The organism is Nonomuraea sp. NPDC050556 (genome assembly GCF_044457355.1).
Lineage (GTDB): Bacteria > Actinomycetota > Actinomycetes > Streptosporangiales > Streptosporangiaceae > Nonomuraea.
Genome location: NZ_JBITGU010000005.1, coordinates 619719 through 677389 on the forward strand (window position 1 = coordinate 619719; position 57671 = coordinate 677389).

The window sequence follows — 57671 nt, forward strand, 5'->3', positions numbered from 1 at the left end:
CTCGTCCCTGCGGGTGCCCACGGCAGGATTGACCCTCCCGCGCAAGATCGCCCCCATCGAAGCGCTAACCACAGACGCGTCAACGCCGCAGAGAATCAAACAACGGCGTTGGCCACTTGCGGCCAGATTCGTGGGTCATGGCCTTATTGCCACTGGTTGGCGAACGACCGGCGTCCATGGGCAAGGTCCTGTCGACCGCTGGAGAGAGAGGGACGGCTTCCGTTCGTATGCGCACACGCCCCGGGCTGGGCCCCGCGACGCGGTCTGAGTGATCTCACGGCTATAGATAGGCGGATTCGTCTCCATAGACAGTGCATGTCGGGCCGGGGAGAACTCCGGTGAGCTACTGACAGAACCGGCCCAGAGTCTGTCGACCTTTGACGCCCAACGCCACAAGCGCCTCAGACGAAGATCCAACGGTTCGCAGGGTGTCGATGTGGATCGACCTATATCGCCCGGTGACGAGCGATCTTGATGGCAGACGATCAAAAAGCCGCCTCCGATTTTCGGAGACGGCCTCTGAGCTGGGAAAACTCTGTGGGGCTACCAGGACTTGAACCTGGGACCTCTTCCTTATCAGCGGCGATTTCACGTTCAGGCCGCCTCCTCACGGCTCCTCCCAGATCGGCTCTTCAAGGGTAAAATCGCAGGTAGAGCACGGTATTGCGATGTCATTCAGTTCCGTCGGATGTCGCCTCGTGATACCGGGTCTGCCCACAAATTGCCCACAGAAGATCGCCAGGTGATCGCATGGGGTGGCTGTACGAACGGCCCCGGGTCGACGGCACGATCCGCTACGTCGCCATGTACCGCGACCTCCGGGGCCGCAAGCGCTCCGCCGGCACCTACGCCTCGGAGAAGCTGGCCAACCAGGCGTGGCAGGACGCCGAGTCCAACCTGCGCTCCGGCCGGCGGGTCGGCGACCCGAGGCGCGGGCGGATGAAGTTCAAGGACTACGTCCAGAGCGTGTGGCTCCCCCACCACGAGATGGAGGCCACCACCCGGCAGAAGTACACCTACGCCCTGAACAAGCACATCATCAAAGAGTTCGGCTCCATGCGGATGGTCGACGTCATGCCAGAAGACGTCCGCGCCTGGGTGACCCGGATGAAGGGCGAGGGCGTCAGCGCGGTCACCATCAAGAGCAACATGGTGATCCTAAGCGCGATCTTTACTACCGCGCTGAACGACCAAGTGACCTTCCTCCACCCGTGCAAGGGCGTGAAGACTCCACCGGCACCGTCCAAGCCGCTCACCATCATCTCGCCCGAGCAGTTCAGCACCCTGTACGACGAACTGCCGGACGCCGACACCCAGCTCCTGGTCGAGACGGCAATCGAGACCGGTGCCCGCTGGGGCGAACTGACCGAACTCCGGGTCAAGGACCTCGACACCCGATCCAGGATCCTCACCATCAGCCGCGCCGTAGTCGAGGTCAACCCGAAGTTTCACCCTGAGGGCGAGCGGTTCCTGGTCAAGCCCTACCCCAAGGACAAGGAGTGGCGACGGTTCAAGCTGACCGCGCAGATCGTCGACAAGCTCAGCGCCCATGCCGAAAGCGAATCGCTGGGACGCGATGACCTGTTCTTCACCTGGCGGCAAGACCCTTCGCCCAAGAGGAAGCTCCGCGTGGTGCCCGACCCCGAAGCGCTCGGATTCACCGAGCCGAACGAGGCCGGGCGCCGGTACAAACACGGCACACTGACCGCCTACACCACCGGAAAGTGCCGGTGCGACCACTGCCGCGCCGCCTTCGCCAACTACCGGAGCACCCGCCGAAAGGGCGGCAAGGACCAGCCCCGCCGCCAACCGCGTCTGCGCGACACCGATGGGCACATCCCCGCCGATTGGTTCCGCAACAAGGTCTGGAAGCCCGCCATCAAGGCCGCTTCCCTGGACATCGCCGTCCGCATTCACGATCTTCGCCATGCGCACGCCTCGTGGCTGCTGTCTGGCGGCGCTGACCTGCAGGTCGTCAAGGAGCGGCTCGGCCATGGCTCCATCAAGACCACCGAGCGGTACCTGCACACGCTCGACGACGCCGATGAGACGGCGCTCGACGCCTTCACAAAGATCCGCAACAGGAAGAAGACGTCCTGACCTCGCCGCCGGGCTTGTCCACGTGCTGGAACACGCGGACAAGCCCTTGAACCGAGTCCCTGACAAGGAGGGCCAAGGCTCCATGACGAACCCTACGCCGTGCCTCTGCCGCACCGATCGCCAGCGATCAGAACGCCGCGTCCGCCGGATCACCACGGTCACGGTGATCGTGCTCGCCGCCATCGCCGCCGCGGTCAGCTACCGCCACCTCCACATGCTCGCCGTACGGCACGGCGAATCGACCTGGTCCGCAGCACTTCTCCCTCTATCCGTGGATGGGATGATCCTTGCCGCGTCCCTATCACTGCTCTCCGACTCCCGGCGTGGTGAGCGTGGCGGTCTGTTCCCCTGGTTCCTCCTCATCCTGGGCAGCGTTGCCAGCGTCGCGGCCAACATCGCCGTCGCTCACCCCACCGCAGTCGGCCGTATCGTGGCTGCCTGGCCTGCCATCGCGCTGATAGGAGGGCTCGAAATGACCTTCAGGCAGATACGCCAATCGGTGTCCGCCAGAGATGGCGCGCCCCCTCCGACTACCAGCGAAAGTCGGCCACAGCCCGCAGCAGATGGACCGACTCGCCCTGTGCCACCAGATCAGCGTCGAGGGCGGGCTCTACAGCGAGAGGCATGGGAATGGGCACTGAAGCACTCTCGGCCTGATGGATCTCTCCCTCGTTCAGACGAACTCGCTCAGCAGTTCCAGCGAAGCGCGCGTTGGGCACGAATGGTTAAGGCGTGCGGAGCGAGCGGCGCCCTGCTCTAACTCGTAATGCCATGTCAGGATGTGGAGGAGTTCGGCCACAATTCCCAGCGGTTCGCTCGCCCTCGCCGAACCTCGGCGTCAGGGTACTGAGTCTGAAGCGCCGTCAAACGCTCAAGGACCTCCGTGATCGGAAGACCCGACGGAATCACGGCAAGCGGTTCAGGCTTCGCCCTGCGCGGCTGCACCACTTCCTCCGTTCGGTGGGCGCTTAGGAGGATCTTCCGAGCTTCCTTGACTCGGGTCGCCCAGCCAGGCCATGCCGGGCACGGACCATCCCATGGCGGCATGGACCAGCCGTGACGTGCGAAGGGACTCTGGCATTCCGAGCACATGTCCTCGGCTGTAAGATTCGGCACGGCGAGGAGCTTCTCCAGCCTTCGGCTCGCCTGATCCAGCTCCGTCCGCAGCTTTGCTCGCGCATCACGGCCTTTGGTCGCCTTCAGGGCGGCGTCCAGATCCGGGACCCTGGTGCGCAGATCCTCAACCTCGAATTGACGATCTAACCTGTAGTGGAACAGCAGCGCCTCCCGCCGGTCCCTGGGTAGCCAGCCGCGCTCATCAACCACGTCCTCAGGGTCGCCGGTAGTATCGGCAAGCCGCTCAATCTGTGCCCTGATTCGTGCGATCGAGTCGTCAAGCTTGGCCACCTGCTCAGTCCGCCGACGGGGATCCATCGCGGGAAATCTTGAGCCGTCGCGTAGTCCAGCAACCTCGTACAGTTCGAACTCCAGCCGGGACTGATGTTCTATCAGGGATAGCCGAGCATGCTCACGCGCCGGGTCATAGCGAGAGCGATCGCGCTCGTGGCGTTCCTCGTCTGCCGCCAGCCGCTCTTTGAACTCGCGTTCCCAGCGTGCCATCCTCGCATCGATCTGCTTCTTGGTCATGACGCGGTGACCAGGCTCTGCCCGCTTCCACTGCCCCATGATCTGCTCGGCCTGCTCGAGCTCCGCCGCCCTCTCGTTCAGGACCCATGGATTCCAGGTCGCGTCGTCGTGAAGATCCTTGAATAGTGCGCGGGCGGCGAGGAACTCTTCCGCAGACGACGTGGCACCTTGTCTGGGCTTCCAGAGCAGACCCTCGTGCTCAAGTACGGAATCCAGGCAATCGGGCTTCTTCGCGGCAGCCACGAACTCGCTCTCCTTTCCTGCCAGGCGCACGTACGGGGCTCAGGAAAATCGATGACGGCGCATCAAATTCGGCGCTTCGACGGTGCAGCGGCCTACTCACTGTCCCGCCCAGACCACCATGTGTAAATACAGCCGAGAATTCTGTCGGTCCGCCGGGCTACTCTCCCGAACGTGAGTAACGCCTCCTCAGACGGAGACCAAGCGAAACGGGCTCGTCCATGGCCTGGTGACTGGGACGAGATCACGTTGAGGATGCTCGCTGCAGGTCTGGTGGCGCTGGACAAGGCGACCGAGCCGGGCCGTACGTTGCGGGTTCCCTACCCGGCGCAGTTGCAGCGGGCATTCGACCGGCTCTCCTTGATGTGTCTCACCGCGGGCACGGCGCCACCGGAAAGCGTCGTGGAGTTGTTCGACTGGTGTGCCCGCCCCTTCCAGGAGTGGCCACATCGACTCCGCGCTGATGGCGCTGAGGACTGGATCCGACTGCTCTACGACGGTCGACCAACCCCTGAATGTGTCGAGTGGTACGTCGCCGGCGATGTCGAGGCCGAGTTCCGGGAGCAGAGCCTGATCTTCGAAGCAATGGACATATGTCGTGAGCATGATCGGGCTGACGTCTACACCGCGTTCCGGGAACTGCTTGTCACCAAGCCTGTGCTCACCGATCTTGAGCTGGCCATGGAGCAGAGCCGGCCGGACTTGACGCTGGTAGCGCACCTGTTGCAGCGGGCCTACCGAGACCCTCAACCCGAGGCCGTACGGCAGGGAGAAGTGCTGGTCTGCGCGTCCTGCGGTTGCCTCCTGCTGCCCGAGGGCAAGGGCAACCTGCGATGCACGCAGACCGACTGCACCAAGAGAACCACCGTCGGTCGGCGCCTTGCCGTTGACGACGGAGTTCGCGCCCTAGGCAGGGACATGCTGATCTGGGTATGTGCCCCGGGCCGTGCCGAGATCAGGATCCGTGACCGGATTGCCAGCAAGGGACAGGGATTGTCCGTAGAAATGTGGCCAGACTTCGACGCATCCGATCTTGAAATCACATTCGAGGACCAGAGCGTGTGGGCGGCCGATGTGAAGACCTGGGCCAACCCTGCAGAACTCGCGAAACGGCTGCACCGCCGACCGTTCCGCGCACCGGATCATGCGGCACAGGCCTTCGTGGTCGTAGGCAAGCACCAACTCGCGGCGCGCCCCAACTACATGGATAGCTTGGTCAACCACAATCCAGCCCTCGGACGAGGACCCGTCCGCGCCATTACTGAGCGCATGTTCATCGAGAAGGTCATCAGGCGGGCAGGAGGTCACTAGATGCGTGACAGTTCGAATTGGCGGAACCGCCAGAGCCTGGCCAAGGCCATCCGCGACGTATGGAACCCCGAGGAACCCGGCTTCGACATCGCAGATCTTCTGGATGTGGAGTTGGGCCTGTCCTTGCTGGAGACCGTCGCACCAACCTGCGGCGGGCCCGAAGGAGTTTGGACTCTCCTGGGCGGCTACCCCATCGCCGACGCCGTGGCCGGACCGCTGACGCCTTCTGCTCGTCAGGCGATCAGAGTGGCGCGAGAGCTGCTTCCGTCGCGGCGGGCTCCACAAGACTGGACCCGATTGATTCGCCACTATCGTGACACGCCGGAGTGGGTGCGCGGCTATCTCATCGAGGGGGGCGGAAGCGAATTCTGGCGGCGGAGTCCTCGAGTCGCTCCCTTCCGCTTCGACGTCTACGCCGAGGCGCTCGCCTCGCTGCCCCGATACCGAACCAAGCGCATCACGAGGGCGGAGCCGGGCATCTACTCCGTCGCAGGAGGCCGCACTCCTAGCAGCGTCCGGATCCCCGACTGGCTTCCGGAGCCTCTACCGATCGACGCGCACGATCTAGCCGCAGTGCCTAAGAGGCCCCCGTTCCGCGTCACGTTTGAGGACCTGCGGGAGACAGCAGTCTGGACCGAACGCCGGGAAGCGGAGGTCGGCCTGAAATCGGGTGGATGGGGGAAGCGAATCCACGACGTGACACTCGCCGTTCGCGCCGGCAACGGCCAGCTCGCCCCAGGCGTGGCCCTTGAGGTCGAGGGGATGTACCACCTGCTGGGCATGGTCGGAGCGGGAAAGTCCACTCTGATGGACCTGCTGTGCATCCATGCCGCGAAAAGCGAGCCCGCACAGCGGATCACGATGGTGGTGGGCGATGTTACCTCGCTGATCCGCAAGGTGGTCTACTTCAACGCGCTGGGGTTGAACGCGGCCCCGATCATCGGTCAGTCCAACCGGTCACGGCATGTGGAACGTCTGCACCGTCTGACCACTGTGGCGGACGACACCCGGCTGAGCACGCTGGGCGACCGGAACATCCGCGCCATGTTCAACATGGTCAGCACGGCGTGCGCGCTGGACGGCCTGCGAGATCACAGCCCCAGCCCGTGGGATCTCAAACGGGCTCCGTGCACCGATCTTCGCGACCCCGATAATCCTGACCGGAGACGTACATGTCCGTTGTGGAGCCGCTGTGCGCGGCATCAGCCAGCGCGCGATCTCGTCGCTGCGGACATCTGGGTGGCGACCATGCCCGGCCTCGTTTACAGCCAGATCCCAGGCCATATCAACAAGGAACGACTGCGGTACCTCGAAGCGGCCTGGCGGCGGAGCGACCTGATCATCGTCGATGAGGCCGATCAAGCCCAAGCGCAGGTGGACACGATCTTCAGCCCCAGCCAGACACTGCGTAGCAGGAATTCCGAGGCCTGGCTGGATGAGATCATCGCAGTCACTCAGGAGAATCTGCGACGTACTGGCTGGGTCGCCATGAACGAACCGCAGGTGCGCGTCTGGACCAGTGCGGCCAACACCGCCAAGACCGCCGTCGATCTGATGTACATGCTGTTGCGGATCGACACCTCGCGAAAGCCCCAGCACCTCGCCCGCTGGATCGACGAGGACTACTTCACCGACTGGACCCTTGCCCAGCAGCTGGCCCAGTCCTGGTGCGGTTATCCACCGATCGGCGGCAAACCAAAGCCCGGCTGGGAGGCCGATTCCTTTTACCAGCAGATTCACGCCTCCTTCAACGAGTTCATCGATGCTCCTCTTGGTGACCATCCGGACGATCATCTTGCTGCGGCCCTTACCGCTCTCGCCAAGGACATGTTGTCCGATAACGATGAGGAGCGCCGGCTGGGCAGGATCAAAGACTGGCTCGACAGACAAGCGCAGATGACGCATGCCGAAGATCGCCAGCTAGCGATCGACGACCTTGACAGACAGGCGGTCCGGCTTGAATTCACCATCGCCGTCGCAGTCCTGGGTGATCAACTCCAGGTGCTGCTCAGCACCTGGAAGTCGGTAGAAGACAAGATCGGACTTGAGGCATCGAATCCCCTGGTGTTCCACCGCCCACCCCGTGACCTGCTCAACGTGGCCCCCGACAGTCCGATGGGACGTGTTCTCGGATTTCAGTACCGGCCCGATGACACGCAGGACAGTGACCAGACACGGATGGGCGAACTGCGGTTCTTCCGCAGCGAAGGCGTAGGGCGATGGGTCCTGACCCACATGTCGTCCCTGTTCGCGGACCGGACCGACAACCCGGCCAACGTGCTCCTGATGTCCGGAACAAGCTGGGCGGGCACCTCGCCGCGCTACAACATCGACGTCCCAGTCCAGGGAATCCTGCAGCCCAACCCCAACGACATCAAAGCAATCGCCCGCAGCAAGTTCGAGTTCCTACCGATCTTTCCCGAAGGGAAGACCAACAATCCCATCAGGGTGTCCGGCACCCACGGAGAGCGGCGTACACAAGCACTGGAGGGCATCGTCCGCGGACTCGCCAGGCGGAGACCAGACGGTAAGAGCATCTTGGAGCGGCACCGAGAGCGCCTCCCCCCAGGGCGCCAACGCGCTCTGTTGCTGACTGGAAGCTATGAAGAGGCCAAAGCCGCTGCGCGTACTCTGGCCCGCGCACGTCCCGGGTGGGATGAACAGGTCTGCTTCCTGGTCCCCGACGATGACGAATTTGCCGATCGTTGGGACGGACCGACTCCGCTGCGCCGTGGAGATGTCGCCGACTTCGCCGACACCGGGGCATGGATCCTTATTGCCCCATTGCTGGCAATCGAGCGGGGACACAACATCCTCAACGAGGAAGAGGTCGCGGCGCTGGGTGCGGCCTATTTCCTCGTCCGGCCTCATCCGCGCCCGGACGACCTCACCTACGTGACCCAGCGGCTGAACCAGTGGGCTACCCGAGAGATCGATAACCTGTTGCCCTCGGTGCCCGATATAAGCCGGAGTGACCTAAATGAATGCGGTCGGGCGTTGCGCGCTAGTGGGCACCGTAGGTGGCGAAAACTCCTACATCAACGGCTTGCTTACAGTAGCCTCAAGGAAGCGGAGAGAGACGCTCTGATCTGGACCCAGCTGGTCACCATCTGGCAGGTCATCGGGCGACTCGTTCGCGGGGGGCAGGACGCGCAGGTCTTCTTCTGCGACGCCGCCTTCGCCCCGAACACAGCAGGACCGGATGACCTGACGGACACTGCCGCGACCAGCCTCGTCATTGGACTGCGATCCGTGCTCGACCCGTACTTCGATCTCAGCTCGACCGACCCCGAGCGGTTCCTGGTCGAAGCCCTGTACGGGCCCCTCCATCAAGCGCTTCGGAACGTCAAGGGGATGTGAATGGCAGTCGTCTACTCCGAGCTGCAAACCACCGCATTCACGCTCGTGGATCCTACGGAACTGAATCGCTCCTACTTCATTCTGAGGTTCCCAGCCATCTGGAAGAAGCATTTGGAGGCCCTGATAGGCCGGTCGGCTGGAGATCAGCCGTCCTACATCCCCATCAGATCCTTGAACCGCACGCTGATCGCTCTCATCCCCGACATCGTCGCGATGGCCTCCTATGCGACACGAGGCGAGAACCCGATCTGGATCGTCAGCGATCGTCCCGTCCCGGCGCAAGCCCTGTTTCCCGTCGTAGCGGCCTGGCTCAGGGTAACGGGGAGGAGGAATCCAGCCGTCCTGGAACGAGTGCTCGGTGCGATCGGCCCCGATGATCTACGGTGGGAATCTCTCGACGTCGACTTCGCGCGTCAGGTGGAGCTGCTCGCATCACGTGACCCTGAGGTGCGCGCCAACGCGGAGCAGGCCGTGTTCAAGCTTCTTCCTCACCAGCTTGCTGCGCGACTGTCCGAGCCCGGCCGGTTCTGTGATCACAACGGTGCCACGACTTCGGCCTTCCGCCGCTGCCCCACCGGACATGGCGCGCAGATCATGTCATGGCCACCGCACTTGCCAGACAACAAGCCGTTCTCGTTCACCATCGGCCTGACCGCTCAATCGCTCCCGCTAGACAGAGAGGTCGTGGTGCACGCCAGCTTCGGCGTCCGCCGCTGGGTTCACCGCACGCCTGTGCTCGACACCAAGAACTTCCATTCCGTCTATATCAATCCATCCGTTCCATGGATCAAGGGCCAAGCCTATTCGCCAAGCTTCCAGCGGGCCGGCATCAGGCTGCGCATCGAAGGCAGCGGCGAGATGACCCAGAGGACCGCTCACTGGTCCGACATGCTGACCGCGGTCTTGACTGAAATCGGCGCCCAGGGGCATAGCGCCAACGTGCCGGACGCCGTCCGTACCAAGCCGCGTGAGCTCCTGGACCTGGAGCAGGGCGGGGTCGCCCTGGTCTACAGAGAGGGCATGTACACCTTTCCCGGCAAGCAATCCCGCGGTCACCCGGTCAAGCCAGGCCTTGCCCTCACCGACCGACCACGGCTGCTGGATTGGCTCGCCGCGGAGACGACCGGCATGATGCAACTCGGCGAGCGCCTCACCCGCAGCGAAACAACCGCTCTCCCGGGGCTCAGGAAACGGCCGGAACACACTGACGAACAGGCCCAAAAGAGTCTCCGCACCTCCGTCGCCAAAGCGATCGACGCACCACGCCTGCGGGTTGAGATCTACTATGACACTCGGGCTACTCTCGACCAGGCCGTCTCCGCTCTGCAGGACCAGCTCGGTATCAAGTTCTCGCTCCCGGACACCCGTGCCGAGATTCGGGCGACGATCTCCGTGGAGACTCCGGAGTTGGGGATCGCCCTTACCATCCGTCCCGTCGGGCAGCTGGCCGCGGATCTAGACCCCAAACCCGCCTACAAGAACATCGTTGAGCGGATGAACGAGGCCGTACGCCGCCGCGCCAACGAGATCCAGACAGTGCTGGAGCCTCTCGACGCTGGCGAAATAGCCGTCGCACTCGTCGAGATCGGGGGCCTCGGCCAATACAAAGGCGCAAGGCGCAAACTTGATCCCAAGTTCGCGATCCGACACGGGTTCAACCTCGCTGGACGGCTGACGCAGTTCCTCGAACCGGTCGATGACCAACCGGACCAATCCGAACCGGAAGAAACAACGTCGTCCGAGAGCGGAGACGCAGCCCGCCTCCGCAAGTGCGCGGAAGAACTTTGGCGTCAGTTGGGAGCACGCAGGAGCCCGATCCCGCAGCCCAACACCTCACAGATCCAGCAGTACCTCGCGTTCTACATCATCCGTCAGAACCGACGCAAGGTCTGGGGAACCACTCGCCAGGTCCCCGTCGCAGTCCGGATGGCAGCCGACGGCTCGCGGATAGAGATCAAAGCGCCCGAGGTGGAATGGATGCCCCTGGCACGAGGACTTCTGGAGGTCGGCCGACGACATGTCATGGCTGGCCAGACCAGGAAGCCGGAAGCGATCACGAACTTCTTCCGGGAGATCCTCACCAACGATCTGGACCTGTCGGTTCCAACGCTCCTGTTGACTGCAGCTCAGAACACCCGGTACGGCTGGTCATTCCTCAACAACCGCGATCTCGTGGCGGATCACGTCAGATTCAGCGACAAGGAAGCGCCTTGGCCCGTCGTGGACACCCCCGGGCTCCGCCACGTGCGGATTCGTACCAACATGTACGACGAAACCCCCGAAGGCTACGCGGTCAACGAGAAGAAGAGGGGACACACCGGAGCACCGTGGCGGCGCGGAGACCGCCTCTGGTACAGCACGGCCGACAAGCCGAATACGGCCAGCAACGCCCTCAACCTTGTCTCCATGGTCGAGTCAGTGCCCTATCTCACCAAAAACGGCGAAGAAGCCACCCGGCCCGCTACACCGGGATCACGCGTCTGGAACGGGCAACTCGTTGAAATCGCCTTGGCCGCCCTGCAGCCCGACGACATCGGCCACGAGGAGTGGTGGGCGACGCTGGTGCATGAACTCCGACTGGCCTCACCTTTCCACCACGAGGCCACAGTCCTGCCGTGGCCGCTGCACCTGGCCGAGAAGATCGGAGAATACATCGTCCCGGTGCGTTTCCTAGAGGAGGTGCAAGAGGAAGAGGAGCCGGCAGAGCGGGAAGAACGGCCTGACACAGATTAGGTTTCGTCGGATGAGGCAGGGCCTCCTGACCTCGTTACACCTTGCGTATCACCCACGATGATCTGAGACGAGGTCACGATTCAAGGGTGTTTCCTTCCGATGGGCGCGGCCTAGGACCACGCCCGGTTCCTCCGTGTGCCGCCTTGGGGCCGATCTTGTGACGGTATTCCTTTGGTACCGGCGTGGGCTCAGCCGGGGGCGGAGGCGGGGTTTGGCTCCTACGGTGCAACATGCGCGGCGGCGCGTTCCATTCGTGCCTGGGCACGAGTAACTGCGAGACGATTGCGCGCCCCATGACCTCGGCAAGCAGCGGAGGTGTGGCGTTGCCAGCCTGCCGGACCTGACTGTTGCGGGTACCCTCAAGCTTCCAGTGATCCGGGAAGCCCTGTAGACGCATCCGCTCCCTGACCGTCAGGGGACGGTTGTCCCAGTGGAACGGACCGGTGGCCGGCCCAGGACTCGCCGACAGGGTCCACGACGGGCGATCCTTGGCCAGCTTTAGTAGAAAGAACCAGTAGCGAGTCCGGTAGCCGAAGATCTCTTCGCCTCCACCCCGGGACGTCAGATACTGGTAATTCTCCCCCTCTGGGATGCTCGGGAGCAGGGGCGTCCACGTCCCCATCCCCCCAGGCGCTACCGTCTCCTTCAGATCGCCGATTGCATCCCACGTACGCATCGGCTGATCGGTGTGCGTTGCCTTGGGCCACTCAAAAGTCTGGCCATTGCGGAAGGCTACCGCGATGATGCGGCGCCGGTGCTGTGGCAGCCCATAGTCAGCCGCGTCGACGACCATGGCGGTAAGGCGATAATGGGTCCTGTTAGCCAAGTTGATCTTGGTTAGACGCTCTTCGATGAAAGGGCGCGCCGACACCTCGCCACGAAGGAAACCCGCGACGTTCTCGATGAGTAGGACCCGGGGAAGAAAGCGCTCCAGCAGGTCAAGCATCCCCACGATGGTTTCTGCCCGTTTGTCGCTCATGCCGAGCCGTCCCGTGTGCGTCCACTGCCCGGCAGTCGAGAACGGCTGGCAGGGGGGTCCGGCAGCTAGGACGTCCAACTCTCTTCGGCGAAGGCCGAGATCGCGGGGTTGAAGGTCGGTTGCAGCCTTCGTGACATCCGCGGTTTCCAGTAGCTTCCAGCCCGGCCGGTTGTTTTCCAGGGTGCGACGACAATCCTCGTTCTTCTCTACGCATCCGATCGTCTGCAGGCCCGCAGCCTCCAAGCCGATGTCGAGCCCACCAGCGCCGGTGAAAAGCGAAAGGACCTTCCCCACAGGCGAGATCATCTGACCGTCCATCACGCCCCGCATCCTCTCGCACGCATTGATGGCGCGGAGTGCGCTTGACAATCCCCGCCACCTATCAGCCATCACGCTGTACACGAGCTCAGCGTGATGGCGCGAGTATGTCAAGGCCACGACCGGTCTCGATCGAGGAAATCATCGGGCAGATCGTCTGCGGACGCAACTCCCCTGTGCTGCCTACTGCTCGCTCGTAACAAGACGAGCCGAGACGCCGACAAGACAAGCGACGCGGGTTTGGCATGTGGCCTACATCCAGGAAGCGCGAAGCGGGTGCTGGCGACCGCCTCATCCGGACCAGGGAGCGGGATCACCACGAGAGAAATACCGACATAAGTGTCAATTAGCCACAAATCGATAGTAGACCTCGATTGGTTTCATTATCGAAAATCAGTTCCATTTCGGAAAATGTCGCACGCCGCCTCTATGGTGTTTCATACGCAAGGGAGTGGTTACGTGGACTACGCCGGATGGAATCGAGCCATCGCGCAGCGCTTCTTCAACGAGGGTGCTTCATGCGTCCCTGTCTACTTGGCCGTGAACGACGCTCTGCTTGAGGAACTGGGCGGGGCCGACGACGCCGTACAGAGGGAGCCCGCGACAGACTTCGAGGCAGCGGTCCAGACCAGGGTTCACGGTCGCGACCCCTTCAAAGAGGTAGTGCTCGCCGCACATCGGTGGCGCAAAGACGGCGCGCACGGCGATCCGCCTTTCATCGCCGTGCTCGCCGCAACCGTGCTGGCGGCCGCGCGCATGGATCGACGTCCGGACTCAGACAGGGGACGTTTCTCCTACTACCGACCGCTCCGGCAGTTGCTCGGCATTCCTGGCGATGGAATGCCGGAAAATTACGACACTCATGTTCCCCAGCTTTGGGACCTGCTCAAGTGGTGGCTAGATGATTTCCTCAAGGCCAGAAGAGGACTCGCTACCGCCGCGACGCATCCGGCTACCAGACACATCGGGTGGTCGATCTCGCAGGCGGTGCTGACTGGTGCCGACCGCACTCACGTTGGCCTGTTCCTCGCGTCCTTAGGCGCATCGCGTGACGACAACGTGCACGAAGCGGACCTCCTCGCACGGTTCGAGGAATGGCTGCGCTTGCGTGGAAACTGCGGCAAGTTGGAGCAGGTCCTGGCAAATGCGCAAATGCGATCGATCTTGGGCCGTGTGCTAGCACAGGAACTGAAACGGTTTGATGGACTTGTCCGGGACCCTTCTGGGCGGGCCTGTTTGTCGCTCCTGCTCACGTCCACTGATGCCGGGGAACCGTACGGCCTGGCCGTGCGCGTTCCAACCCAGCTGCGTGGGGTTGTATTGGAGATCGACGGCAAGGAGCTGCCGATTCCCGAATATGTGGAACGCATGCTCTTGCCGGCGCACTTGGGTAACCCTGTGCCTGGCGCCGTCCTTGAACTGGACGGGTCGGTTGCCAAGCTGCTCCTGCCCCGCACAGACTGCTACGTCTTCCAGATCGATGATGTCCTCGGCATGTGGGTCACCGTCGATGGAGCAGAAGCTGGTCTCAGCCACAGAGTTCTCGTCCGGGAGACGTTTGCCGCAGAGGCGGAAATCGTGATGCGACATGCGGGTGGTGACGCTATCCGCAAGATCCGCAGGGCACGTATCCCTAGTGGCTGGGTCGCCTATTCGGGCTATGTTCCCACCCGCACCGTCCCCGCTCCCGTACGCCTGGGACCCCTCGTGCCGCATCATCGGCAGCTCGCTCGCTTGGTAGGCGGGCTGCGACTTTCCCCCGACAGGAACATCTATCTAGCGGGCTACGCTCCCGACCTGCTTATCCCCCAGGGGCCCGAAGATGGCGCCATCCCCGCCATCGCACTCAACGGCTCGCAGGCCCTCAGCTTGCCTGAATCCACTGAATCCACAATCCGGCTTGCCGACTTCGCAAGAGAACCCGGTGCGCATGAGGTGGCCGTTGACGGGTGCAGGCTCACCTTCCAACTTGTAGATCGGCTACGGGAGATAACCGTCGCACCCACGGTACGTCTGGCTGTTCGCGCCAACGGCCGACTGTGCCCTCGCCCGGAACTCGTCCTGCCATCGACCTCCCAGTCGACCACGAGCCGTTCCAGTGGCGAGAGAGCGAGTGAGGCTGGGCCTAATCTGAACCGATGGGCATGCGGTGCCGCCGTTTGCGCATCGCCGTCCTACCTAGGCACGCAGTTGAGTGCGTCCGTTACCGACCGCGCGTTCGCGCTCGGGGAGCGCGGAGTGGGTGCCGAGCTGCGGCCATCTACGACACCGCCGGGCTGGCTATCCGATCTTGGACTACCTGTTCTCCGCATGAATATTGAGGAACTGCTCGCGGCTATGCCGTTCCGGCCACGGTGGCTGTTGCTCATCGACCAAGCGGGTAGGTCCACTGCCCAAACGATCAATGTGGCCAGCAACCGAAGCGATGGAACGCTCCCTAGCAGCTGGCGCATGCTCAGCACTGCCGAGTGGTGGCAACTCGCGGACGGAGACGTGACCATCCTGGACGGGGCCACCGCCACCTGGGACCGCTATCTGAGGGGCAGTGATCCCCATGCTTGACGACCTGCTCACCTGGTGCTCCGAACGCGTATCGGGAACCTACGGGTCCTTCCAGGACACCTACGAGTGGCTCGCCGCAGGCCAAAAAGGAATGCGGCCCCTTCACTGGAAGATCATTCTCCGCAATATGCAGACCCTCGGTCACATCGAAGCCGATGACGACCGTCAGCAGTGGAGCGTTACGCCGGCTGTCATGTCCGTACTAGCTGACGGAGCGGGTTATGCCCTACTCATCGGCCAGCGACCGATATTCATGCTACAGCGGCTGTTTGGGCTAGCAGATGAAAAGAACCTGTGCATGCGGCGGCTGGCCTCGTCGCTTGTCGCTCTACCACCGATTCTGCAACGCGGCGGCCCTTCGGTTCAGTTGTTGGCCATGCACAGCGAAGAGTCGGCCAGGGAGGTCTGCAGCACACTCGGCATCCGTTTCGAGCATCACGCTGCCGAGCAGCTCGCTCAGATCCTCCCGAATCTTCCTGACCTGCTGCGAGGACGAGCTGTCCTTCGGGGCCCGGCAGGCGTAGAGCCCCACAAACTCTCGCTCTCAGAAATACCTGAGTGGATTCCCGCCAATGGCGCAGAACCCCGCGGCGGGTATCAGTATCAACGCTACCGTGGCCACCAATACGTGTACTGGATCCAAGGGCAGGGCTTCGTATCCGACAAGCGATCCGTCATGTACGCAGAGATCGCCCGCCGCAGGCAGCAGATACTTCACTATCATCATGAGCGCCGCGAGCTGTATGTGCCGAGCCGAGTGCAGCTGCCGTGGCTGCATGCCCGAGCAGCAGTACTCCGCAGTGGCTTTCTGCCCCAATTGGCTTGGCTGCCTGATGGCCTACCTGGGGGCTCAGGGAACGGATCCCACCGGGACTACGTGAAGTACATAAACATCAACTACGATTTCGCCGAGACGATCGCCAGATCACTCAAACAGGAACTCGACGTGCGGGTCTAATGGGCAACCTACATTTGAAGGAGCGACATGGTCGGCCTCTCTCCACTGCTTGCCCACCGCCAGCTTGCCGGATACTTCAATCGGTATTACGCGACCGCGTACGCCTTGCGAGACCTCCAGGTCGCTGATGAGGTGCTGGAACTGCTCAACACGCCAGGGGTGTTGTTCCAGGAGCCCTATTTGGAGCTTCTCCCTCAATACAAGCTCTCGTCCGAGACTGTTGAGCAGCTGTGCGAACGAATCCGACTCGTTGAGCTGCCCAGTTTGCTGCGCGCAGGCCTTCTGACCGGCATCAACCAGCTATACACCCATCAAGCGCAGGCCCTGGAGCACCACCTCGGCGGACGCGATGTGATCATCACCTCGGGCACTGGCTCGGGCAAAACAGAGGCGTTCCTCGCGCCAGTGCTTGCCCGACTCGCAGGCGAATCACGACAGTGGGCACCGGCATCCAGCAACCCCGACGGCAGAGCGTGGTGGAGGGAAGGCCATCGCTGGGAACCTCAGCGGCGCCCAGGAGGACGCACAGCCGCAGTGCGTGCGATATTCCTCTATCCGATGAACGCTTTGGTCGAAGATCAGATGATCCGGTTGAGACGTAGCCTAGATTCTCCGCTTGTCCGGGCATGGCTCAATGGACACCGCGGGGGAAACAGGTTCTACTTCGGCCGCTACACGGGCAGGACCCCGGTTCCCGGCCCTTCGTCTAACCTTCAGAAGAATCAGGAGTTGCGTAGCTCCCTGGCCATGCTCGACCGCCGTTATGCGTCCCTCGAGCAGCGCGTCCGCGACGGCTTAATCGCCGATGAGGAGGCCCGGTATTTCCTCCAGCGTCCGTTCGGCGCCGAAATGCGCTCGCGATGGGATATGCACAGCGCTCCACCGGACATTCTCGTCACCAACTACAGCATGCTCAATGTCATGCTTATGCGGTCCGACGAGGATCAGATCTTCGACCGAACCCGGCGCTGGCTCGCTGAATCTCATGGAAACGTCCTCACCCTCGTTGTCGATGAGCTGCATATGTACCGAGGCACCCAGGGAACCGAGGTCGCATACCTGCTGCGCAGACTGGTTGACCGCCTCGGCCTTACTATGGAATCGCCTCAGTTGGCCGTAATCGCAACATCGGCCTCTATGGATTCAGAGAAGCGGGAGGATCGGCGATTTCTTGCCGATTTTTTCGGTCGACCACCCGAGGGATTCGAGGTGCTCAGCGGGGAACGTGTCCATGTCAGTGGCCCCGCCGACCTCTTGCCATGGTCTGCACAGGTCGACGCACAAGCACCAGAGCTTCCGCCTCAAACTACACTTCACGCAGCACTCCAGCATGCCTTCTCCGATGGCGGCGGAGGACTCCGTGCCAGGCCGATTGAAAGGGTCGCAACATCCCTGTTCCCAGGCCATCCGATCCCGGAGGCCACCAACCGTACCGACATCCTCATCGGACTACTGGACGGCGTCCAAGATGCTGGTTCGCGTTTGCGCCTGCATCTGTTCTTCCGCAACGTAACGGGCATGTGGGCATGCAGCGACCGCGAGTGCAGCGAGGTATCGCCGGAGCGTGGTGATGACACCACACCTCGCCTCGTCGGGAAGGTCTATAGCACCCCACGCTACACATGCGGGTGCGGTTCCCGTGTGCTGGAACTTCTCTATTGCGAGACGTGTGGAGAGGCATACCTGGGTGGATTCAACTCACCACTCGCCGACGCCGTACCTGGTGTTCGCTATCTGGTGTCCACGGCCACAAATCTGGAATCATTACCAGATAAAGCACGATTTGACCGGAATGCAGATATCTATAGCATATATATTCCCACGGACGGCCCCAGGGCAGACCTTGACCTCAGGCCACTCCGCAAACAGGGGGGACGCGTCGGAGATAGCGTCCGCGCTCAGTACACCTTTACCTGGACGGGGGCCCGACTCGACCCTGCCAGCGGACGTGTAGCAGTCACTCAAGATCCAGGCCAGATCACAGGGTACGTGCTCGTCGCTGACGCGACTCCACCTGATGCGAGAAGAAGGATCCGCTCATTTCCCACCGTCTGCCCGGCATGCCACGACGACCGAGAGATGTTCATCGGAGTCAGACCCTTCGAGGACCCGTCCCGATCCCGATCCCCAATCAGGACGATGGGTACCGGTTTCGAGAAGGCCAACCAGGTGCTTTCCGATGCGTTGCACCGCCTGCTATCTACCAACCTGGTGGTCTTCTCTGATAGCCGTCAAGACGCCGCACGTATCTCGGCCGGCCTTGAGCGCTCTCACTATCAGGATCTCGTCCGACAGCTTGTTATTGCGGTAATAGACAACCCTCGCGACACCGTCACCCTCGCCGAGGGCTATCTGAACCGAACCGACGAGAGTATCGAGGCCCAGCAGGCGCTGACTGCCCTTACTGCTGCAGCGCCTGACGTATTCCGAGCTCTGATAGGCGTAATCAGCGGCTTGGGCAGTGTCGACGACGAACAGCTCGTCCGTGAATATCGCACGTCAGTTCCGGCCCCCACTCTCGTTGAACTTGCCAATGCAGTCTCACGCGGAGCGGTCGCACTCGGTGTTCATCCGGGAGGCCCGGTGCAATCGCTCGCGAAATCTGCCGACGACCGTTCCTGGACAACCTTGTACGACTGGTCCAACGGATCACCCGTTGCCTGCGAGGGTGACCAGCTAACGCAAGAGCAAGCAGATCTCCGCGCTGAAATTGCCCAGACTGTCCGGGCACACGTGCAGCAGGCAGTTTTCGCTGGCGGCGGCCGCGACCTGGAATCTCTGGGCGTTGCCTACGGCGATGTACAACTTGCTGCAGGAACCGGCCTAATCGACCGGGAGTCCTTCCGCCAGGTGTGCCTGTCAACCGTGCGGTTGCTTGGCCTGCGCAAGCAGTTCGCCGATCAAAGACCACAGGCGCCAGCCAGGCTCCACCGCTCAGCCCGGCGATATATCAAACAAGTAGCTGACCGGATGAGCGTCAATCGCGATAGCCTCATCGATGACGTGGAGCGTGCCCTCCAGTTAGGTAATGGGGAGTTCCGGCTCGACCCGGCGAGTATCCGCCTGCGCCTTGCTGCCGGTCAGCAGTGGAAATGTCCTCGCTGCACTCGTCGGCACTTGCACCCTTCAGCCGGAGTCTGCAGTTTTTGCCTGGGACCACTTCCCGCCCCGGAGCCCCTGGAAGCTGGCCTTGCCATCGAACTCGACTACTACACGTACCTCGCCCGCCAAGCGGGTCAACCTTTTCGCCTGCATTGTGAAGAACTCACAGGACAAACCGACACAGTCGACTCGCAGGCGCGCCAAGCCCTCTTCCAAGGCGTGTTCCTGAGTGATGACGAGATCCCGGCCGTGGACGGTATCGACCTGCTCAGCGTCACGACCACCATGGAGGCTGGTGTTGACGTCGGCGCGCTGCGTGCCGTTGTCATGGCCAACATGCCGCCTCAACGTTTCAACTACCAGCAGCGCGTAGGTCGCGCAGGACGCCGTCGAGATCACCTCTGTCTCGCGCTCACCCTCTGTCGCGGGACGCGCACCCACGACGATCACTACTTCCAACATCCTCATCGGATCACCGGCGACCCGCCACCAAGCCCATATATCGATCTCAGCCGAGACGAGATCGTCCGGCGCTGCCTCGCGGCGGAACTGCTTAGGCTGGCCTTCCGGTCCGTGGCCGATACACCCGGCTGGGATCCAGGACGCGACGTGCATGGGCCCCTCGGCCTGGTCGTGGGATGGGCCGTAGTCCGCGACAACGTGCGGGCGTGGCTGTCCGGAAACCGAATGGAAAGCACCCGGATTGCCGAGATGCTTCTGCAAGGGCGACAGGACCGTGCCAGGGCGCAACTCCTAGCCGCCGAGGTCACCCAGGACCTGGCCACGCGGATCGACACAGTCGTGGATGGAGCACCCGGCAGCGCCCCCCTTGCGCAGACCCTTGCAGAACAAGGTGTACTGCCGATGTTCGGATTCCCGACCCGGGTTCGCAACCTGCACCAAGGCCCCCCTTCACAGCGGGGGGCTGAAGTCGACAACGCGATCGATCGGGACATCGAAATCGCGATCTCGGAGTGGGCGCCCGGCGGGGAAGTGGTGAAGGACAAAGCACTGCACACCGCAGTTGGCCTGGTCTCTTACGTACGCCAGCGTGGGCGGTGGGTTCCCGAGCAAGATCCCGATCGCGAGAGAATCACCGTCGGGATGTGCTCCGAATGCCTATCCGTCAGCCTCGAACCTGATGCCGAAGCCTGCCAAGTATGCGAGACGCAAGCCGATGAGGGCTACCGCGTACTGCCGGCATGCCAACCACTCGGCTTCCGGACCAGCTTCACTCCCCAAGACTACGACGGGACGTACGAGTTCACGCCACGCGGAGGGACCGCCCGGCTCACCCTTGACAGCGCTCTACCTCTCGTCGAAAGCGATACCACAGCAGCCACTTTCCGTAGTGGGTCCGGCCGCGTGGTCGTTGTGAACGCTGGCAAGGGCGACGGATTCCGCCTCGCCCGCGTTCCCGGGCATGACGGCCTTATCGACATCGATCTCCTGGCTGATCGTGACCGGGCAAACGATCTGGGCCTTCCTTGGCAGCCAAGAGCAACTGACGAGAGAACGCTCGCTCTAGCATCTGCGAAACTTACTGATGTCCTCCTGATCGGAATGCCTCGGTCGTTGGCGGGGTTGTCGGTCGATCCACGGAGGATCGCCGCCCGGGCAGCCTGGCTGTCGATGGCTACCCTGCTGAGGCTGGCAGCCGTCCGCCTCCTCGATGTGGATGCACGGGAACTTTCGGCTGGCCTGTACCCCATCCGGGCACCAAGCACCGGGGATGTCCAGGCGGAAGTCTTTCTCGCCGACGTCCTGGAGAACGGCGCAGGCTACGCGACATGGCTTGGCGCTCACACAGCCGAGCTTCTGACCGCCGCAGGGGAGACCGCAACCGACATCCGGGAACATCACATGGGAGGTAGGACCACACGGGTGTGCGACTCCTCCTGCTACGACTGCCTGCGGGATTTCGCCAACACCGCCTACCATCCCCTTTTGGACTGGCGACTAGCCGTCAAGATGACCGACGTGCTCGTGGGCGCGCAACCGGACTTTGCCGATCTTGACGGATACGCATTCGACCGGGCGCAGCAATTCGCCACTAGTTTCCCGCACTGGGAGGCTTCCGTAGTGGAGGGTATGCCAGTCCTGCGAGAGACCGAGTACGGCGAGCAGGTAGTCGTCGTTACACACCCGCTAGAACTCTGGACAGGCCGAAACCCTTCCGAACGAGTTGCCCGCGCCTTCAAAGCTTTGGAGCAGGAGGGCTTCCAGGTATTCGGTGATTTCCAAAACGTGAACAACCGAACGGAACCTGAGGGCCGCATCGTTGTCGCGGTCGACACCTTCGAGCTGCTTCGGCGACCAGGATGGGTCGAGTCCCGGCTGCAGACCCTGCTCGGACCCTAATCCGAGCGGCCCCTATGTCCGCCCTCGTGGGGAGGGCACTGCGTTGTGGCACCTCAGGCTCAACGATGATCCACTCAGCGAGTGCGGGGCTGTGCCGGCTACATAGAAGCCAGGCGGTCGGACACTCCGGAACGTCGACCGATTCGCGATCAACGAGTCAGCCGAACAAACAGAGGATCCGATCTGCCTGCTTCGCCAGGGTGTCTGGTGGGTTCCTGGACGCAAATGGTCCGGCCGGTCCGAGCATAAGGAACCAACCCAGGGCTAGGACGCGCCGAAAGTCCCGCACTCGGACGATCTCCTGGTTGTCGAGGTGGATGTGATCAAGAATGCCTTCCCGATCGGAGAAATCGTCGATATGGGATATGTGCTCGATGAGTTCGGCGATCTCGAAAGCTCGGTCGCTCTGCCCTGAGTCCTCCCAATCGACGATGTGCACCCGGCCTTCAGCCGCGTTCCACAGGTAGTTCGCGCTGTTGTTGTCCGAAGAGCCGAGGGTCGGCGGCATGGGGTTCGTTGTGAGATGGTCGGGATCCGCGCTGGCCAGCCAAGCTGTACCCAGCGCGTACGCGTCGGCGACGCGCGGATCCGTTCCGAGGTCGGGTTGTTTTTCGGCCCACAAGCGGGCCTTGTCCACCGCCGCGGCCGGCCCCCAAGCGGCTGGCTGAATCGTCCGCACGACTTCGGTGGGGACGGCGGAGTGCACCTTGGTCAGCGCCTCAGCCAGGGCGACGGTCTGCTCTTCGGTCATTGTGGTGCCCCGCAGCGGCGTGCCAGGCATCCTCGACATGACGATCATCGGCGGATCGCCGTCCACGTCAGCACGCACGGGCGTCGGCGCCAACCCTGGGGCGTATTCAGCGAGGACGGAGAGAGCTCGCCACTCCCGGTGGGGCTCCCTTCGATCCCATGACCGATACCGCTTGATCACGATGTCGTCGCGGATGTCGAGGTCGTGGGTGGTCGACTGGCCTTCCACGCGCTTGGCTCCCTTGCCTCCGTCCACCGGCGCACGGCGTGTGGGCCGGTGGACGGAGAGTAGCGCGCCTCAGCGCGTCGAGTCCGCAGATCGGCGCTCGTCCTCGTAGACCTCCTGGTACTGGTCAGCCACCCGTGACCAGGCGTAGCCCCGCCGTACCTTCTCCACCCCGTTGATGGCGCGGCGTAGTCGTTCGGCCGGGTCTGCCAGCGCCGCCGCCAGGGTGACGGCCAAGTTGTGAGGGTCGTCGGGTTTGACCAGCCAGCCGTCGGCATCCGGTCCGTGAGCCGTGATGAGCGAGGCAGGCCCGCCGGTGTTGGTCGCGATCGATGGGACGCCGCAGGCGGCAGCCTCGATGTAGACCATGCCGAAGCTCTCGTTGACCGCAGGCGCCGCCATGAGGTCGGCGCAATTTAGACCGTCCGGGAGTTCGTCGTGTCCGCGCCACCCAACGAAGTAGACGTGCTGGTCGATGCCGAGCCTGCGGGCGATCGTGCGTGGATGATCGCCCTCGACTTCGCCTGGGTAGCCGCCCCAGAGCAGCAGGACCGGCTGCGGATCAGCCTTCTTGAGTGTGGCTGCGAAGGCTTCGAGCAGGACGTCCAGCCGCTTGACCTGCTGGAAGCGCCCGACCCAGAGAATCGCGGGCCGGAGCCCGCCGTCGGCGGTCAGCATCGGCGCCAGGCTGTCGTAGCGGATGCTGCCGGGCTGCCGGCCTGGGAGCCAGCCCTTGGGGTCATCGATGAGCCAGCGCCGGAGGTGGGCGAGTCGCTGGTCGGCGGTGAGCCGCTTGGGCATGAACCGGCTGGTATCGACACCGTTGGGGATCACCGTGATGGCTTCGCGAGGTACGTGGAGCAGGCGGTTCACCTCTACCTGATCGCTTCCGGAAACCACCACGATGCGACCGGCGCGCCGAACGTGGTCGCGCATGGAATCAGCCCAGGCATCGGCGTACGCCCAGTGTGGCCAATCGATTGCCCCGATGCGTTCTCGCTGTTCGTCGGTAAGGCGAGCGGCATCGAGCAGCCGGGCCAGCAGCCGGTTACGGCAGGCGTCGGCTAGTACTGCTGGCGACAGGCATACCTCTCTGGCCAGGCTCGTCATCGCCTGCGCTTGGTCGAGGAGCTTGAGGTCGGTTCCGTGGAAGGTGGTGATCCGAGGAACGCCGGGGTACGCATGGGCGACCGCCTGCTGGAGGTGGCTGAGGTGGTGCACGTGGACGACGTCCGAACGGTCGTTGCGCCCCGACTTCAGATGCCGTGCCCAGGCGTTCACCAGGTGATCGATGGTGTGCGGCGGGATAGCGGTGAACATCCGATCGGGGGCTGTCGGGCCGCGATCCTCGTAGGAGGGATGGAAGGGGGCGCGCTGGTCGTCCATCCCGCTGTAGCCGCGAGCGTAGGCGTTGGCGGCCGGGTTGTAGTCCATCGGCCCGATGTCCATGCCCGCGTAGAACGTGGGGGCGTGGCTGAAGTCGCCCGGCTGCCCGAGCGAACCGCACAGGATCCGGCTCGTGTGTCCCCTGCCGGTGAGCTGTTCGGAGAGGTAGCGGATGACCTGGGCCGATCCGCCTCGTGGGAAGAACTGGACGACGGTGTCGATGATCATCTGGGGTTCGCCTCCAGGTTCTCGACGGCGCATGCCGTACCTGTCCGGGCGGAGCGGTGGATGGCTTCGGTGACGGCGACCGCGGCGGCTCCCTCGCTCAGCGACACGATGTCGTCGCCGCGCCCACGCAGTGCGTCGAGGAATGCCTCGTGCTGAGCCTGGAAGGGCTCCGGTCCGGTGATCTCGGAGGTGAGGGCGCCAGCGGACGTGTAGTGGGTGACGGTTCGGCTGACCGCGTCGGCGGTGATGGTGCCTGCCTCGGCGTGAACCGTGAGGATGCGCTCCTTGAACGGGGTGATCCTGCTGACCTGGATGGTGGCCAGGGTCTCGTCGTCGAGCTTGCAGACTGCGGTGGCCAGGTCTTCGTGCGGGTGTCCCGAGACGTGCCGGATGCGCGCGCTGACCGACTCGATTGGCCTCGCGGCCAGCCATGCGGCGAGGTCGACGTCGTGGATGGCGATGTCGGTCACTACGCCGACATCGCGGATCCGTTCGGGGAACGGGCTGTTGCGGCGTGTGGAGATGGCGTGGATCGCGCCGAACTCGCCGTCCCGCAGGCGCGTCGCGACTTCGCGGATGGCCGGGTTACGGCGTTCGGTGTGGCCGACCGTTGCTACCAACCCATTCGTGGCGAAGGCTTCGATCAGCTTGTTCGCGGCGGTCAGCGTGGACGCCAACGGCTTCTCGATGATCGCGTTGATGCCGACTTCGGCGAGGAGGATGCCGATCTGCTCGTGGGTTTCCGTCGGCGTCGCGACGACGCAGTAGTCCAGACCGAGCGTGAGCAGGTGGGACACGTCCCGGTAGGCGGTGTCCGCGACGGCGACCAGGTCGACGCCCGCCAGCGCCTCCAGGACTTGGCAGTGCACGGTCCCTGCCCAGCCCAGACCGATGACTCCCGCGCGTAGGTTCCTCATGGCGTCACCCCCGAGTTCCAGGCCGAGACCCGGTCGCGCTCGCCGGGCAGCCATACGGGGATCGCCTCGGGGGTCTCCCGCAGCCAGTTCAAGTAGCGGTCCACGCCGTCGGCGACGGTGATCGCGGGCTGCCAGCCGAGGACCTCGGTCATCCGGGCGATGTCGGCGCAGCCGCCCAGCGGATCGTGAAGAGGGCGAGGGGCCGCCTGGAAGGCCGTGTCCGGCAGATGGTCGCGGACCAGCTCGGCGACCTGGAGGATGCTGGTGGTCCGGCCCGAGCCGATGTTGATGGTGGCACCGCCCGCGCGGGGCGCGACGAGAGCACGACAGATCCCTTCGGCCGCGTCATCGACATGGACGAAGTCGCGAACCTGTCGACCACTGTTGTTGAGCGGGAGCGGCTGGCCGAGCGTGGCGTACATGCAGAACTGCGCGACCACCCAGGACCAGGCACCAGGCTTGGGGATCTGGCGCTCGCCGTACACGCTGAAGGGCCTGACGATCGTGTAGTCCACCCCGGCCGCGTCGAGCAAGTGCCGAGTGTGGGACTCCCCCCACAGCTTCGCGGCGGCGTAGGGGTTCAGCGGGCTCATCGGCTGGTCTTCGACGAAGTGCTGCACCTGGTCGAGTCCCTGGACGCCGTGACCGTAGACCTGGGCCGAGGAGATGAAGATCAGCCGCTTGACCTGTTCCCGAGCAGCGGCGCGAAGGACTTGATGGGTACCGGAGAGGTTCGATTGGAACGCCTGGTCGGGGTCGCGAGTACAGCCGGCAACAGTGGAGAAGGCGGCCGCGTGGACGACGAAGTCGCTCATCCGCGTGAGCCGGCCCATCAACGACTCGTCGTTGATGTCGCCGACGACCAGGTCGGGATCCAAGCCGAGGGCCTGGTAGGTGACGGCGTCGTAGCCGGAAAGGTCGTCCAGCACGATAGGCGCGCCGCCGGATGCGCGGACATGCCGGGCGATGGCCGCCCCGATCAGCCCGGCTCCCCCGGTCACCAGGACGCGGGCTCCAGTGAGGGAAGTCATCGCAGCGGCTCCCCGCAGACGAAGGAGCCGGTGAACTTGGTGACCGCGAAGTAGCCGTGCTGGTCGATCACGTGCTGGACGTGGTCCCCGACGCGTTCGCGGAGCTCGGTGAAGAAGCCGGGCTCGAGGCCGTCGCCAGGCTGGGAGGCGGCACAGCAGTAGTTGTGCGCGGCGTAGAAGTCGAGGAAGGGCTGCACGGCGGCGAACCGGAGCTGATCCTGCCAGGTGTGCATCTCGACCTCACCGAAGTGGGCGGCGAGTTGCTCCTGACCGTTGGTGAGTGAGATGCGCGCCTTCGGCGAGGCCTTGAACAGGTGCGGAGGAGCTTTCATCCGCTTCATCGCGGTGAAGTGGACGTCGAACATCTCGACCATGGAGTCGGGCCGATCGGTGGTGAGGATGAACCTCCCGCCAGACCGCAGGACCCTGGCGGCCTCGCGCAGGCACGCGTCAATGTCGGGGACGTAGTGCATCATGTAGATCGCCGTGATCCGGTCGAAGCTCTCGTCGGCCAGCATGCCCAGGTCGTCGGCGCTGCCCTCGATCCACTCACAGGGCGTGGCGACGCCGGTCATCCGCTGGCGGGCGGCGGCCAGGACACCGGGAGCGATGTCGAGGCCAACGATCCGGCCGTCAGCGAGGTGGGGCCGGAGCTGCTCCAGGACGAAACCGTTGCCGCACCCGAGGTCCAGCAGATGCTCGTCCCCGCTGAGGGCCAGTTGGCCGAGCAGGTGATCGACCATCGACCTGGGGTTGGTGCGGAACCGGTTGTGCGCGAGCTGCTTGCCGTCCAGCATGCGGGTGTCGGCGAAGTAGCGGTCGCGGGCGTCCTCGGCGGACAGTTGGAAGTAGTCGCCGGGAATGACGTTCGCGGCGAGCTTGTCGAGTTCGGGGGTGCTGAAGTCCATGTCAGGCGCTCCATTTAGTGCCGATGTACTTGTGGGGAAGCAGGTCTGCCAGGGGTACGGCTCGCGGCCCGGGGGCGTCGGCGACGAGCACGGAGATGCCCGGCGCGTGATCGAGGAGAAGCTCGCGGCACAGCCCACAGGGCGGGACCAGCCTGGCGGGGCCGATTTCGTCCGGCTTCGGGTGCCGTACGGCTGCCGCCAGGACGATCGGTGCGTTCGTCGCCATGCGCGCGACGCCGAGCGCCACTGCCTCAGCGCAGACGGCGGCGCGACCGACCATGGCGTCCAGGTGGAGGCCTACGTGGATGTCACCGTCGGCGTCGAGGAGAGCGGCGCCGATCTGGTGGCGGGCCAGGCGGTAGCGCGAGGTGATCAGGTCGAGGGCAGCGGCCATGAGCCTCTCGTTGCCGGTCATGTGCTGGTCCCCTGGAGGAAGTCGCGGTGGATCTCCGACTCCCGCGGACCACGCGAGCCCTGGTATTTGCCCTCGTAAAGGGTGATCTTCCCGTGGACCTGCCAGAAAGTGACCTGGCCGATGAGCAGGCCGGGGTATACCCGGACGGGCTGTACGGCGTGCAGCTGGAGCGTCCACTGGTTGTGGGAGCCGATGTCGATTAGGTCGGCGGTGACGTGGACGAACAGGCCGAGCCGGGCGATGCTGGAGCGTGCCCGGATGATGGGCACGTAGTGGTCGCTGCCCATCACCTCGACGGTGTGGCCAAGGTAGATGCGGTCCGGACGGAGGACGAACCCGTCCTCGGGGATGGTGATCTCGACGGCCGGGTTGGGCTTGGCGACGTCGAGAACCTCGGGAACGTAAGTCTTGAGCGTGGAGCCGAGGCGAAAGTTGTAGCTGTTGGGGTTGACCTGTTCAGGCGTGAAGGGGTCGATGGTGAGACGGCCTTCGCGATGCTGCCGGGTGATCTCCAGGCCGGTCAGAATCATGGATGGCTCCTATGCGACAAGCAGGCGTGGGGGCGGCGTGACGGCCGTGGAGAAGTTGCCGAAGTGGCCTTGGTAGGCGTCGATGGGGCCGGTGGGCATCCAGAAGGAGACCTGGCCGACGACCATTCCGGCGTACAGGCGGATCGGCTGGACGACCACGAGCTCCAGGGTCCAGCGGTGCACGGCGCCGAGGTTGCCGAGGTCGGCGGAGACCTGGAGGAAGACGCCCAGCCGTCCGAGCGATGAGCGGCCGATCAGCGAGGGCACGTAGCGTCCGCTCCCGATGCGTTCGACCGTGGTGCCCAGGTAGACGCGGCCGGGCCGGAGCACGATCCCTTCCTTGGGGATGACGATCTCCTCGGTCGGGTGATCGGTCAGCGGGTCGATCACCCGGCTTCGGTGCACGCGCAGGCTGGAACCCAGCCGGTAGTTGACGCTGTTGGGGTTGACCAGTTCCGGGGTGAAGGGATCGATGACGATGCGGCCCGCCGCCAGTTCGGCGGCGATCTCGGATCCAGTGAGGATCACCTGGTCATCACCTCCGCCACGACTCCGGCCGCCTGGTTCCGCAGGGCGGTGAGGTTGCCGACGTTGGCGATCCGATGGGCGGGTCTGCGGTCGATGGGCGCTTCGGTCGGGTGGTCGTCCCGGCCCTTGGTCAGGTCGGCGCGCTTGTGCTTCCGCGCCAGCCGTACGGCCTCCGGAGCGTGGACCTCGACCAAGACGAAGCCCATCGCCTCCATGGCCTCGACGTCGGGTGCACGCATGTCGTCGCAGATGAGAGCCATATCGTGTGGTGCGGAGTCGACCTTGGCGGCGAAGAACTCGGTGAGCGCGTCCGGGTTGATCCGCCGCAGGTGGACGGCCAGGTCGTTGAGCAGCAGGCCGTCCTGTTGGGTGGCGGTGAGCAGCGGGCGGCCGGCGGTCGCGTAGACGAGCGACTGAAGCTCGTAGAGCGGTGCCCCAAGCTTGACGACCGTGGCGTTCGCGCCGACGGCGGCGAACTCGTCAGCGAGGAAGGCTGCGAACGTGGACTTCCCCGCTCCGGGAAGACCATAGAGGGCGAGTCTGCGCATGCGTATTAGCCCCTTTCAAGTGGTTTGGAAGGCTGTTGACCTGCGCTTGTCGCCATGAAAACCGGCGGGGCCATGCCCTCTCCAGTGATCATCCGTAGTCTCTGCTTGACCCGCTGTAGTCTCTTTCCGTCGAGGAGGTGGGCAGGGCCTCGCGCGCGCGTGACAGTAGTGGTGCTGGCGCCTACACCCCCGGGGAGCAGCGTGATGACCACGTCGTCCGAGCGGCACCCGCTCGCGGTTCTCCGTGAGGAACTCGGCCTTTCCATGGCGGGCTACGCACGCGAACTCGACGCCGTACATCGGTCCCTCGGCTTGGGCGGCCTGGCACACGAGCGGCAGAAGATCTACCGATGGGAGAAGGGGCTCGCGAGCCCGGAGCCATCAGCCCAGCAGGCGATCGCCGTCCTCCACGGGATCCCGGTCTCCCTCGTGGTGGAGAAGCCGTGGCCGGAGTGGCTCGTGGGCGCTTGCGGGCGCGTAAACATGACCCACACTTTTGGGTGTCAGAAAGGTACCGTGGAGAGGCTGTCGGATCTCGCCGCGGGAGGCCCAGTGGATCGACGCCAGTTCCTCGTCATGACGTCGGCAGCGCTCGGGGCCTCGGTGGCTGACTGGCAGGACGCGGTTGATGCCATGACGGCTCCTGTCTCCACAGGTCGTCGGCAGATCACCGGTGGCATGGTCGATCACCTTGAGCAGCGTCTCGACCACCTTCGTCACCTCGATGACGCGGTCGGCAGCTCGCAGCTTCGCGAGCTGGCGGTGGCGGAGTTCGGGTTCATCGTCGGGCTCGTCAAGGAAGCACGCTTCGACGAGGCGACGGGGCGGCGGCTCTACTCGGCAGCGGCCGAAGCGGCACGCTGCTGTGCCTGGGTGCACTTCGACGACGGATTCCATGCGCAGGCCGAGCGGTACTTCGACGCATCTCTGCGAGCGTCAGCAACAGCGGGCGACCCGCTGACCGGTGCCTACGCGCTCTCGTTCCGCGCGATCCAGCAGTACACCGCCGGCGATCCTCGCGATGCCGTTGCCCTCCTGGAGGCCGCCAGAGTCCAGACGAAGGGCAGGGCGACACCTCGCTTCCGTGCGATGCTCGCGGCTCGGGCAGCTCGTTCCCATTCCAAGGCAGGCGATCGACGCGCCTGCGCACGCGCGCTGGACGAAGCGCGCGACTTCCTCGAAGCCGGAGTCCACGACGATGACCCGGCCTACCTCTACTGGGTTGACCTGGGTGAGGTCGAGATGATCGCCGGTTCGTCCGCGCTGGAGCTAGGAGATCCGCGCGAGGCCATTCGGCGGTTCGAGGCCGCGATCGACGCCGACTACGCAGGCGACGATCAGTACCCCCGAACACACGCGATCTACCTCACCCGCGCGGCCAACGCCCATTTGACTCTTCGCGACCTGGACCAGGCGGTTGCGGTAGCCGAGCACGCAGTGAGCTGTCTCGGAGGTGTTGAGTCGGCGAGGTCCACGGCTACCCTCGGAGAGCTACGCGAAAAGCTCACGGCGCATCGACACATCGCCATTGTGAGAGACTTTCTCGACCTGACTGCGTGAGAGTTAGCAACTCACCTGGGGTCTTCAATGCGCTCCGAAGAGAATCACAACTGCACCTGGCGGCTATTTGTTTCCACCTTCCTTGCGCTGGGCGGGGGAACCACCTGATGACCTTCACGGGACGAGAACGAACCCTGCGCCTGGGGGCCGCCTCATGTTGGGGCGAAACCTGCGCTCATCCCCTGGGACTACTACGAAGCCGAGTGGCGCGTACACCTTCGTGGCGACTTCATGATTGCTGGCGTTGAGCGCGAGCCACGCCCCGTCACGGTCCGCCTGTGCACATAGCGCGCCCAGAAGCCGCTTTCCCGCGCCTCTCCCAGGAGGAAAGGCGAGCATGTCGCTGACGTACCAGCAGCGGACACCCCGCCCCAGGGCGGTTGAGTTCGCGATGAACAACATCGCGTCCATGTCTTGCGTGATCAGCGCCTTGCGGATACGGGTGCCGCGAAGGACCAGGTGCCCAAGAGGCATCATGACCAGCCCCACCGAGGCGTTCACCGCGACGGCAGTGGCGGCGTAAACCTTGAGGCCGGTGGGCGTCGCCTCCGACCTGAGCATCCTCACACGGTCACGAGTTGCCCACCACGTGTGCATCCACGCGAGCCGAGGCACCTCCAGCCAGGTCGGAATTCGAGCCCCTGTCGGCGTCGGGAGCCGAGTCCTCATCGAGCCGCCGATCGCGCGCCGAACCCATCGCCTACTGCGGCGGCCAGCGTGAGGTACGCATGGCGTGTCGGCTTGGCCAAGCGATCGAGGTCGACCTCCGAATCCTCCTCCAGGTGTGGGTCGAAGGGAATGCTGACGACGGCCCGGCAGCGGTCGCCGAAGTACCCCTCCAGCTCGCCGAGATCCACCGTGGAACGCCCCTGCGGCCGTACGGCGGACAGCACCACCGTGGCCGTCTTAGCGAGTTCGGCATGCCCATGGACGTCGAGCCAGTCGAGCGTGGCCTCGGCCGCCCTGGCAGAGGCCACCGAGGGCGCGGTGACCAGGACCACCTGATGCGCCAGGGCCAGCACGGCTGACATCGCCGAATGCAGTAGCCCGGTGCCGCAGTCCGTGAGGCTGATCGAGTAGAACTGCTCCAGCAGCTTGGCCACGGCCCGGTAGTCGGCGGCGCTGAAGGCTTCGGATACTGCCGGGTCGCGGGCGGAGGCCAGGATCTCCAGCCTGCTCGTCAGGGACTGCGACGTGAAGGCCCGGACATCCGCGTACCGCACCGTGTCCGCCGACATCAGCTCGTTCAGCAGGTCGCGCACGGTGTCGTTCGTCTCGACCCGGATCCTATCCGACAGCGTGCCGCGATCCGGATTCGCGTCCACGGCGATCACCCGATCCCCGCGGATCGAAGCGAGCATGGAGCCCAGCCCGACCGTGGTCGTGGTCTTCCCGACTGGTACGGCAGGCCGTCAACCCGGTGAGGGCTTCTCACCGCCCTTGTCAGCGGTACTACTGCCGCTCCTACCGACCCCCATGGCCTGCGACGGGGACAAGGGCTCCCAGCACCAGACCGACTCGCAAGGCCGCCCCACCCTTCCAGGGCTCGCCTCACGAGTGGCCTCCGATCGCGCCCCGGACTGGGGGCCTTACGCCGTCGCCGTCCACAGGTGGGCACATCTCTTCCGAGCCGTCATCCCTGACCCCACCGAACTCGGCGTGCGAGGCCAACCCCGGCTCGCGGCCTGCTTCGTCGAGTGGATGATGGGCCTGCCCAACGGCTGGGTCACTAACGTCCCCGGCCTGTCGCGGACCGCCCAGATGCGCGCCCTCGGCAACGGCGTCGTCCCCCAGCAGGCCTTCCACGCCCTCGTACTCCTCCACCGGTTGCACGAGGAGGTGAAGACATGCACAACCTGACCGTGGCGGATCTCCACCACCTGCCTCCCACCGTCGATCTACAGACTGCGGCCAAAGCCCTCGGCATCGGACGGACGAAGGCGTATCAGCTCGCCAGGGAAGGGCGGTTCCCTGTCCGCATCATCAAGATCGGTGACCTCTACCGCGTCTCGACACCCGCACTGATCCGGCTCCTCGAAGAACATCAGGAGGCCTGACGGGCTGGGCTGGCTCCTACCCAGGATGAGTGCCTGGCCTCCTCGGAGACCAGGCACCTTCCACATGCTCGAAGTTCCAACTCCGCTCGCTGAACGATCAGTTGTCAGCGGTCGCTTCGCTTCTGATCGGTGCCGGCGGGAGAGGAAGATCTCGACCTGAAGATGCTTCGTCCACGCTGGTCTGGAGATGAGCCAACACCGTCGCGGGGTTGACCAAAGCATGCGGATTCCGCCGGAGGTGCTCGATCTCTCGTGGCGTCAGATCTCGAACCTGCAGGACACCATCGGCCTTCACGACGAGCAAGGAACCCACCTGGAGGACTGCGACTGGGTGATTCTCGACAGCCGCAATCAGTTTCGATACAGCCTCGGCCTTCGCGTCGTCCACCTTGGCTTGTTCGGCGTCAACAGCGCGCAGTTGAAGCGCGCGTTTGACCTCAACCCCCATCTCCTTCCCCAGTTCGGAGTTGGCGATGTTCTGAACGTCCCGGCGGCGAGCCCTGAACCAGTAGCTAAGGGATCCTCGAACCGGACCACGGCTCTCATCGATCTCCAGATCGAACGCGCCCACCACCTGTCCGAGCGCCTGAGCCACAGCGAACTCCGTCTCCACACTGACGCGACCCGCCAAGTGCACGAAGACGGGCACTGCCTCCTCCGCCGTCGGCGGATCTACCATTGTGTCGAGGTGACGCTCAATCATGGCGACCACCGCTGGCTTAGCTGCCACAACCTTCTGGCCAGCCTGGGTGCTCCACCCAACCACGTCTTGCAGGAACTGCTCCGCCGGCCAGTCGCCGTTTGGATCTTCTTCTGCGCCCTCCGATGCGACATCCAAAGCCAGATGTCCGAGTTCGCGCCTGAGTGTCCTGAGCACGGCCTGACGGCTCACTCTCGCCTTCCCCGAAAGTGTCTCTCCAGGGACGTTGACGAAGGCGATCAATCGAGGAGTGAAGTACGTGTCGTCTCGTGACGCATCGGCCTGCTCTGCCTCAAGTTCAATCGCGAACCTTCCGGCCGATGGCAAGGGGAAGTATGCAGCCTCCAAGAGTCGCGCGTTCACCTGGCGAAGTAGCGCCTGGTTGAGCACGTTGCGATCGAGGTGCGGGAGACCGAATTCGCGCTGGATGGCCAGCGTATGCAGCCAAGTCCGCGTCCACATCGAAGTCAGCTCTTCAGCGCCGAAGAGCACGTCGGCGCCCGCAGCACCAACCTCTCGGCGGAACACTGCGTCGTCGAAGCGGTCGGTGACAACCGCGATCTTGGGAGAGGGCTCCGGGTGCGCCGCGCGCAATTCCCGAACGGCTTCCAGGGCGCGCTTGGCCACGTTGGAATAGACAATGACCAGGGAGCTGCCTCCGCGCGGAAGCATTTGGCCGGTGCGAAAGTGCTTGACCTGAATGAAGGTTCGGTCATCAGCCGTCGGCTGGGATGAGAACAGGTCCCCAACCGCTGAGGCCTCTGCCTCATTATCGGCAACAACCCAAAGAGCCGGTTCGACGTCGCTGTCCGCCATGGACTCATTACACCCCATTTCGGAGTCTTCTGATCCATAAACAGACAGAGCTAGGCGTCCTCACGGACCTGCCGTTCGGACTGTCGATGATGCCCACATCGCAGGCCAACTAAGAGATCAACTTGAACGCCCGACAGCAGCGGGAGGTGCCGTCTCCGACCGCCAAGAGTCGCTCAGCGACGCTGATCAACAACGGGGGTTGCCCACAAATTGCCCACAAACGATCAGGAGGCCAGCTCCGTGATCACGGAATCTGGCCTCTGAAGTGGGAAAACTCGGTGGGGCTACCAGGACTTGAACCTGGGACCTCTTCCTTATCAGGGAAGCGCTCTAACCGTCTGAGCTATAGCCCCGCGCACACCGAACCTTATCGCACCCCCGGAAGGGACGCGAACCAGTTGTTCGGACGGGAAAAGCTTACCGTGTCTCGACCCCTGCTCGCGCCGCCCCCACCCCGGAAACGACGCGAGCCAAGGCCCAAAACCTACTCAGCCTCGCTGAACGTCACCTCGATCCCCCCGACCAGGTCGGAGGCGATGTTGTAGATGACCGACCCCAGCGTGGAAAGCGCCGTGATCAGCACGACGTTCACCGCGCCGATCAGCGCCGTGTACCCCAGGATCCGCACCGGCTCGAACCACGAAGCGATGTTGATCGAGCTCGTGTTCTGCCCGTCCGACTGCGTGAGCTGGTTGAACATCTCGACAACCGAGTCGAAGACGCCGAGCGCCGACAGCACGCCGTACAACACGGCCACCGCGACGAAGAGCACCACGAAGCACACCAGGGAGACCACGAAGCTGAACTTCATCGCCGACCACGGCTCGATCCGCCGCAGGACCAGGTGGGCCTTGCGGGGGAGCCGCGCCGAGGAAGCAGAGGACTTCTTCTTCGGCAGCTCGACCACCGGAGGTGGCGGCGGGGGAGCCTCGGAAGTGAGCGAGGGCCGGATACGGACCGTCTCGCCCTCCTTCTCCTCTTCCTCCGCAGCGGTCACCGACGACGTGTCCTCTTCGACCTCGTCGAAGATCTCGGCCGACTTCTTACCGTTTTCACGGGAACCGTTGGACCCGTTGGCACCGGGCTTCGTTTTGGCAGAGCCACCCTGGGTGCTCATGAATTACTCTCCTCCCCCGTCTTCCTCAGCCTCCACCGAAGTCTCCATGGATTCGGCGTTCCGGGCGAGGGCCACCACGCTGTCGCCTTCCGCCAGATTCATCAAGCGAACTCCCATGGTCTGTCGGCCGGACTGCTTGATCTCCCCGGCGCTCGTCCGGATCACCCCGCCGTTGGACGTGATCGCGAAGACCTCGTCCTCCGGGTTGACCATGACGGCTCCGACCAGCTTGCCACGTGCGCTCACAATTTTCGCTGTCAGCACACCCTTACCGCCACGACCTTGAACGGGATACTGCTCGACGGGGGTCCGCTTTGCGTACCCACCTTCTGTAGCAATAAGCACATCTTCGCCGTCCGCCAGGCGATTCATAGCGAGAAGTTCGTCACCATCGAGGAATCTCATCCCGATGACGCCGCTCGTGGCCCTCCCCATGGGCCGCAGCGCCTCGTCCGAGGCCGTGAACCGGATCGACTGCGCGTGGCGCGAGACGAGGAGCAGATCGTCCTCCTCGGAGACCAGACGGGCCCCGATGACCTCGTCGTCCTCCCTGAGGTTGATCGCGATGAGACCGCCGGACCTGGGGGAGTCGTACTCCGACAGGCGGGTCTTCTTCACCAGGCCGCTGCGGGTGGCCAGGACGAGGTACGGCGCGACCTCGTAGTCGCGCAGATCGAGAACTTCCATGACTACTTCGTCGGGCTGCATGGCCAAAAGGTTCGCGAGATGCATCCCGCGCGCGTCGCGACCCGAGTCCGGAAGCTCGTACGCCTTGACCCGGTAGACGCGGCCCTTGTTCGTGAAGAACAGCAGCCAGTGGTGGGTCGTGGTGACGAAGAAGTGGTCGATGATGTCGTCCTGGCGCAACTGCGCCCCGCGCACCCCCTTGCCGCCGCGCTTCTGCGCCCGGTAGAGGTCGGTCTTGGTGCGCTTGGTGTAGCCGCCGCGGGTGATGGTGACGACGATGTCGTCCTCGGCGATGAGGTCCTCGATCGACATGTCGCCGTCGTACGCGATGATTTCCGTACGACGCTCGTCACCGAACTTCGCGGTGATCTCGGTCAGCTCGTCGTTGATGATCTGCCGCTGGCGGGTCTCGCTGGCCAGGATGTCGTTGTAGTCGGCGATGTGGATCATCAGCTGGTCGTACTCGTCCTGGATCGCCTGGCGCTCCAGGGCGGCGAGCTTGCGCAGCTGCATGTCGAGGATGGCCTGCGCCTGGATCTCGTCGATGTCCAGGAGGGCCATCAGGCCGCCCTGCGCCTCGGACGCCGAGGGCGACCGGCGGATGAGGGCGATGACCTCGTCCATCCGGTCGAGCGCCTTGAGCAGCGCGCGCAGGATGTGGGCGCGCTCCTCGGCCTTGCGCAGCAGGTAGCGCGTCCTGCGGACGATGACCTCGATCTGGTGCGCCACGTAGTGGCGGATGAACTTGTCGAGGCTCAGCGTGCGCGGCACGCCGTCCACCAGCGCCAGCATGTTGGCGCCGAAGGTGTCCTGCAGCTGGGTGTGCTTGTAGAGGTTGTTCAGCACGACCTTGGCGACGGCGTCGCGCTTGAGCACGATCACCAGGCGCTGGCCGACGCGGGAGGAGCTCTCGTCGCGCACGTCGGCGATGCCCGAGAGCTTGCCCTCGCGCACCAGCTCCGCGATCTTCAGGGCGAGGTTGTCCGGGTTGACCTGGTAGGGCAGCTCGGTGACGACCAGGGCGTGCCTGCCCTTGGCGTCCTCCTCGACCTCGACGACGGCCCGCATGGTGATCGAGCCGCGGCCGGTGCGGTAGGCGTCCTCGATGCCGCGCCGTCCGACGATCAGCGCCTTGGTCGGGAAGTCGGGCCCCTTGACCACGCTCATCGCCGCGTCGAGCAGTTCCTCGTCGGTGGCCTCCGGGTTCTCCAGGAACCACTTGACCGCCGCGGTGACCTCGCGCAGGTTGTGCGGCGGGATGTTGGTGGCCATGCCGACCGCGATGCCGCCCGAGCCGTTGACCAGCAGCTGCGGGAAGCGCGCCGGCAGGACGTTGGGCTCGGAGGACTTCCCGTCGTAGTTGGGACGGAAATCGACCGTGTCCTTGTCGATGTCGCGCAGCAGCTCCATCGCGATGGGAGCCAGCTTGCACTCGGTGTAGCGCATCGCGGCCGCCGGGTCGTTGCCCGGCGAGCCGAAGTTGCCCTGCCCGTCGACGAGCGGGTAGCGCAGCGACCACGGCTGCGCCAGCCGTACGAGAGCGTCGTAGATCGAGGTGTCGCCGTGCGGGTGGTAGGTGCCCATGACGTCACCGACGACGCGGGCGCACTTGAAGTAGCCGCGGTCGGGCCGGTAGCCGCCGTCGTACATGGCGTAGAGCACGCGGCGGTGCACCGGCTTGAGGCCGTCGCGGACGTCGGGCAGCGCGCGGGACACGATGACGGACATCGCGTAGTCCATGTAGCTGCGCTGCATCTCCGACTGAATGTCGACGGGCTCGATGCGGTCAGCCGGGGGTGGAGGTGTGGTCACATCCGACACAGGTGCAGATCCCTTTTCTTAGACGTCGAGGAAGCGGACGTCGCGAGCGTTGCGGATGATGAAGTCGCGCCTGGCCTCGACGTCCTCGCCCATGAGGACGCTGAACAGGTCGTCGGCCTGCGCCGCGTCGTCGAGCGTGACCAGGCGCAGCAGCCGGGTCTCCGGGTTCATCGTGGTCTCCCAGAGCTGGTTGGCGTTCATCTCGCCGAGACCCTTGAAGCGCTGGACGTTGTCGCGCGGGCGCGGGTCCGGCTTGCCCGACTCGATGCCGGCCTGGATGACCGCGTCGCGCTCGGTGTCGGAGTAGGCGTACGACGCGTCGTCGCCCTTGCGGTCCCACTTGATCTTGTACAGCGGCGGGCAGGACAGGTAGACGTGCCCGGCCTCGATGAGCGGGCGCATGAAGCGGAACAGCAGCGTCAGCAGCAGCGTGTTGATGTGCTGGCCGTCCACGTCGGCGTCGGCCATGAGGATGACCTTGTGGTAGCGCAGCTTGGCGATGTCGAACTCGTCGTGCACGCCGGTGCCGAGCGCGGTGATCAGCGCCTGGACCTCGTTGTTCTTCAGGACCTTGTCGATCCTGGCCTTCTCCACGTTGAGGATCTTGCCGCGGATCGGGAGGATCGCCTGGTTGCGCGAGTCGCGGCCGCCCTTGGCCGAGCCGCCGGCCGAGTCACCCTCGACGATGAACAGCTCGCACTTCTCGGGCTCGTTCCACTGGCAGTCGGCCAGCTTGCCCGGCAGGCCGGAGCCCGACTCGAGCAGCGACTTGCGCCGGGTGAGGTCGCGGGCCTGGCGGGCGGCCATGCGGGCGCGCGAGGCCTGCAGCGCCTTGTTGATGACGTCCTTGGCCTCGCCGGGGTTGCGCTCGAACCAGTCGCGCAGGTGGTCGTTGGAGGCCTTCTGCACGAACGACTTGGCCTCGGTGTTGCCCAGCTTGCCCTTGGTCTGGCCCTCGAACTGCGGGTCGGCCAGCTTCACCGAGATGATCGCGGTCAGGCCCTCGCGGACGTCCTCGCCGGAGAGGTTGTCGTCCTTGCCGTCCTTGAGGAACTTCTGCTCGCGCGCGTAGCGGTTGACGATCGACGTCAGCGCCGCGCGGAAGCCCTCCTCGTGGGTGCCGCCCTCGGCGGTGTTGATGACGTTGGCGAAGGAGTAGATCGACTCGGAGTAGGAGTTGTTCCACTGCATGGCGATCTCGACAGAGATGCCGTCGCCCTCTTCCTCGAAGGAGATGATCGACGCGTGCGCCGGCTCCTTCTTGCCGTTGAGGTGCTGGACGAAGTCGGACAGACCACCCTCGTAGCAGTATTCGACCCTGCGGGCTTCGCCGTTGCTGTATTCGGGCCGCTCGTCGGTCAGGGCGATGGTCAGACCCTTGTTGAGGAAGGCCATCTCCTGGAAACGACGGGAGAGCGTCTCGAAGTTGTAGGTGGTCGTCTCGAAGATCGTGCCGTCGGCCCAGAACGTGATCGACGTGCCGGTCTCGTCCGTCGGCTCACCCTGCTGGAGCGGGGCGAGCGGCTTGGTGTTCTCGAGGCGGAGCGTGTGGACGAAGCCGTTCTGCTTCACAACGACGTCCATGGCTGTGGACAACGCGTTGACGACGGCGGAGCCGACGCCGTGCAGGCCGCCGGAGACCGCGTAGGACTCGCCGTCGAACTTGCCGCCCGCGTGCAGCGTGGTCAGCACGACCTCGACGGCGGAACGCTTCTCCACAGGGTGGATGCCCGTCGGGATGCCTCGGCCGTTGTCCACCACCCTGATGCCGTTGTCGGGAAGGATGGTGACGTCGATGTGGTCGGCGTAACCGGCGAGGGCTTCGTCGACCGCGTTGTCCACAATCTCCTGGACCAGGTGGTGCAGACCGCGCTCGCCAGTGGAGCCGATGTACATACCCGGTCGCTTGCGGACCGCCTCAAGCCCTTCGAGTACGGTGATTGAGCTAGCGTCGTAGGACAAGTGCTAAATCCTCCTGCCGCGGACACGCGGCGGGGGAGGCGACACCTGCCTGTAGCCCCTGCCGTGCCCGTCACCGTCGTGAGTGCCCCGATGCGATGGTCACCCAGGGGAGTCGGCTCACAGGCCGGGGGTGACACGCAAGCGGACGTGTCCGGAATCCGCTTTCATTCTACCGGGTCCGAGCGCCCAAGGTGGCATTGAACGCGCCTGAACGCGCCTCTCGCTCGTTTTCCCCTCGGTTGAGCATCCCCCTACGGGAAGGGGGGTCGCCGCGCCTGGAGCCAGTCTGATCGGTTTTCTAGCCGTAGGTGTCCCCGGGACCCCTGCTTCCGGTCACCCTCAGACCCCCGCTTGGCCTTGGGGCGTTCTGTGGGCCTCTGACCTTTACCTTCTTGACCGTGCCTTCGCCCAACTCCTCGTTCAACCTGCGGATGAGGGTGCGGGCGAGCAGTCTCACCTGGGTGGCCCAGGCGGTGGAGTCGGCGGCGATGAGCACCTCGCCGTCCTCGAAGGACTCCGGTTTGGTGTGTGCGGCCAGGTCAGAGCCGACGATCTCCGACCAGCGGCCGAACACCCCGCCGACGGCGGCCGAGCGCTCCCAGCCGCGCTCGGCCAGAAGGTCCATGATGGCCCGGCCGAAAAGCTGGGGATCGGCCGCATCCCTTTTTGGCCCGCCCTTCTTGCGCGGCTCGCGGCGGGGGAGTTGCCCGCGCTTGGCGGCGTCCGCCTTGGCCTGGGCGAGCTTCTCCCTGGCCATGGCGGCGCCCTTCGCCGCGACGTTCTCATCGGACACGCGAGACACTCCCCCCAGCCACGTCGAATCGGGCGCCGAGCAGCTCGGACGGCACGTCGTCCGCGACGGCCGCCGTGATGAGGACCTGCTCGGCCGGCGCGACGATCTCGGCGAGCCTGCGCCTGCGCTGGCTGTCCAGCTCGGCGAAGACGTCGTCGAGGATGAGCACCGGGTCGCCGCCGTCCGCGCGCAGCAGGTCGTAGGCGGCCAGCCGCAGCGCCAGCGCGAACGACCACGACTCGCCGTGGCTGGCGTAGCCGCGCGCGGGCAGCTCGCCGAGCCCCAGGATCAGGTCGTCGCGGTGTGGACCGACGAGCGTGAGCCCCCGCTCGATCTCGGACGGCCGGGCCTCCAATAGCCGTTCGCGCAGCCGTTCCTCAAGGGTTTTCCCCAAGTCTGTGGATAACGTCTGTGTATCAGAAGATCCGTGTTCACCGGCCTCTTCGTCCTCCGCTGTGTCCCCACCTGTGGACAACGTGCTGCGATAGGCGAGGTCGGCGGGGGCGCTCGTCGGCGCCAGCGAGGCGTAGGCGGTGGCGACCAGCGGGCGCAGCGCCTCGACGAGCTCGAGCCGCGCGCCGAGCAGCTCGGCGCCGTGCCTGGCGAGGTGCTGGTCCCACACGTCGAGCGTGGCCAGCAGGTCGCCTGGACCGTCCGGCTCGCGCCTGCGGCCCCTGCGCGCCTGCGCTGCCGTACGCAGCAGAGCGCTGCGCTGCTTGAGCACCCGGTCGTAGTCGGCCCTGACGCCCGCGTAGCGGGGCGTGCGCGCCACCAGCAGGTCGTCGAGGAACCTGCGGCGCTCCGACGGATCGCCCTTGACCAGCGACAGGTCCTCCGGCGCGAACAGCACCGTGCGCAGCAGCCCGATGACGTCGCGCGGACGCGAGACGGGGGAGCGGTTGAGCCTGGCCCGGTTGGCCCTGCCGGGGTTGATCTCCAGCTCGACCAGCGCCCTGCGGTCATCCCGCTGTACGGCGCAGCGCACGATCGCGCGCGCCGCGCCCTGCCGTACGAGCGGAGCGTCGTTGGCGACGCGGTGGCTGGAGTGGGTCGCCACATAGCCCAGCGCTTCGACCAGGTTGGTCTTGCCCTGGCCGTTGGGCCCCACGAACGCCGTGATGCCCGGCTCAAGGCCGAGCTCCACGGCGGGGTAGGACCTGAAGTCGGTCAGCGACAAGTGGGCGACGTGCACCCCACGAAGGTTAGTGGGCCACGCACGTCACTGGGGTCACCGGCGCACACCCTGTGGAAAACCGCTATGGCTCCGTGGTGGTCACCGCGTGGCCGCCGAACTGGTTGCGCAGCGCCGCGACGACCTTCATCGCGGGGGAGTCGTCCTGCCTGGAGGCGAAGCGCGCGTAGAGCGCCGCGGTGATCACCGGCAGCGGGACCGCGTGGTCCACAGCCGCCTGGACCGTCCACCTGCCCTCGCCGGAGTCCTGTGCATAACCGCGCAGGTGCTCCAGGTGCTCGTCGTCGTCCATCGCGCGGACCATCAGGTCGAGCAGCCAGGAGCGGATGACCGTACCGGTGCGCCAGCTGCTGAACGAGCCCTTGACGTCCTTGACGATGTCAGAGGCCTCGAGCAGCTCCCAGCCCTCGGCGAAGGCCTGCATCATGCCGTACTCGATGCCGTTGTGGACCATCTTCGCGAAGTGGCCCGCGCCGACCTCGCCCGCGTGGACGAAGCCGTCCTCGCCCTCGGGCTTGAGCGTCTCGAAGATCGGCATCAGGCGCTGGACCAGGGCCTCGTCGCCGCCGCACATGAGGGCGTAGCCGTTCTCCAAGCCCCAGACGCCGCCGCTGACGCCGCAGTCGACGAAGCCGACGCCCTTCTCGGCAAGCTCCTTGGCGTGCTTCTGGTCATCCACATAGTGTGAATTGCCGCCGTCGATCACGATGTCGTCGGCGCTGAGAAGCTCTCCGAGCTCGTTGACGGTCTGCTGGGTCGGATCACCCGCGGGAACCATCACCCACACCGCACGAGGCGTCTCAAGGCGCTCCACGAGCTCTTTGAGACTGGCGACGTCGCTGACCGCAGGATCGCGGTCGTACCCGACCACGTCATGACCGCCGCGGCGCAGCCGCTCGGCCATGTTGCCGCCCATCTTGCCCAGACCGACCATGCCGATTTGCATGCTTGTCTACCCCCTTGTCAGGCCGCCATCATTTCAGCTCGACAAACGGATCGGCATGATGAGGTACCGGTAGTCGGGAATGCCCTCGTCATCCACAGGCTTTCCACCGGTGAGGATGGCCGGCTTGGTCGACGTGGTCATCTGCAGCCTGGCGACGTCGGAGTCGATCGCGCCGAGCCCCTCCAGCAGGAACTGGTGGTTGAAGGCGATGTTGATGTCGTCGCCGTCGAACTCCACCGGCAGCACCTCGACGGCCTGGGCCTCGTCGCCGCTGCCCGCCTCCAGGACGACCTCGCCGCCCCTGAACGCCATGCGGACCGGCGTGTTGCGCTCGGCGACCAGGGCGACGCGCTTGACGGCCTCGACGAACGGGCCTGTGGACAAGTCGGCCTTGGCGGAGAACTCGGTCGGCAGCAGCGAGCGGTACTTGGGGAACTCGGGGTCGAGCAGCCTGGTCGTCGTACGGCGGCCGCCGCTCGTGAACCCGATCATGCCCTCTCCGGTGCCTCCGGCGGAGCTGAGCGCGATCTCGACCTCGGCGCCCGACGAACCGAGCGCCTTGGCGGTGTCGGCGAGGGTCTTGCCGGGGATCATCGCGATGGCCGCGAAGTCGGGCTGCCCCGGGTGCCACTTCAGTTCTCGTACGGCGAGGCGGTAGCGGTCGGTCGCCGCGAGAGTGACCGTGTCGCCCTCGATCTCCATGCGCACACCCGTGAGCATCGGCAGCGTGTCGTCCCTGCCTGCCGCGACGGCCACCTGGCCGACGGCGCCGGCGAAGACGTCCGCGCCGACCCGGCCGGCCGCAGGCGGCATCGCGGGAAGGGACGGGTAGTCCTCCACAGGCATGGTCAGCAGTGTGAACCGGGCGCTGCCACACGTGACGACCGCCTTGGCTCCCTCCACCACGAAGTCCACAGGCTGTGCGGGAAGCGCGCGAGTGATCTCGGCGAGCAGCTTGCCCGAGACGAGCACGACGCCCGCCTCGCCGGTGTGGAGGTCGAGGGTCACCTCTGCGGAGACCTCGTAGTCGAAGCCGGACAGCTTCAGATGCTGGTCTTCGGTTACTTCAAGCCGCATTCCGGCCAGAACGGGCACTGACGGGCGCGCGGGGAGACTGCGTGCCGTCCATGCGACCGCCTCAGCGAGTACGTCTCGCTCGATTCGGAACATCACGGTGATTCAGCCTCCTGGGTCGTCGTTGCTGACGTCGTTGTGGACAAGTGAACACTCTCCCGCACCTTGGATCGTGCAGAACCAACTATGGGTCTTTGAGTTTCTGAGTAAGAGATATAGGTGGTCATCACACTAGGGGCGGTGGATACTGTGGACAGAGCTCATTTCCGCAGGTCAGACCGCGGATTTTTGTCCACGGGGCGTGTGGGCGCCGCCTGGGGGAAACCTGTTCGCCTGGGGATGACGAATCGTTCCCCACAGGCCATCCCCAGATCTTGGGGTGTTCATCCACCGGTCATCCACCGGGTTTCCACCGGTTGTCCACGGGGTAGAGGGGCTTTTCGGAGCCCCTGAAATCGTCGTGCACAGGCCGTCCCCAAGTCATCCACGAGTGGCCCACAGGTTCTCCCCAACCTATCCCCACTGTTATCCCCAGGCCCTGTGCGCGATTTTTTCGGTGTACTCGGGCCGGGGACAGCGTTCGCACCGCTGAGTACACTGATCCACAGAGTTTTCCACAGGGTGTGCATGACGGTCAGGACCCGCGAGAGGTCTGCTTGATGCGCATCGTTAGCTCGTTGACCTGGTTGTACATCGACCGGCGCTCCGCGATGAGCGAGCGGATCTTGCGTTCCGCGTGCATCACGGTGGTGTGATCGCGTCCGCCGAACTGCTGGCCGATCTTCGGCAGGCTCAGGTCCGTCAGCTCGCGGGCGAGGTACATCGCGATCTGCCTGGCGTTCACGAGCGCCCGGCTCCTGCTGCTTCCACAGAGGTCGTCGATGCTGATGCCGAAGTACTCGGCGGTCTTCGCCATGATCGTGGCGATCGTGATCTCGGGGCCTGACTCGCTGGTGATGAGGTCCTTGAGCACGACCTCGGCCAGCTGCAGATCCACACCCTGCCTGTTGAGGCTGGCGAACGCGGTGACCCTGATCAGCGCGCCCTCGAGCTCGCGGATGTTCGTGGAGATCCTGCTCGCTATGTATTCGAGCACCTCGGGCGGCGCGGCCAGGCCTTCCTGGATGGCCTTCTTCCTGAGGATCGCGATGCGCGTCTCCAGCTCGGGCGGCTGGACGTCGGTGATCAGGCCCCACTCGAAGCGGTTGCGCAGCCGGTCTTCCAGGGTGATGAGCTGCTTGGGCGCGCGGTCGCTGGAGATGACGATCTGCTTGTTGGCGTTGTGCAGCGTGTTGAAGGTGTGGAAGAACTCCTCCTGCGTCTGCTCCTTGCCCTCCAAGAACTGGATGTCGTCCACGAGCAGGATGTCGATCGCGCGGTAGCGGCCGCGGAAGCTGTCGGCCTTGTGGTCGCGGATGCTGTTGATGAAGTCGTTCGTGAACTCCTCCGAGCTCACATAACGCACCCGCGCGCCGTCGTACAGCGACTGTGCATAGTGGCCGATCGCGTGCAGCAGGTGGGTTTTTCCCAGGCCCGAGTCGCCGTAGATGAACAGCGGGTTGTACGCCTTGGCCGGCGCCTCGGCCACCGCGACCGCCGCTGCGTGCGCGAAGCGGTTGCTGGAGCCGATGACAAAGGTCTCAAAGGTGTATTTCTGGTTCAAACGGGCGGGCTCGCTCGGCTTTCCACCCTTGGTGTCCCAGCGATTCTGCGGCGGCGGGGGAGGGGCGGCCTGGGGCGCGGGCTCCGGCGCCTTCTCCTGTTCATAAGTGAACGGACGCTGTGGATATTCGGTGGACGAAGGCTGCTGCTCAGGCTGTGCAGAATAGAAGGGAGAAGGCTCCGGGGCCGCGTAGCGCTGGGGTTGCGCGGGTTGTGCATAACCCTGGGGCGGCTCTGTGGATTGGGGATAACTCGGAGCCACAGGCTGGGGATGCGGGTCGGGCGCGGGCTGTGGAGGAGCGCTTGTATCGATCATTACGGCCAGCCGCATCGGCCTGCCGAGCTCCTGCGAGAGCGCGTGCGCCACGAGAGGGCGCAGTTTCCCCTCGATGAGGTCCTTGAGGAAGTCGTTGGGGACGCCGAGCACGATCGTGTCGTCGGCCAGCGCGATGGGACGCACCATTTCCAGCCACGTGCGCTGCTGGATGGGCACGCTCTCATTGAGGAAGTTGCGTAGGGCCCGTCCCCACACCGCGCCCAGGTCGAAACCGTTCACGGTCCGGCTCCCCTCCTTCCATTCGCTCGTTTATCCACACACGCGTACCACCCAGGGGGTGGCTGCTCAGTTGTGTCCACAGGGTGTGTACGATGCGGTCTCCCCAGGACTTCCACAGGAGATCCACAACCTGTGCACAGGGCCGACCGCGCATTCTTCAGGTGCTGGGCGGGCATGTGCACATCTGTGGCTGAGATGTTGTCCACAGCCTAGTGGCACCTGGGTGCACATACTGTGGACGTGGGAACGCCGGTGGAAAAGTCACATGTGGAAACGTGGATAACCGCCGCCGTTGGTGCCCTCAGTTTGACCTGGGCCATGCTTGGCCCGTAACGTACGACGGTCGGCTTGTCACGTGACGGCTATTTCGCATGCCCTCACGGCCGAGGCAGGCCAGCTAAGTGTGTCAAGCGTCCGTATGGACGCACCTTCAAGCCTGGAGCCCACTCGTGAGCAAGCGTACTTTCCAGCCGAACAACCGTCGCCGCGCGAAGACCCACGGCTTCCGGCTGCGTATGCGCACCCGGGCCGGTCGCGCCGTTCTCGCTGCTCGCCGCCGTAAGGGCCGCGAGAGGCTCTCGGCCTGACGGTCCTCGCCCTCTTGGTCGCCCGCCGGTGAAGTCCGCCGGCGGGCGATAGGCGTCTGTCGTGCTATCGAAAACATCCCGCATGAGGCGGGGAGACGAGTTCGCGTCCGCGATCAAGCGTGGCGACCGTGCCGGTCGCCCCACCCTGGTCGTGCACCTCAACGTCGCCGAATCCGGTGAAGAGCCGATCGTCGGGTTCGTCGTGAGCCGTGCCGTCGGCGGCGCAGTCGTACGGAACAAGGTCAAACGTCGGCTCCGACACCTGATGCGGGACCGCCTTGATCGGCTGCCAAGAGGTAGCCTTCTGGTGGTACGCGCCAACCCACCGGCCGCGTCCGCGCGACACGAGCGCATCGCCGCCGAACTCGACGCCGCGCTGGATCGTTTGCTCAGGCGGCTCTCGATGGATGGACGTTGATGACGGAGCAGCCAGGCCTCGCCGCCCGGGTGCTGATGGCCCCGATCCGGTTCTATCGGGCGTTCATTAGCCCCGCGCTGGGTCCGCGCTGCCGTTTTCACCCTTCTTGTAGTGCTTACGGGCTTGAGGCGATAGCCGTACACGGGGCTTTGCGCGGCATTTGGTTGACTGTTCGGCGCATCGGGCGTTGCCACCCATTCCATCCCGGAGGTTTTGACCCGGTGCCCCCACGCCTGGTCCGGTCCCACGAAACGCAAGGGAGATAGCTCGGTGGAGCTGTCCTTTCTGAACTGGCTGTACACAGCCGTCACCTGGGCTATCACCAGGATCCATGAGGCGTACGCCTTCATCGGGATCAGCCCCACCAGCGGTCTGAACTGGGCGCTGACCATCATCACGCTGACGGTGATGATGCGGATCCTTATCTTCCCGCTGTTCCTGAAGCAGATGCGCTCGTCGCGGAAGATGCAGGAACTCGCGCCCAAGGTGCAGGAGATCCGCAAGCGTTACAAGGACGACAAGCAGCGCATGAACCAGGAGGTCATGGCGCTGTACCAGGGTGCGGGCGCCAACCCCCTGGGCGGCTGTCTCCCCGTGGTGGCGCAGTTCCCGATCTTCATCTCGATGTTCGCGGTGCTGAACAGGATCGGCAACGGCCACCCGAACCCCGCGTGGGGCCTGACCCCCGAGCTCGTCGCGACCGCCCAGCAGGCGAAGATCTTCGGTGCGCCGATCTCGGCCACCTTCTGGAACGCCCCCGACGTGATGAGCAAGGTCGTCATCGGGTGCTTCGTGGCGATCAGCTCCCTCACCACGTTCCTCACCGTGCGGCAGAGCGTCACCCGGTCCATGCAGCAGATGCCCGACAACCCGATGGCATCGCAGCAGAAGATCCTGATGTACATCTCGCCGCTGTTCGCCTTCTTCAGCCTGAACTTCCCGCTCGGTCTGATCCTCTACTGGGTCACCACCAACCTGTGGACGCTCAGCCAGCAGCACTGGTTCTACAGCAGGCACCCCATGCCGCAGTACGACGCCAAGGGCAACGTGATCCCGGTCAAGCCCAAGCCCGGCCTGCTCGACAGGTTCAAGAAGAGCGCTCCGGAGGAGGAAGAGGCGCCGCCCGCGCCGCCGGAGCCCAAGGTCATCCGGCAGCAGCCGCAGCGCCAGTCGCGCAGCAAGCGCACGGGTAGCAAGAAGTCCTAACGGTGTCCCACAGCACGAAGGAGAGGCCCGAAGTGACCGATGAGGGCACGACCATGGACGCACCTGAGCAGGAGAGGGCGAAGGCCGCTCCCGACCTCGCGGCGCTGGAGAACGAAGGCGAGATCGGGGCCGACTACGTCGAAGGCCTCCTCGACATCGCCGACATCGACGGCGACATCGACATGGACGTCGAGGGCGACCGTGCGCTCGTGTCCGTGGTCGGGCTGAAGGACAACGCGCTCGTCGGTCCGGCCGGCGAGGTGCTCGAGGCGCTGCAGGAGCTGACCCGGCTGGCCGTACACCGGCAGACGGGGGAGCGGTCGCGCCTCATGCTCGACGTGGGCGGTTACCGCGAGAAGCGCCGGGCCGAGCTGAGCAAGCTGGGCGGCGAGGTCGCGGAGAAGGTCAGGCAGAACGGCGAGCCGCGCGCGCTGCAGCCGATGACGCCGTTCGAGCGCAAGATCGTGCACGACGCCGTCGCGGCCGCGGGCCTCCGCAGCGAGTCCGAGGGCGAGGAGCCGAACCGCTACGTGGTCGTCCTTCCCGCATAGCTTTTCTTGTACGGCTGGCGCGCGGAACCCGCCACTCGCCGACGCTGGTGACTGCGGTTTGACGTGGCCCCCGCCGCCACGACGCACAGTATGGCCCCGGGTGGGTTTCCCGGGGCCACTGTCATGTATAGGCGGGCTGTGCCGGTGTGGCGGCTAGTGTTTGTAACTCCGATGCCAGAAAGGTCAGCACCCAGTGAGCGATGAGCTGCCGGTACCACCTCCGATCGCACGTGAGGTCTTCACCGGCGAGGCCTGGGACCGGGCTGCGGCGTTCGCGGAACTCCTCGCCGGGCCCGGAGTCGTCCGCGGGTTGCTCGGCCCGCGCGAGGTTCCTCGCATCTGGGACCGCCACCTGCTCAACTGCGCCGTCGTCGCCGAGGCTGTGCCCGCCGACGTGCGCCTGGTCGACATCGGGTCCGGCGCGGGACTCCCTGGTCTGGTGCTCGCGATCGTGCGTCAGGACATCGAGGTCACGCTGCTCGAACCGCTGCTCCGCCGTACCGTCTTCCTGGAGGAGTGCGTCGAGGCGCTCAAACTCGACAATGTCGAGGTGCTGCGCGGGCGCGCCGAGGAGCTGGCCGGCAAGCGGGAGTTCGACGTCGCCAGCGCTCGCGCGGTCGCGCCGCTTGACCGGCTCCTGGCGTGGGCGATGCCGCTGCTTCGCGAAGACGGCGAGCTCATTGCCATGAAGGGATCGCGGGCTGCCGAGGAGCTTGCCGAAGCCGACGCGGCCTTGCGTGCCAGCGGGGCGCGAACCGCCGAGCTTGTCTCGGTCGGGCACGGTAAGGTCGAGCCGCCTGCAACGTTGGTTCGGGTGGTAGCCGGTCCCTCTTCCGAGCGTGGTCGGCGCCGACGAAGGAGGTGACGGTTGTGCCAGGCGCATCTAGTGGTCTTGGCTGGCCGGATAGTCCCGTCTCCGAGAGTCCCTCCGGAGTGGGTTGGCCGGAAACGGGCGTGTCGCGACACCGAATTCCCGACACCACCACGCCACTGGTTGAAAGGATGGCCATCGTGACCCAGACCCCCCTTAACCCCGGTGATTCGCCGCTGGTACGAGAGGCGCTCAGCTCAGTGGTTTCACGTGAAACATCTGCGACCCAGACCGCACCCCAGGACACCATTCCCGGCACCGAGGGCGCCTGGCCGCGCCCGCGCCGCTGCCGGGTGATCGCCATTGCCAACCAGAAGGGCGGCGTGGGCAAGACCACGACATCGGTCAACATTGCCGCTGCGCTGTCCATGAACGGGCAGCGGGTACTCGTGGTCGACCTGGACCCCCAGGGCAACGCGTCCACCGCCCTTGCCACCGAGCACCGTGGTGACGTTCCTGACGTGTACCAGGTTCTTGTTGACGACCTGCCGATGGTGGAGATCGTCAAGGAAGTTCCGGATATGCCGGGGCTCTACTGCGCTCCTGCCACGATCGACCTCGCGGGTGCGGAGATCGAGCTGGTTTCGCTGGTGGCGCGTGAGGCGCGGCTGCGGCGGGCGTTGGCGGCTTATGACGCTGTGGAGTTCGACTACATCATCATCGACTGCCCGCCTTCGCTGGGGTTGCTGACGGTGAACGCGCTCGTGGCGGCGGACGAGGTCATGATCCCGATCCAGTGTGAGTATTACGCGCTGGAGGGGTTGGGGCAGTTGCTGCGGAACGTGGACCTCATCAAGGCTCATCTGAATCCGACGCTCAACCTGTCGACCATCGTGCTGACGATGTACGACGGGCGGACGCGGTTGGCTTCGCAGGTGGCTGACGAGGTGCGCGCGCATTTCGGGGAGACGGTACTGAACACGGTGATCCCGCGCAGCGTCCGCCTTTCCGAGGCGCCCAGCTACGGGCAGTCCGTGATGACGTACGACCCGGGCTCCAGCGGGGCGATGGCTTACATGGACGCCGCCCGAGAAATCGCCTACCGCGCCGCCTCCCTGTAGCGCCCTCTCCCTTCCACCCAGAGACCCAGCCCGGAGACCCTCCTTTCGGCGGCTCCTGCCGGGAGGCCCATCCGCGAGGAGCTCCCGCCCGGAGACCCTTTCGCCCAGCGCACCCCCCAACCCGCGCCGAGCTCACCCGACGGCAACCCCATCCCGCCGCACGCCCCGTCCTGCGGCCCCGCTCCGGCCTTCACCAGCCCTCACCTCCGGGCCACACGAGCCCCGCCGCACTACCCGCCGTAGGCCCCCGGTAGGGGCTCACCCCACCATCCGTTGGGCATATCCCGCCGCATCGCCCATCGCACGCCGCCATGAAGCTGTCACCCCCTAGAGCGACACCACGTAGAGCGACACCACGTTGGGCGGCGCCGTCCCTCATCGCCGTTCCCTGACCCCCCCAACCGCCAACGCCGTTGGGGAAGTGGGTCGTGCGGGCTTCCCCGGAAGCTGGGGGCCTTGGGACCTCCCGCGCGTGGGTGGGGAGGGCGGGTGGGGTGGTTTGAGGGGCGGTATGTGTAAATCAGGCGGAACCACGTGTGGCGAGCGGGCACTCCGTTGCGCCCGCGACGGTAACCTCTCCTGGAGTGAACCGGAATTGGCCGGGGAGGGTGAGGAGACGCAGTGAGTCAGCAGCGGCGGGGACTGGGCAAGGGACTCGGGGCGCTCATCCCGACCGGTCCGATTGTCGACGGCACGGGCGCGATACCCCCCGCAGGCGACTCCGCAGACAACGGACCACGGCCCATCGCCGGTGCGTACTTCAAGGAGATCGCCGTCACCGCGATCGTCCCCAACCCGCGCCAGCCGCGTGACGTCTTCGACGACGACCGCCTGGGCGAGCTCGCCGCCTCCATCAAGGAGGTCGGCCTCCTGCAGCCGATCGTGGTGCGTTCCGTGGGCGGGGGGCAGTACGAGCTCATCATGGGGGAGCGGCGGTGGCGCGCCTGCCAGCTGGTCGGCCTCGACCAGGTTCCCGCGATCGTCAGGAACACCCAGGACGACGACCTCCTGCGCGACGCCCTCATCGAGAACCTCCAGCGCGAGCAGCTCAACGCGCTCGAAGAGGCGGCGGCCTACCAGCAGCTCCTGGACGACTTCAGCGCCACCCACGAACAGCTCGCCCAGAAGGTCGGCCGGTCCCGCTCGCACATCACCAACACCCTGCGTCTCCTGAACCTCCCGCCCGAAGTTCAGCTCCGGGTGGCCGCTGGGACCATCAGCGCGGGCCATGCACGGGCGTTGCTGGGGCTGGAGAGCGCGGAGGAGCAGGTTCAGCTCGCCAAGCGCATCGTGGCTGAGCTCCTGTCCGTGCGGGCCGTAGAAGAGATCGTGGCGATGGGCAGCTCGCGTGCGGCGAGGAAGGCGCCACGCGAACGCCCGGCCAACAAGCCGACAGCACCGGGTTTGGTCCACCTGGCCGACCGCCTCTCGGACCACTTCGAGACGAAGGTGAAGGTCGACTTGGGGCGACGGAAGGGGAGGATCGTGGTGGAGTTCGCCACGATCGACGACTTGGAGCGCATCATCGGCACCATGGCCCCCGAAGCCGCCCGCGCCATCCGCGACGGCGAAGCGTAGCGATCCCAAGCACGCCAACCCCCAAGTCCCACACCCGCCCCAACCCCCCGCCCTCCACCCCCCAACGCCGACCCAAGCGCCCCCACGCCCACCCTCGGGGACACCACGGCGGGGGCACCACGGGCGGGGGACACCACCTTCCGGAGGCGCCCGCCTCCCGAAGGCATCCACTCCCCGGGGACACTCACCCCCTTGGGGGCGTCCCCGGGGGCACCCATCTCTGGGCGGTCATCTCCGGGCAGGCGGCTCCGAGCGCGCGGTGCTGCGTCAGTGTGCGTGTTTCACGTGAAACACGGTGCTATCCCACGGAGGCGCAGGGCCGCGTGGCGGGTCTGTCGAGTTCCCCATGTGCCGCGCTGCGTCGCCTGGGGCTGGAGGCGGTCCGCGCGAGCGTTCTGTTTCACGTGAAACAACGTTGAGCCGCAAGCGCACCCATTGCCCCTCACCACGCTGTGCCGTCGGTCGAGTGGGTGGTCACCCGCGACGCGGCCGCCCTCTGCGTCGAGGTTTCGCTGTTTCACGTGAAACAGCGAAACGGCGGTCGGTGCCGGGAGTGATAGGCCTCCTGGGCGCGTTGGCTACTCGGACAAGGTCTTGTGGATGTCGGCGAGGAACTCGTCTACGTGGTCGGGGGTTGTGTCGAAGGCGGTCATCCAGCGGACCACGCCGCTTGGCTCGTCCCAGAAATGGAATGTGTAGCGCTCCTGGAGTCGTCTCACTGCGTCGTGGGGGAGGGAGGCGAAGACGGCGTTCGATTCGACTGGGTGCTGGATGGTGATTGCTGGTAGGTCGGCGACTCCCGCTGCGAGGCGTTGGGCCATCTTGTTGGCGTGGTCGGCGTTTCGTCGCCACAGGTCGTTGTCGAGCAACGCGGAAAGCTGCGTGGCGATGAAGCGCATCTTTGACGCCAGCTGGAGCGACTGCCGCCGTAGGAACGGCACCGCCGTACTGAGTGCAGGGTTCAGGACCACTACCGCTTCGGCGGCCAGCGCGCCGTTCTTGGTGCCGCCGAAGCTGAACACGTCCACCCCGGCGTCCGTGGTGATGGTGCGGAGGTCGCAGTGGAGGTGGGCGGCGGCGTTCGCGAGGCGGGCGCCGTCGACATGGAGGAGGAGGCCTGCGTCGTGGGCCGCCGTTGCGAGGGCGGACAGCTCTTCCGGCGTGTAGCAGGTGCCGAGTTCGGTCACCTGGGAGACGGAGACGACGGTGGGTTGTGACTCGTGTGGGTTGCCCAGGCCGCCCAGACGGGTGGTGATGTCGGTCGGGGTCAGCTTGCCGTTCGTTGTGGGGGCGGTCATGAGCTTGACGCCTAGAAGGCGTTCGGCGGCTCCGGCTTCGTGGGTGGCGATGTGGGCGCTGTCGGCGCAGATGATGGCGTCGTAGCAGCCGAGGGTCAGGGCTAGGCCGACCATGTTGGCTCCGGCGCCGTTGAGTACGGCGAAGCCGTTTGCTTGGGGGCCGAAGGTGGCTTCGATGTGGCGCTCGAAGGTGGCGGTCCAGTCGTCGCCGCCGTAGGCGGGGGCGTCGCCGTGGTTGGCGTGGGTGATGGCTTCGAGGACATCGGGGTGGACGCCTGCGTGGTTGTCGCTGGCGAAGCTTTTGGGCGAGGTCTGGTCGATCAGCACATGGTTCAGGCTACGTTTCCCGCCGCTGATCGCCTCGCGGGGGACCGACCGCAGGAGGGCACAGGGCTGTCGGCAATTGCCCCCCTGCGTGACAGATCCCTAGTGGGGGCTCGTGCCATCGCGCGGGGGAGGCGGATCCGGAGAGATCGGAGTGGGGGTTGGGAGATGGCGGGGGATGGGGTTGGGGTTAGCGGTTGGGGTGCGGGCTCCGAAGGGTTGGGGTTACGGGGGTTGGGGTGCGGGCTCCGAGGGGTTGGCCTCGGAGGTCGAGCCCAAAGGGGCTGAGCCCGAAGGAGGTAGGCCCGACCGGGATGGGCCCGAAGGGTGTGGGCCGAAGGAGTGGCCCGGTACGGGGTAGGCCCGGACGGGGTTGGTCTGGAACGGGGGTGAGCCCGGCCCGAAACGGGGGTGGGCCAGACACGGGGTAGGCCCGGCCCGGGGTGGGCCCGGCCAGAAACGGGGTGGGCCTGGGAAAGGGGGTTAGGGGCGGCGGTGGGAGGCGGATTGGAGGAGGGTGCGGCACAAGGTGCCCAGGTCCTGCCCGGCCGCCTCCACGGACATGGGGAGGAGGGAGGTCTCGGTCATTCCCGGGGCTACGTTGACTTCCAGGAAGTGGGGGAGGCCCTCTGCGTCGACGATGAGGTCGGTGCGGGAGATGTCGCGCAACCCCAGGGCGGAGTGGGCCGTCACCGCCATCTCGGCGCACGCGGCTGCGGCGGTCTCCGAGAGCCGGGCTGGGGCGAAGAACTCGGTGTGGCCCGCCGTGTAGCGGGCGGCGTAGTCGTACACGCCTTCGTCGGGGACGATCTCCACAGCGGGGAGGGCTACTGGGCCCTCGCCCAGGTCCACTACGGAGACTGCTACTTCTACGCCTTCGATGCAGCGCTCGACCAAAGCCGTGTCGCCGTAGGCGAAGCAGCCGACCATCGCGGCAGGCAGGTCCTCAGCGGTGCGGACGATCGAGGCGCCCAGGGCGGACCCACCACGGGCGGGCTTGACGAACAGCGGGAGGCCCAGGTGCTCGACGATCCTGGTGAGCACCACCGAGGCGCCCAGGTCGTGGAAGGTCTCCTTGGGCAGCGTCACCGACTCGGGGGTGCGCAGGCCGAACGACCGCACGACCGCCTTCGCTGTCGGCTTGTCGTAGGCGACCCGGCACGCGTCAGGATCAGCGCCGACGTACGGGACGTTCAGCAACTCCAGGATCGAACGGATCGCGCCGTCCTCGCCCGCGCCGCCGTGCAGGGTGACGAAGACGGCGTCCGGCGGGTCGGCGAGGATCGAGGGGACGAGGGAGGCGTCGGTGTCGCGCGTCTCCACGTCGACCCCGGCCGCGCGCAGCACCTCGCTCACCCGGCGCCCGGAGCGGAGGGATACCTCCCGCTCGTAGGAGAGGCCGCCGGCAAGCACGAGCACGTGGCCAAGATCGCTCATTTGAACTCCTCCCCTGATGGCAGGCGCACCGGACCCGGGCGCACGATGTTCCACCGTACCGGTGAGAGCCCCCACAAGCCCTCAGGAGGGGCGCTCCAATCTTTCAGGAAGAGCTTTCTTTGGGGTACGGCGGAGCCATGGCACCCCCAGTCGCCGACCGGGGCTGGGGTCTGTCCAGGGACACGGTCGACGAGCGGGCGTGCCTGGCCACCGTTACGGCCGCCCGGGGGGAGCGGCTAGAGGGAAGCGCCGACTGAAAAGGGGCGCTGGAAGATGGCGAGAGCGCCCAGAACTCTTCGGCCCGTCCTGTGAGGGGCGGGAGGTTTTTGCTAGGGGAGCTTCAAGACACGTGCATGGACGTCTACGGCTGGCGCGCAGAGCGCTGTGCGCCAGCCGTACACCGCTGTGCGCCGCTGTGCGCCAGCCGTACACGCAGAAAGGCTCAGGCCAGGTCCGGCCCTGGAGTGTCGACGCCCGGGTGGATGGGGAGGGAGCCGGTGCCGAACGTGTCGCGCAGCTGCAGCTCCGACTCGATCACCCCCGCCAGCCGTCGCACGCCCTCGCGGATGCGGTCAGGCTCCGGGTAGCAGTACGAGAGCCGCATGTGCCGCGCTCCGCTCCCGTCGGAGAAGAACCCCGTGCCCGGCACGAACGCCACTCGCTCCGCCACCGCCCGGGGCAGCAGCGCCTTGGAGTCGAGCCCCTCGGGCAGCGTCGCCCACACGAAGAACCCGCCACCGGGCTTCGTCCACGTGACACCAGCGGGCATGAGAGCGCCGAGCGCGTCGAGCAGCGCGTCACGCCGTTCCCTGTAAAGCTCCCTGAACGTCTTGATCTGCTCGCGCCACGGCTGCGTCGTGAGATATTGCCCCACAGCCAACTGCGTGAACGACGAGTGCGACAGCACGGCAGACTCCATGGCCAGCACGAGCTTGTCGCGGATGGCGTGCGGCGCGAGCGCCCAGCCGACGCGGAACCCGGGGGCGAGCGTCTTGGAGAACGACCCGAGATAGACCACCCCGTCGGGGTTGTCCGCACGCAAGGCGCGCATGGGCTCGCCGTCGAAGCCGAGCAGGCCGTACGGGTTGTCCTCGACGATGAGCACGCCGGCGCGCTGGCAGATGTCGAGCACCTGCTGCCGCCTGGCGACGTTCATGGTCACGCCGCCGGGGTTGTGGAACGTCGGGATCGTGTACAGGAACTTGATCCGCTGCCCCGCCGTCTGCAGCGCGTAGATGGTCTGAGCGAGCGACTCGGGAATCATGCCCTGATCGTCCATAGCGATATGGACTACTTTCGCCTGATAAGCGGCGAACGTCCCCAGGGCCCCGACGTACGAGGGACCCTCGGCGAGCACCACGTCGCCCGGGTCGATGAAGATGCGCGTGATGAGGTCGAGCGCCTGCTGCGAGCCGACCGTGACGACCACGTCGTCCGCTCCCGCGTCGATGCCCTCCAGGGACATGACCTCGCAGATCTGCTCGCGCAGGTGCGGGTCGCCCTGGCCGGAGCCGTACTGCAACGCGACGGGACCACGCCTGGTGACCAGGTCGGAGACGAGCTCGCCGACCATGTCGAGGGGAAGGGCCGTGACGTACGGCATGCCGCCGGCGAGCGAGACTACCTCGGGCCTCGATGCGACGGCGAAAAGAGCTCGAATCTCGGAGGCGACCATCCCGGTAGCTCGTGCCGCATACCGGTCGACATAGGCGTCGATGCGCGACCCGTGAGTCGCGGGCGTCCGACCGTGATCCGTCTCTTCCGTCACGGTCCACCTCCTAGGTGTCATAAAGAGCCGAGAGACCAGAGTACGTGAACCCTATGGCCCAACCGATCCTGGGCTACGATGCCAGCTGAAGACGCGGTATTCGCGCGCTTTTCCGGTCAACGAAAAGGGGCCGTAGTTGTCGCGTAGGCTGGCGAACATCACGCTGGACAATCTCGGTGATCTGCCGCGCCGGTGCAGGCAGTGCGTTTTCTGGGAGCTCGACCCGGTCGGCGGCGAACGCGCGGTCCAGGCGGGGGATCCGGCGCTGGAGAAGGAAGCCTGGATCTCGTCCACGCTCCTGGAGTGGGGCAGCTGCGGCAAGATCCTGTTCGTGGACGGGGTTCCCGCGGGATTCGTCCTGTATGCGCCGCCGCTCTACAGCCCGCGGTCGGTGGCCTTCCCGACGTCGCCGGTGAGCGCGGACGCGGTGCTGCTGATGACGGCGCACATCATCCCGGAGTTCTCGGGGGGCGGGCTGGGGCGCATCCTGA

Annotated in this window: 43 protein-coding genes, 1 tRNA gene and 1 pseudogene (1 of these 45 only partly in view); 20 read left to right on the forward strand and 25 right to left on the reverse strand. The window is 65.3% G+C overall.

The window, feature by feature from the left end; translation table 11 throughout:
- Positions 1 to 750 precede the first annotated feature (750 nt).
- Both ACIBG8_RS45200 and ACIBG8_RS45205 read left to right on the forward strand, forming a co-directional pair.
- A complete protein-coding gene (locus ACIBG8_RS45200; RefSeq protein WP_397349454.1) occupies positions 751 to 2100 on the forward strand; it encodes a tyrosine-type recombinase/integrase in 1350 nt (449 codons plus the stop codon).
- Positions 2101 to 2182: 82 nt separating this feature from the next.
- Complete coding sequence (locus ACIBG8_RS45205) at positions 2183 to 2860, forward strand: DUF2637 domain-containing protein (RefSeq protein ID WP_397349743.1); 678 nt, start codon at positions 2183 to 2185, stop codon at positions 2858 to 2860.
- Positions 2861 to 2874: 14 nt separating this feature from the next.
- Here the strand turns inward: ACIBG8_RS45205 and ACIBG8_RS45210 are convergent, their stop codons facing one another.
- Positions 2875 to 3990 carry a hypothetical protein gene (locus ACIBG8_RS45210; protein ID WP_397349455.1) on the reverse strand — a complete coding sequence of 372 codons (1116 nt, stop codon included), beginning with the start codon at positions 3988 to 3990 and terminating at the stop codon, positions 2875 to 2877.
- A gap of 252 nt (positions 3991 to 4242) precedes the next feature.
- Here ACIBG8_RS45210 and ACIBG8_RS45215 point away from each other — a divergent pair, with 252 nt between their 5' ends.
- From ACIBG8_RS45215 to ACIBG8_RS45225, 3 genes are read left to right on the forward strand one after another with little or no spacing between them, the layout of a single operon-like run.
- The gene (locus tag ACIBG8_RS45215) at positions 4243 to 5298 is read left to right on the forward strand and encodes a hypothetical protein (RefSeq protein ID WP_397349744.1); all 1056 of its coding nucleotides are present in this window, start codon (positions 4243 to 4245) and stop codon (positions 5296 to 5298) included.
- Positions 5299 to 8658 (forward strand): hypothetical protein, encoded by a 3360-nt coding sequence (locus tag ACIBG8_RS45220; protein WP_397349456.1) that lies wholly within the window; start codon positions 5299 to 5301, stop codon positions 8656 to 8658.
- Positions 8659 to 11391: a pPIWI_RE module domain-containing protein gene (locus ACIBG8_RS45225; protein ID WP_397349457.1), complete on the forward strand. Its 2733-nt coding sequence runs from the start codon at positions 8659 to 8661 to the stop codon at positions 11389 to 11391. It begins immediately after the preceding gene.
- A 73-nt stretch (positions 11392 to 11464) separates the two neighbouring features.
- On the opposite strand, the gene ACIBG8_RS45230 is transcribed toward ACIBG8_RS45225, so the two are convergent.
- On the reverse strand, positions 11465 to 12688 hold the full coding sequence (locus tag ACIBG8_RS45230; RefSeq protein WP_397349745.1) for a DNA cytosine methyltransferase: 1224 nt from the start codon (positions 12686 to 12688) through the stop codon (positions 11465 to 11467).
- Between the two features lie 459 nt (positions 12689 to 13147).
- Between ACIBG8_RS45230 and ACIBG8_RS45235 the strand changes: the two genes are divergently transcribed.
- The 3 genes from ACIBG8_RS45235 to ACIBG8_RS45245 are packed head-to-tail and all read left to right on the forward strand — an operon-like array spanning position 13148 to position 21671.
- Positions 13148 to 15250 (forward strand): hypothetical protein, encoded by a 2103-nt coding sequence (locus ACIBG8_RS45235; protein WP_397349458.1) that lies wholly within the window; start codon positions 13148 to 13150, stop codon positions 15248 to 15250.
- Entirely contained in the window at positions 15243 to 16208 is a 966-nt protein-coding gene (locus tag ACIBG8_RS45240; protein ID WP_397349459.1) for a hypothetical protein, read from the forward strand. Before ACIBG8_RS45235 ends, ACIBG8_RS45240 begins: the two co-directional genes overlap by 8 nt.
- 27 nt (positions 16209 to 16235) lie before the next feature.
- The gene (locus ACIBG8_RS45245) at positions 16236 to 21671 is read left to right on the forward strand and encodes a DEAD/DEAH box helicase (RefSeq protein ID WP_397349460.1); all 5436 of its coding nucleotides are present in this window, start codon (positions 16236 to 16238) and stop codon (positions 21669 to 21671) included.
- A gap of 157 nt (positions 21672 to 21828) precedes the next feature.
- On the opposite strand, the gene ACIBG8_RS45250 is transcribed toward ACIBG8_RS45245, so the two are convergent.
- The 9 genes from ACIBG8_RS45250 to ACIBG8_RS45290 all read right to left on the reverse strand — a co-directional run bounded on the left by ACIBG8_RS45250 (position 21829) and on the right by ACIBG8_RS45290 (position 29138).
- On the reverse strand, positions 21829 to 22650 hold the full coding sequence (locus tag ACIBG8_RS45250) for a phosphotransferase family protein (protein WP_397349461.1): 822 nt from the start codon (positions 22648 to 22650) through the stop codon (positions 21829 to 21831).
- Positions 22651 to 22719: 69 nt separating this feature from the next.
- A complete protein-coding gene (locus ACIBG8_RS45255) occupies positions 22720 to 24261 on the reverse strand; it encodes a glycosyltransferase family 4 protein (protein ID WP_397349462.1) in 1542 nt (513 codons plus the stop codon).
- Positions 24258 to 25178 (reverse strand): Gfo/Idh/MocA family protein, encoded by a 921-nt coding sequence (locus ACIBG8_RS45260; protein WP_397349463.1) that lies wholly within the window; start codon positions 25176 to 25178, stop codon positions 24258 to 24260. The genes ACIBG8_RS45255 and ACIBG8_RS45260 overlap by 4 nt, the downstream gene beginning before the upstream one ends.
- On the reverse strand, positions 25175 to 26209 hold the full coding sequence (locus tag ACIBG8_RS45265) for an NAD-dependent epimerase/dehydratase family protein (RefSeq protein ID WP_397349464.1): 1035 nt from the start codon (positions 26207 to 26209) through the stop codon (positions 25175 to 25177). The genes ACIBG8_RS45260 and ACIBG8_RS45265 overlap by 4 nt, the downstream gene beginning before the upstream one ends.
- The gene (locus ACIBG8_RS45270; protein WP_397349465.1) at positions 26206 to 27117 is read right to left on the reverse strand and encodes a class I SAM-dependent methyltransferase; all 912 of its coding nucleotides are present in this window, start codon (positions 27115 to 27117) and stop codon (positions 26206 to 26208) included. The genes ACIBG8_RS45265 and ACIBG8_RS45270 overlap by 4 nt, the downstream gene beginning before the upstream one ends.
- A gap of 1 nt (position 27118) precedes the next feature.
- The gene (locus ACIBG8_RS45275) at positions 27119 to 27532 is read right to left on the reverse strand and encodes a hypothetical protein (protein ID WP_397349466.1); all 414 of its coding nucleotides are present in this window, start codon (positions 27530 to 27532) and stop codon (positions 27119 to 27121) included.
- On the reverse strand, positions 27529 to 28062 hold the full coding sequence (dcd, locus tag ACIBG8_RS45280) for a dCTP deaminase (RefSeq protein WP_397349467.1): 534 nt from the start codon (positions 28060 to 28062) through the stop codon (positions 27529 to 27531). Before dcd ends, ACIBG8_RS45275 begins: the two co-directional genes overlap by 4 nt.
- 9 nt (positions 28063 to 28071) lie before the next feature.
- Positions 28072 to 28590 (reverse strand): dCTP deaminase domain-containing protein, encoded by a 519-nt coding sequence (locus ACIBG8_RS45285; RefSeq protein WP_397349469.1) that lies wholly within the window; start codon positions 28588 to 28590, stop codon positions 28072 to 28074.
- On the reverse strand, positions 28587 to 29138 hold the full coding sequence (locus ACIBG8_RS45290; protein ID WP_397349470.1) for a hypothetical protein: 552 nt from the start codon (positions 29136 to 29138) through the stop codon (positions 28587 to 28589). Before ACIBG8_RS45290 ends, ACIBG8_RS45285 begins: the two co-directional genes overlap by 4 nt.
- A 204-nt stretch (positions 29139 to 29342) precedes the next feature.
- Here ACIBG8_RS45290 and ACIBG8_RS45295 point away from each other — a divergent pair, with 204 nt between their 5' ends.
- Positions 29343 to 30698, forward strand: a complete 1356-nt coding sequence (locus ACIBG8_RS45295) for a hypothetical protein (protein ID WP_397349472.1) — start codon at positions 29343 to 29345, stop codon at positions 30696 to 30698.
- A 665-nt stretch (positions 30699 to 31363) separates the two neighbouring features.
- On the opposite strand, the pseudogene ACIBG8_RS45300 reads toward ACIBG8_RS45295, so the two are convergent.
- Positions 31364 to 32083, reverse strand: a pseudogene (locus ACIBG8_RS45300) (MinD/ParA family protein); the annotation flags it as partial.
- 274 nt (positions 32084 to 32357) lie between these two features.
- Between ACIBG8_RS45300 and ACIBG8_RS45305 the strand changes: the two are divergent.
- Positions 32358 to 32558, forward strand: a complete 201-nt coding sequence (locus ACIBG8_RS45305; RefSeq protein ID WP_397349473.1) for a hypothetical protein — start codon at positions 32358 to 32360, stop codon at positions 32556 to 32558.
- On the forward strand, positions 32546 to 32755 hold the full coding sequence (locus ACIBG8_RS45310) for a helix-turn-helix domain-containing protein (protein ID WP_397349474.1): 210 nt from the start codon (positions 32546 to 32548) through the stop codon (positions 32753 to 32755). The genes ACIBG8_RS45305 and ACIBG8_RS45310 overlap by 13 nt, the downstream gene beginning before the upstream one ends.
- A gap of 97 nt (positions 32756 to 32852) precedes the next feature.
- On the opposite strand, the gene ACIBG8_RS45315 is transcribed toward ACIBG8_RS45310, so the two are convergent.
- From ACIBG8_RS45315 to dnaA, 10 genes are all read right to left on the reverse strand, one after another.
- Positions 32853 to 34271: a hypothetical protein gene (locus ACIBG8_RS45315; protein ID WP_397349476.1), complete on the reverse strand. Its 1419-nt coding sequence runs from the start codon at positions 34269 to 34271 to the stop codon at positions 32853 to 32855.
- Positions 34272 to 34550: 279 nt separating this feature from the next.
- Positions 34551 to 34624, reverse strand: a tRNA-Ile gene (locus ACIBG8_RS45320).
- 131 nt (positions 34625 to 34755) lie between these two features.
- Positions 34756 to 35388: a DUF3566 domain-containing protein gene (locus tag ACIBG8_RS45325; protein ID WP_397349477.1), complete on the reverse strand. Its 633-nt coding sequence runs from the start codon at positions 35386 to 35388 to the stop codon at positions 34756 to 34758.
- A gap of 3 nt (positions 35389 to 35391) precedes the next feature.
- The gene (gyrA, locus tag ACIBG8_RS45330; RefSeq protein ID WP_397349478.1) at positions 35392 to 37896 is read right to left on the reverse strand and encodes a DNA gyrase subunit A; all 2505 of its coding nucleotides are present in this window, start codon (positions 37894 to 37896) and stop codon (positions 35392 to 35394) included.
- A gap of 18 nt (positions 37897 to 37914) precedes the next feature.
- Positions 37915 to 39837 carry a DNA topoisomerase (ATP-hydrolyzing) subunit B gene (gene gyrB, locus ACIBG8_RS45335; RefSeq protein ID WP_397349747.1) on the reverse strand — a complete coding sequence of 641 codons (1923 nt, stop codon included), beginning with the start codon at positions 39835 to 39837 and terminating at the stop codon, positions 37915 to 37917.
- Between the two features lie 319 nt (positions 39838 to 40156).
- Complete coding sequence (locus ACIBG8_RS45340) at positions 40157 to 40651, reverse strand: DUF721 domain-containing protein (protein WP_397349479.1); 495 nt, start codon at positions 40649 to 40651, stop codon at positions 40157 to 40159.
- The gene (gene recF, locus ACIBG8_RS45345; protein WP_397349481.1) at positions 40641 to 41843 is read right to left on the reverse strand and encodes a DNA replication/repair protein RecF; all 1203 of its coding nucleotides are present in this window, start codon (positions 41841 to 41843) and stop codon (positions 40641 to 40643) included. The genes ACIBG8_RS45340 and recF overlap by 11 nt, the downstream gene beginning before the upstream one ends.
- Positions 41844 to 41907: 64 nt before the next feature.
- Positions 41908 to 42789, reverse strand: a complete 882-nt coding sequence (gene gnd / locus ACIBG8_RS45350; protein WP_397349482.1) for a phosphogluconate dehydrogenase (NAD(+)-dependent, decarboxylating) — start codon at positions 42787 to 42789, stop codon at positions 41908 to 41910.
- Between the two features lie 33 nt (positions 42790 to 42822).
- A complete protein-coding gene (gene dnaN, locus ACIBG8_RS45355) occupies positions 42823 to 43962 on the reverse strand; it encodes a DNA polymerase III subunit beta (protein ID WP_397349484.1) in 1140 nt (379 codons plus the stop codon).
- Positions 43963 to 44497: 535 nt separating this feature from the next.
- Positions 44498 to 46081: a chromosomal replication initiator protein DnaA gene (gene dnaA / locus ACIBG8_RS45360; protein ID WP_397349485.1), complete on the reverse strand. Its 1584-nt coding sequence runs from the start codon at positions 46079 to 46081 to the stop codon at positions 44498 to 44500.
- Between the two features lie 449 nt (positions 46082 to 46530).
- On the opposite strand from dnaA, the gene rpmH reads away from it, so the two are divergent.
- The 8 genes from rpmH to ACIBG8_RS45400 all read left to right on the forward strand — a co-directional run bounded on the left by rpmH (position 46531) and on the right by ACIBG8_RS45400 (position 52353).
- Positions 46531 to 46668 (forward strand): 50S ribosomal protein L34, encoded by a 138-nt coding sequence (gene rpmH, locus ACIBG8_RS45365; protein ID WP_397349486.1) that lies wholly within the window; start codon positions 46531 to 46533, stop codon positions 46666 to 46668.
- 82 nt (positions 46669 to 46750) lie between these two features.
- Positions 46751 to 47086: a ribonuclease P protein component gene (rnpA, locus tag ACIBG8_RS45370; protein WP_397349487.1), complete on the forward strand. Its 336-nt coding sequence runs from the start codon at positions 46751 to 46753 to the stop codon at positions 47084 to 47086.
- Positions 47086 to 47352, forward strand: coding sequence for a membrane protein insertion efficiency factor YidD (gene yidD / locus ACIBG8_RS45375; protein WP_397349488.1), 267 nt, complete (start codon positions 47086 to 47088; stop codon positions 47350 to 47352). Before rnpA ends, yidD begins: the two co-directional genes overlap by 1 nt.
- A gap of 4 nt (positions 47353 to 47356) precedes the next feature.
- Positions 47357 to 48292: a membrane protein insertase YidC gene (yidC, locus tag ACIBG8_RS45380; protein ID WP_397349489.1), complete on the forward strand. Its 936-nt coding sequence runs from the start codon at positions 47357 to 47359 to the stop codon at positions 48290 to 48292.
- 53 nt (positions 48293 to 48345) lie between these two features.
- The gene (locus ACIBG8_RS45385; protein WP_397349748.1) at positions 48346 to 48843 is read left to right on the forward strand and encodes a protein jag; all 498 of its coding nucleotides are present in this window, start codon (positions 48346 to 48348) and stop codon (positions 48841 to 48843) included.
- 193 nt (positions 48844 to 49036) lie between these two features.
- Positions 49037 to 49708 carry a 16S rRNA (guanine(527)-N(7))-methyltransferase RsmG gene (rsmG, locus tag ACIBG8_RS45390; protein ID WP_397349490.1) on the forward strand — a complete coding sequence of 224 codons (672 nt, stop codon included), beginning with the start codon at positions 49037 to 49039 and terminating at the stop codon, positions 49706 to 49708.
- A gap of 137 nt (positions 49709 to 49845) precedes the next feature.
- Positions 49846 to 50775: a ParA family protein gene (locus tag ACIBG8_RS45395; protein WP_397349491.1), complete on the forward strand. Its 930-nt coding sequence runs from the start codon at positions 49846 to 49848 to the stop codon at positions 50773 to 50775.
- 621 nt (positions 50776 to 51396) lie between these two features.
- Entirely contained in the window at positions 51397 to 52353 is a 957-nt protein-coding gene (locus ACIBG8_RS45400) for a ParB/RepB/Spo0J family partition protein (protein WP_397349492.1), read from the forward strand.
- A gap of 578 nt (positions 52354 to 52931) precedes the next feature.
- On the opposite strand, the gene ACIBG8_RS45405 is transcribed toward ACIBG8_RS45400, so the two are convergent.
- The 3 genes from ACIBG8_RS45405 to ACIBG8_RS45415 form a co-directional block, all read right to left on the reverse strand.
- Positions 52932 to 53978, reverse strand: coding sequence for a threonine aldolase family protein (locus ACIBG8_RS45405; RefSeq protein ID WP_397349493.1), 1047 nt, complete (start codon positions 53976 to 53978; stop codon positions 52932 to 52934).
- A gap of 480 nt (positions 53979 to 54458) precedes the next feature.
- Positions 54459 to 55412, reverse strand: coding sequence for a D-alanine--D-alanine ligase (locus tag ACIBG8_RS45410; RefSeq protein ID WP_397349494.1), 954 nt, complete (start codon positions 55410 to 55412; stop codon positions 54459 to 54461).
- Between the two features lie 442 nt (positions 55413 to 55854).
- Positions 55855 to 57087, reverse strand: a complete 1233-nt coding sequence (locus ACIBG8_RS45415) for a PLP-dependent aminotransferase family protein (protein WP_397349749.1) — start codon at positions 57085 to 57087, stop codon at positions 55855 to 55857.
- 229 nt (positions 57088 to 57316) lie between these two features.
- On the opposite strand from ACIBG8_RS45415, the gene ACIBG8_RS45420 reads away from it, so the two are divergent.
- Positions 57317 to 57671 carry the 5' portion of a GNAT family N-acetyltransferase gene (locus tag ACIBG8_RS45420; protein WP_397349495.1) on the forward strand. The gene runs 263 nt beyond the window's last position, so only the first 355 of its 618 coding nucleotides appear in the window; the start codon lies at positions 57317 to 57319; its stop codon lies off the right edge, out of view.

Excerpts from the sequence above, each read along its gene's own strand:
- rnpA (WP_397349487.1), top strand. The coding sequence starts at position 46,751 with ATGAGGCGGGGAGACGAGTTCGCGTCCGCGATCAAGCGTGGCGACCGT.
- ACIBG8_RS45225 (WP_397349457.1), top strand. The coding sequence starts at position 8,659 with ATGGCAGTCGTCTACTCCGAGCTGCAAACCACCGCATTCACGCTCGTG.
- ACIBG8_RS45270 (WP_397349465.1), bottom strand. The coding sequence starts at position 27,117 with ATGGACTTCAGCACCCCCGAACTCGACAAGCTCGCCGCGAACGTCATT.
- ACIBG8_RS45290 (WP_397349470.1), bottom strand. The coding sequence starts at position 29,138 with ATGCGCAGACTCGCCCTCTATGGTCTTCCCGGAGCGGGGAAGTCCACG.
- ACIBG8_RS45205 (WP_397349743.1), top strand. The coding sequence starts at position 2,183 with ATGACGAACCCTACGCCGTGCCTCTGCCGCACCGATCGCCAGCGATCA.
- ACIBG8_RS45215 (WP_397349744.1), top strand. The coding sequence starts at position 4,243 with ATGCTCGCTGCAGGTCTGGTGGCGCTGGACAAGGCGACCGAGCCGGGC.
- yidD (WP_397349488.1), top strand. The coding sequence starts at position 47,086 with ATGACGGAGCAGCCAGGCCTCGCCGCCCGGGTGCTGATGGCCCCGATC.
- dcd (WP_397349467.1), bottom strand. The coding sequence starts at position 28,062 with ATGATTCTGACCGGCCTGGAGATCACCCGGCAGCATCGCGAAGGCCGT.
- gnd (WP_397349482.1), bottom strand. The coding sequence starts at position 42,789 with ATGCAAATCGGCATGGTCGGTCTGGGCAAGATGGGCGGCAACATGGCC.
- ACIBG8_RS45310 (WP_397349474.1), top strand. The coding sequence starts at position 32,546 with ATGCACAACCTGACCGTGGCGGATCTCCACCACCTGCCTCCCACCGTC.
- ACIBG8_RS45385 (WP_397349748.1), top strand. The coding sequence starts at position 48,346 with ATGGACGCACCTGAGCAGGAGAGGGCGAAGGCCGCTCCCGACCTCGCG.
- ACIBG8_RS45245 (WP_397349460.1), top strand. The coding sequence starts at position 16,236 with ATGGTCGGCCTCTCTCCACTGCTTGCCCACCGCCAGCTTGCCGGATAC.
- ACIBG8_RS45255 (WP_397349462.1), bottom strand. The coding sequence starts at position 24,261 with ATGATCATCGACACCGTCGTCCAGTTCTTCCCACGAGGCGGATCGGCC.
- ACIBG8_RS45315 (WP_397349476.1), bottom strand. The coding sequence starts at position 34,271 with ATGGCGGACAGCGACGTCGAACCGGCTCTTTGGGTTGTTGCCGATAAT.
- ACIBG8_RS45410 (WP_397349494.1), bottom strand. The coding sequence starts at position 55,412 with ATGAGCGATCTTGGCCACGTGCTCGTGCTTGCCGGCGGCCTCTCCTAC.
- ACIBG8_RS45265 (WP_397349464.1), bottom strand. The coding sequence starts at position 26,209 with ATGACTTCCCTCACTGGAGCCCGCGTCCTGGTGACCGGGGGAGCCGGG.
- ACIBG8_RS45260 (WP_397349463.1), bottom strand. The coding sequence starts at position 25,178 with ATGAGGAACCTACGCGCGGGAGTCATCGGTCTGGGCTGGGCAGGGACC.
- ACIBG8_RS45200 (WP_397349454.1), top strand. The coding sequence starts at position 751 with ATGGGGTGGCTGTACGAACGGCCCCGGGTCGACGGCACGATCCGCTAC.
- ACIBG8_RS45325 (WP_397349477.1), bottom strand. The coding sequence starts at position 35,388 with ATGAGCACCCAGGGTGGCTCTGCCAAAACGAAGCCCGGTGCCAACGGG.
- ACIBG8_RS45415 (WP_397349749.1), bottom strand. The coding sequence starts at position 57,087 with ATGGTCGCCTCCGAGATTCGAGCTCTTTTCGCCGTCGCATCGAGGCCC.
- ACIBG8_RS45240 (WP_397349459.1), top strand. The coding sequence starts at position 15,243 with ATGCTTGACGACCTGCTCACCTGGTGCTCCGAACGCGTATCGGGAACC.
- ACIBG8_RS45220 (WP_397349456.1), top strand. The coding sequence starts at position 5,299 with ATGCGTGACAGTTCGAATTGGCGGAACCGCCAGAGCCTGGCCAAGGCC.
- ACIBG8_RS45230 (WP_397349745.1), bottom strand. The coding sequence starts at position 12,688 with ATGGACGGTCAGATGATCTCGCCTGTGGGGAAGGTCCTTTCGCTTTTC.
- ACIBG8_RS45295 (WP_397349472.1), top strand. The coding sequence starts at position 29,343 with ATGACCACGTCGTCCGAGCGGCACCCGCTCGCGGTTCTCCGTGAGGAA.
- ACIBG8_RS45395 (WP_397349491.1), top strand. The coding sequence starts at position 49,846 with ATGGCCATCGTGACCCAGACCCCCCTTAACCCCGGTGATTCGCCGCTG.
- ACIBG8_RS45275 (WP_397349466.1), bottom strand. The coding sequence starts at position 27,532 with ATGACCGGCAACGAGAGGCTCATGGCCGCTGCCCTCGACCTGATCACC.